The sequence below is a fragment of the Comamonas odontotermitis genome (assembly GCF_014207855.1).
In the GTDB taxonomy this organism is placed as follows: domain Bacteria; phylum Pseudomonadota; class Gammaproteobacteria; order Burkholderiales; family Burkholderiaceae_C; genus Comamonas; species Comamonas odontotermitis_A.
This window is the reverse complement of sequence record NZ_JACHKZ010000009.1, coordinates 113966-156835: the sequence shown is the minus strand read 5'-3', so window position 1 is coordinate 156835 and position 42870 is coordinate 113966. Positions and strand designations below refer to the sequence as shown.

The 42870-nt window shown below is 61.6% G+C and carries 40 protein-coding genes, 2 tRNA genes and 1 pseudogene (1 of these 43 running past the window's edge); 22 read left to right on the top strand and 21 right to left on the bottom strand.

The annotated features are described in order from the left end of the window. The 8 genes and pseudogenes from HNP33_RS09590 to HNP33_RS09555 all read left to right on the top strand — a co-directional run. Nucleotides 1-162: pseudogene (locus HNP33_RS09590) on the top strand (electron transfer flavoprotein subunit alpha/FixB family protein); the annotation flags it as partial. Between the two features lie 497 nt (nt 163-659). Further along, nucleotides 660-1589 (top strand): branched-chain amino acid ABC transporter permease, encoded by a 930-nt coding sequence (locus tag HNP33_RS09585; protein ID WP_184707717.1) that lies wholly within the window; start codon nt 660-662, stop codon nt 1587-1589. Between the two features lie 12 nt (nt 1590-1601). Next, on the top strand, nt 1602-2678 hold the full coding sequence (locus HNP33_RS09580) for an ABC transporter permease subunit (RefSeq protein ID WP_184707715.1): 1077 nt from the start codon (nt 1602-1604) through the stop codon (nt 2676-2678). 15 nt (nt 2679-2693) lie between these two features. After that, on the top strand, nt 2694-3473 hold the full coding sequence (locus HNP33_RS09575) for an ABC transporter ATP-binding protein (protein WP_184707713.1): 780 nt from the start codon (nt 2694-2696) through the stop codon (nt 3471-3473). 2 nt (nt 3474-3475) lie between these two features. Continuing rightward, complete coding sequence (locus HNP33_RS09570) at nt 3476-4207, top strand: ABC transporter ATP-binding protein (RefSeq protein ID WP_184707711.1); 732 nt, start codon at nt 3476-3478, stop codon at nt 4205-4207. Nucleotides 4208-4427: 220 nt separating this feature from the next. After that, complete coding sequence (locus HNP33_RS09565) at nt 4428-4793, top strand: DMT family protein (RefSeq protein WP_184707709.1); 366 nt, start codon at nt 4428-4430, stop codon at nt 4791-4793. Between the two features lie 127 nt (nt 4794-4920). Then, complete coding sequence (locus HNP33_RS09560; RefSeq protein ID WP_184707707.1) at nt 4921-5568, top strand: DUF47 domain-containing protein; 648 nt, start codon at nt 4921-4923, stop codon at nt 5566-5568. Between the two features lie 12 nt (nt 5569-5580). Continuing rightward, nucleotides 5581-6591 (top strand): inorganic phosphate transporter, encoded by a 1011-nt coding sequence (locus tag HNP33_RS09555; RefSeq protein WP_184707705.1) that lies wholly within the window; start codon nt 5581-5583, stop codon nt 6589-6591. Nucleotides 6592-6668: 77 nt separating this feature from the next. On the opposite strand, the gene HNP33_RS09550 is transcribed toward HNP33_RS09555, so the two are convergent. Both HNP33_RS09550 and HNP33_RS09545 read right to left on the bottom strand, forming a co-directional pair. Further along, nucleotides 6669-7124: a TM2 domain-containing protein gene (locus HNP33_RS09550; protein WP_184707704.1), complete on the bottom strand. Its 456-nt coding sequence runs from the start codon at nt 7122-7124 to the stop codon at nt 6669-6671. After that, nucleotides 7121-7648 (bottom strand): GNAT family N-acetyltransferase, encoded by a 528-nt coding sequence (locus tag HNP33_RS09545; protein ID WP_184707702.1) that lies wholly within the window; start codon nt 7646-7648, stop codon nt 7121-7123. Before HNP33_RS09545 ends, HNP33_RS09550 begins: the two co-directional genes overlap by 4 nt. A gap of 108 nt (nt 7649-7756) precedes the next feature. On the opposite strand from HNP33_RS09545, the gene rpsP reads away from it, so the two are divergent. The 6 genes from rpsP (at nt 7757) to HNP33_RS09515 (ending at nt 12123) form a co-directional block, all read left to right on the top strand. Continuing rightward, nucleotides 7757-8008 carry a 30S ribosomal protein S16 gene (gene rpsP / locus HNP33_RS09540; RefSeq protein WP_184707700.1) on the top strand — a complete coding sequence of 84 codons (252 nt, stop codon included), beginning with the start codon at nt 7757-7759 and terminating at the stop codon, nt 8006-8008. A 159-nt stretch (nt 8009-8167) separates the two neighbouring features. Beyond that, a complete protein-coding gene (gene rimM / locus HNP33_RS09535; RefSeq protein WP_184707733.1) occupies nt 8168-8740 on the top strand; it encodes a ribosome maturation factor RimM in 573 nt (190 codons plus the stop codon). 75 nt (nt 8741-8815) lie between these two features. Further along, nucleotides 8816-9589, top strand: a complete 774-nt coding sequence (gene trmD, locus HNP33_RS09530; protein ID WP_184707698.1) for a tRNA (guanosine(37)-N1)-methyltransferase TrmD — start codon at nt 8816-8818, stop codon at nt 9587-9589. Between the two features lie 120 nt (nt 9590-9709). Beyond that, complete coding sequence (gene rplS, locus HNP33_RS09525) at nt 9710-10090, top strand: 50S ribosomal protein L19 (RefSeq protein WP_184707696.1); 381 nt, start codon at nt 9710-9712, stop codon at nt 10088-10090. Between the two features lie 330 nt (nt 10091-10420). Beyond that, entirely contained in the window at nt 10421-11098 is a 678-nt protein-coding gene (locus HNP33_RS09520) for a CoA pyrophosphatase (protein ID WP_233464461.1), read from the top strand. Between the two features lie 47 nt (nt 11099-11145). Further along, nucleotides 11146-12123: a CobD/CbiB family protein gene (locus HNP33_RS09515; RefSeq protein WP_184707693.1), complete on the top strand. Its 978-nt coding sequence runs from the start codon at nt 11146-11148 to the stop codon at nt 12121-12123. Between the two features lie 133 nt (nt 12124-12256). Here the strand turns inward: HNP33_RS09515 and HNP33_RS09510 are convergent, their stop codons facing one another. Both HNP33_RS09510 and HNP33_RS09505 read right to left on the bottom strand, forming a co-directional pair. After that, nucleotides 12257-13309: an aldo/keto reductase gene (locus HNP33_RS09510; RefSeq protein WP_184707692.1), complete on the bottom strand. Its 1053-nt coding sequence runs from the start codon at nt 13307-13309 to the stop codon at nt 12257-12259. Between the two features lie 21 nt (nt 13310-13330). After that, nucleotides 13331-14506, bottom strand: coding sequence for an MFS transporter (locus tag HNP33_RS09505; RefSeq protein WP_184707690.1), 1176 nt, complete (start codon nt 14504-14506; stop codon nt 13331-13333). 151 nt (nt 14507-14657) lie between these two features. Between HNP33_RS09505 and HNP33_RS09500 the strand changes: the two genes are divergently transcribed. Next, nucleotides 14658-15623 carry a LysR family transcriptional regulator gene (locus tag HNP33_RS09500; RefSeq protein ID WP_184707688.1) on the top strand — a complete coding sequence of 322 codons (966 nt, stop codon included), beginning with the start codon at nt 14658-14660 and terminating at the stop codon, nt 15621-15623. Between the two features lie 129 nt (nt 15624-15752). Here the strand turns inward: HNP33_RS09500 and rsgA are convergent, their stop codons facing one another. The 3 genes from rsgA to HNP33_RS09485 are packed head-to-tail and all read right to left on the bottom strand — an operon-like array spanning nt 15753 to nt 18438. Then, nucleotides 15753-16742: a ribosome small subunit-dependent GTPase A gene (gene rsgA, locus HNP33_RS09495; RefSeq protein ID WP_184707686.1), complete on the bottom strand. Its 990-nt coding sequence runs from the start codon at nt 16740-16742 to the stop codon at nt 15753-15755. A gap of 5 nt (nt 16743-16747) precedes the next feature. Then, nucleotides 16748-17092, bottom strand: a complete 345-nt coding sequence (locus tag HNP33_RS09490; RefSeq protein ID WP_184707684.1) for a 4a-hydroxytetrahydrobiopterin dehydratase — start codon at nt 17090-17092, stop codon at nt 16748-16750. Next, nucleotides 17089-18438: a M48 family metallopeptidase gene (locus HNP33_RS09485; protein WP_233464457.1), complete on the bottom strand. Its 1350-nt coding sequence runs from the start codon at nt 18436-18438 to the stop codon at nt 17089-17091. Before HNP33_RS09485 ends, HNP33_RS09490 begins: the two co-directional genes overlap by 4 nt. Here HNP33_RS09485 and orn point away from each other — a divergent pair. Then, nucleotides 18437-19051 carry an oligoribonuclease gene (orn, locus tag HNP33_RS09480; RefSeq protein ID WP_233464456.1) on the top strand — a complete coding sequence of 205 codons (615 nt, stop codon included), beginning with the start codon at nt 18437-18439 and terminating at the stop codon, nt 19049-19051. The genes HNP33_RS09485 and orn overlap by 2 nt on opposite strands. Here orn and HNP33_RS09475 read toward each other — a convergent pair. Continuing rightward, nucleotides 19044-19796 carry a hypothetical protein gene (locus HNP33_RS09475; protein WP_184707678.1) on the bottom strand — a complete coding sequence of 251 codons (753 nt, stop codon included), beginning with the start codon at nt 19794-19796 and terminating at the stop codon, nt 19044-19046. The genes orn and HNP33_RS09475 overlap by 8 nt on opposite strands. A gap of 395 nt (nt 19797-20191) precedes the next feature. Between HNP33_RS09475 and HNP33_RS09470 the strand changes: the two genes are divergently transcribed. After that, complete coding sequence (locus HNP33_RS09470) at nt 20192-22210, top strand: DEAD/DEAH box helicase (RefSeq protein ID WP_184707676.1); 2019 nt, start codon at nt 20192-20194, stop codon at nt 22208-22210. Between the two features lie 96 nt (nt 22211-22306). Here HNP33_RS09470 and HNP33_RS09465 read toward each other — a convergent pair whose 3' ends face one another. The 7 genes from HNP33_RS09465 to HNP33_RS09435 form a co-directional block, all read right to left on the bottom strand. Further along, entirely contained in the window at nt 22307-23548 is a 1242-nt protein-coding gene (locus HNP33_RS09465; protein ID WP_184707674.1) for a multidrug effflux MFS transporter, read from the bottom strand. Nucleotides 23549-23827: 279 nt separating this feature from the next. Then, a complete protein-coding gene (locus tag HNP33_RS09460) occupies nt 23828-24367 on the bottom strand; it encodes a GTP-binding protein (protein ID WP_221452033.1) in 540 nt (179 codons plus the stop codon). A 12-nt stretch (nt 24368-24379) separates the two neighbouring features. After that, complete coding sequence (locus HNP33_RS09455) at nt 24380-25291, bottom strand: hypothetical protein (protein WP_184707672.1); 912 nt, start codon at nt 25289-25291, stop codon at nt 24380-24382. Nucleotides 25292-25647: 356 nt separating this feature from the next. Then, nucleotides 25648-26148 (bottom strand): copper chaperone PCu(A)C, encoded by a 501-nt coding sequence (locus HNP33_RS09450; protein ID WP_184707670.1) that lies wholly within the window; start codon nt 26146-26148, stop codon nt 25648-25650. A 174-nt stretch (nt 26149-26322) separates the two neighbouring features. Beyond that, a tRNA-Lys gene (locus tag HNP33_RS09445) sits at nt 26323-26398 on the bottom strand. 65 nt (nt 26399-26463) lie between these two features. Next, nucleotides 26464-26539: transfer RNA gene (locus HNP33_RS09440), tRNA-Lys, on the bottom strand. 237 nt (nt 26540-26776) lie between these two features. Beyond that, nucleotides 26777-27754, bottom strand: a complete 978-nt coding sequence (locus HNP33_RS09435) for a GMP reductase (protein ID WP_184707668.1) — start codon at nt 27752-27754, stop codon at nt 26777-26779. A 293-nt stretch (nt 27755-28047) separates the two neighbouring features. On the opposite strand from HNP33_RS09435, the gene HNP33_RS09430 reads away from it, so the two are divergent. Together HNP33_RS09430 and HNP33_RS09425 are read left to right on the top strand one after the other, a co-directional pair. Further along, on the top strand, nt 28048-30528 hold the full coding sequence (locus tag HNP33_RS09430) for a UvrD-helicase domain-containing protein (RefSeq protein ID WP_184707666.1): 2481 nt from the start codon (nt 28048-28050) through the stop codon (nt 30526-30528). Between the two features lie 389 nt (nt 30529-30917). Beyond that, complete coding sequence (locus HNP33_RS09425; RefSeq protein ID WP_233464455.1) at nt 30918-32015, top strand: FUSC family protein; 1098 nt, start codon at nt 30918-30920, stop codon at nt 32013-32015. Nucleotides 32016-32090: 75 nt separating this feature from the next. Here HNP33_RS09425 and HNP33_RS09420 read toward each other — a convergent pair whose 3' ends face one another. The 3 genes from HNP33_RS09420 to HNP33_RS09410 all read right to left on the bottom strand — a co-directional run bounded on the left by HNP33_RS09420 (nt 32091) and on the right by HNP33_RS09410 (nt 34652). Beyond that, nucleotides 32091-32900: a BPSS1780 family membrane protein gene (locus HNP33_RS09420; RefSeq protein ID WP_184707664.1), complete on the bottom strand. Its 810-nt coding sequence runs from the start codon at nt 32898-32900 to the stop codon at nt 32091-32093. 249 nt (nt 32901-33149) lie between these two features. Further along, nucleotides 33150-34124, bottom strand: coding sequence for a homoserine kinase (locus HNP33_RS09415; protein ID WP_184707662.1), 975 nt, complete (start codon nt 34122-34124; stop codon nt 33150-33152). 162 nt (nt 34125-34286) lie between these two features. After that, nucleotides 34287-34652, bottom strand: a complete 366-nt coding sequence (locus HNP33_RS09410) for a hypothetical protein (protein WP_184707660.1) — start codon at nt 34650-34652, stop codon at nt 34287-34289. A gap of 52 nt (nt 34653-34704) precedes the next feature. Between HNP33_RS09410 and polA the strand changes: the two genes are divergently transcribed. Together polA and HNP33_RS09400 are read left to right on the top strand one after the other, a co-directional pair. Beyond that, nucleotides 34705-37500 (top strand): DNA polymerase I, encoded by a 2796-nt coding sequence (gene polA / locus HNP33_RS09405; protein WP_184707658.1) that lies wholly within the window; start codon nt 34705-34707, stop codon nt 37498-37500. Between the two features lie 292 nt (nt 37501-37792). Beyond that, nucleotides 37793-38716 carry a ZIP family metal transporter gene (locus HNP33_RS09400; RefSeq protein ID WP_184707656.1) on the top strand — a complete coding sequence of 308 codons (924 nt, stop codon included), beginning with the start codon at nt 37793-37795 and terminating at the stop codon, nt 38714-38716. Between the two features lie 123 nt (nt 38717-38839). Here the strand turns inward: HNP33_RS09400 and HNP33_RS09395 are convergent, their stop codons facing one another. The 3 genes from HNP33_RS09395 to HNP33_RS09385 form a co-directional block, all read right to left on the bottom strand. Then, the gene (locus HNP33_RS09395; RefSeq protein WP_184707654.1) at nt 38840-39859 is read right to left on the bottom strand and encodes a DMT family transporter; all 1020 of its coding nucleotides are present in this window, start codon (nt 39857-39859) and stop codon (nt 38840-38842) included. Nucleotides 39860-40133: 274 nt separating this feature from the next. Next, nucleotides 40134-40916, bottom strand: coding sequence for a LytR/AlgR family response regulator transcription factor (locus HNP33_RS09390; RefSeq protein ID WP_184707652.1), 783 nt, complete (start codon nt 40914-40916; stop codon nt 40134-40136). Between the two features lie 74 nt (nt 40917-40990). Further along, nucleotides 40991-42025 carry a sensor histidine kinase gene (locus HNP33_RS09385; protein ID WP_184707650.1) on the bottom strand — a complete coding sequence of 345 codons (1035 nt, stop codon included), beginning with the start codon at nt 42023-42025 and terminating at the stop codon, nt 40991-40993. Nucleotides 42026-42217: 192 nt separating this feature from the next. On the opposite strand from HNP33_RS09385, the gene argH reads away from it, so the two are divergent. After that, nucleotides 42218-42870, top strand: the 5' end (the start) of a protein-coding gene (argH, locus tag HNP33_RS09380) for an argininosuccinate lyase (protein WP_184707648.1). The gene runs 805 nt beyond the window's last position; the window shows 653 of its 1458 coding nt (coding positions 1-653); its start codon is at nt 42218-42220; the stop codon falls past the right edge of the window.

Below are 42870 nucleotides of genomic sequence, written 5' to 3'. Positions count from 1 at the left end.
GCGGGCATCTCGGGTGCGATCCAGCACTTGGCGGGCATGAAGGACTCGAAGGTGATCGTGGCGATCAACAAGGACGAGGAGGCACCGATCTTCAGCGTGGCCGACTATGGCCTGGTGGCCGATCTGTTCGAGGCGGTGCCCGAGATGGTGGGCAAGCTGTAAATTCAGCCCCTCCGGAGCAAACGCGGCCTGGCCGCGTTTTTTTATTGCCGGGCCTTCACCGGGGAGGGGAATGCACCCTTGCGGGCGCAGGCTTCGACACCGGAGCAGGCCGTTTTCGAAGCCCGGAATGGCCCTGCATCCAGCCGGTGTAAATGCCTCGCAAGGGTATTTGCACGGATGCTACGCGCCCTTTTGCTGGTTATCAATAACGAATCACGGGGAATGTAAGTTGTTTGTAAGTATTCAGGGGGTCTATATATTTATTACTGGTGGATTCCCTAGCAATCCATGCGAAAAGCGTCAGTTTTCGTGACCTTTTGGTGCAAATGACTAGGGAAAGCGCTAGCGACGAAAGAGCGTGAAAACACCGGCCCGTCGATAGAATTCCTGCGATCCGCATAAAACTGTTATCGCGGTTAGAGGCGGTCTGTATTACAGGGTAATCACCAGGTGAATGCAGTCTTTGCCATCGTGGTTCAACTGGTGAAGGGTTGGTTATGGATATTTTGCTGCAGCAGATCATTAATGGTCTGGTACTGGGCAGCATGTACGCTTTGATAGCCTTGGGCTACACCATGGTGTACGGCATTATTCAATTGATTAACTTCGCGCATGGCGAAGTGCTGATGATCGGTGTGCTGACGAGCTGGAGCATCATCGGCTGGATGCAGGGCGCGATGCCCGACACGCCCGGCTGGATCATCTTGCTGATTGCCACCTTGATTGCCTGTGTGGTGGCGGCAGTGCTCAATTTCACGATTGAAAAGCTGGCCTACCGGCCGCTGCGCAACAGCCCGCGCCTGGCGCCGCTGATCACTGCCATTGGCATGTCGATCCTGCTGCAGACGCTGGCCATGATCATCTGGAAGCCCAATTACAAGCCCTATGCAACCTTGTTGCCGGCTGAGCCCTTTGAAGTGGCGGGCGCGGTGATCACGCCGACCCAGATTCTGGTGCTGGGCGTGACGGCCATTGTGCTGGCCGTGCTGATGTACCTGGTGAACTACACGCGCCTGGGCCGCGCCATGCGTGCCACGGCTGAAAACCCCCGCGTTGCTGCATTGATGGGTATCAAGCCAGACATGGTGATTTCGGCCACCTTCGTGATCGGTGCCGTGCTGGCGGCGATTGCCGGCGTGCTGTGGGCATCGAACTACGGTACGGCCCAGCACACCATGGGTTTCCTGCCGGGTCTGAAGGCGTTCATCGCCGCGGTGTTTGGCGGCATCGGCAACCTGGCGGGCGCCGTGGTGGGCGCCATGATCCTGGGCCTGGTGGAGGCCATCGGCGCCGGTTATATCGGCGAGCTCACCGGCGGCATTCTGGGCAGCCAGTATGTCGACATCTTCTCGTTCATTGTGCTGATCATCGTGCTGACCCTGCGTCCTTCGGGCCTGCTGGGCGAGCGTGTGGCCGATCGCGCGTAAGGGGAAAACAGCATGAAGAACAACAAAGCACAATGGATTGTGGGCGCGATCGCGCTCCTGGTGTTACCGCTCATCCTGCAGTCCTTCGGCAACGCCTGGGTGCGGATTGCCGACCTGGCGCTGCTCTATGTGATGCTGGCCTTGGGTCTGAATATCGTGGTGGGCTTTGCCGGCCTGCTGGACCTGGGCTATGTCGCTTTCTATGCGGTAGGCGCCTACATGCTGGGCTTGATGGCCTCGCCCCATCTGGCCGAGACATTCGAAGGCTTCAAGGCCATGTTCCCCAATGGTCTGCACACCTCGATCTGGCTGGTGATTCCGCTGGGGGCGCTGCTCGCGGCCGTGGCGGGGCTGATTCTGGGTTTTCCGGTACTTAAGTTGCGGGGCGATTACCTCGCCATCGTGACCCTGGGTTTTGGCGAGATCATCCGTATCTTCATGCTGAACCTGGACCAGCCTGTCAACATCACCAACGGCCCCAAGGGCCTGGGCCAGATTGATTCGATCAAGATCTTCGGCTTTGACTTTGCCAAGCCGCTGGAAATCGGCAGCTACACGGTCTCGTCGGTCACCTTGTACTACTACCTGTTCCTGGTGCTGGTGGTAGCCAGTGTGGTCATCTGCTACCGCCTGCAGGATTCGCGCATCGGCCGCGCCTGGATGGCGATCCGCGAAGACGAAATTGCCGCCAAGGCCATGGGCATCAACACCCGCAACCTCAAGTTGATGGCGTTTGGCATGGGCGCAACGTTTGGCGGCGTGTCCGGCGCCATGTTCGCGGGTTTTCAGGGTTTTGTGTCTCCCGAGTCGTTCAGCCTGATGGAGTCGATCATGATCGTTGCCATGGTGGTGCTGGGAGGCCTGGGCCATATCCCCGGCGTCATTCTGGGGGCGGTGCTGCTGTCGGCCCTGCCGGAAGTGCTGCGTTATGTGGCCGGCCCGCTGCAGCAGATGACGGATGGGCGCCTGGATGCCTCCATCCTGCGTCAGTTGCTGATCGCCGTGGCGATGATCGTGGTGATGCTGCTGCGCCCGCGCGGCCTGTGGCCCGCACCCGAGCACGGCAAGAGCGCCATCCAGAAAGACTGAGCAGGAGAATAGAGCATGACGAGTACACACGCTCCTGCACTGAAAGTGGCAGGTATTTCCAAGCGCTTTGGCGGTCTGCAGGCGCTGTCCGATGTGGGTTTGACCATTGAGCGCGGCCAGGTCTATGGCCTGATCGGCCCCAATGGGGCGGGCAAGACCACATTCTTCAATGTGATCACGGGTCTCTACACGCCCGACAGCGGCACTTTCGAGCTGGCAGGCACGGCTTACCAGCCGACCGCGGTGCACCTGGTGGCCAAGGCGGGCATTGCGCGCACGTTCCAGAACATCCGTCTGTTTGCCGAGATGACGGCGCTTGAGAACGTGATGGTGGGGCGCCATGTGCGCAGCCAGTCCGGTCTGTTGGGCGCTATCTTCCGCACCCAGGCTTTCAAGGCCGAGGAAATGGCGATCAAGGAACGTGCCCGCGAACTGCTGGCCTACGTGGGCATTGAGCGCTATGCCGATTACAAGGCGCGTACCCTCTCCTATGGCGACCAGCGGCGCCTGGAGATTGCGCGCGCGCTGGCAACCGATCCGCAATTGATCGCGCTCGACGAGCCAGCGGCCGGCATGAATGCCACTGAAAAGGTGCAGCTGCGCGAGCTGATCGACCGTATCCGCAACGACAACCGCACGATCTTGCTGATCGAGCACGATGTAAAGCTGGTGATGGGCCTGTGTGACCGGGTGACCGTGCTCGACTATGGCAAGCGCCTGGCCGAGGGCACGCCTGCCGAAGTGCAGAAAGACGAAAAAGTGATTGAGGCCTACCTGGGCACCGGAGGACATTGAGTATGACGGACAAGACAAGCAACCCGGTGTTGTTGAAGGTACGCGGGCTGAAGGTGGCCTATGGTGGCATTCAGGCCGTCAAGGGCGTGGATTTCGATGTGCACGAGGGCGAGCTGGTGTCGCTGATCGGCTCCAATGGTGCGGGCAAGACCACGACCATGAAGGCCGTGACCGCCACGCAGGCCATCAACGACGGCCAGATCGAGTTCCTGGGCCAGAACATCAAGGGCCTGGGCGCCTGGGATCTGGTGGCCAAGGGCCTGGTGATGGTGCCCGAAGGGCGGGGCGTCTTCACGCGCCAGACCATCACCGACAACCTGATGCTGGGCGCTTACCTGCGCAAGGACAAGGCGGGTATCCAGGCCGACATCGAGAAGATGTTTAACATCTTCCCGCGCCTGCGCGAGCGCATGGATCAGCTGGCGGGCACCATGTCCGGTGGCGAGCAACAGATGCTGGCCATGGCGCGCGCGCTGATGGCGCAGCCCAAGCTGCTGCTGCTCGACGAGCCGTCGATGGGCCTGTCGCCCATCATGGTGGACAAGATCTTTGAAGTGGTGCGCGATGTGTACGCCATGGGCGTGACGATCGTGCTGGTGGAGCAGAACGCGAGCCGCGCGCTGGCCATTGCCGACCGTGGCTACGTCATGGAGTCGGGCATCATCACGATGACCGGCCCGGGCCAGGAGCTGCTGGCCGATCCGCGCGTGCGAGCTGCCTATCTGGGCGAGTAGGGCGCACAGACCGCGCGGCGAGCGGCGTGCCACATCGACTTTCTTTCAGAAGCACCGCATGGCGGTGCTTTTTTATTGCTCTCAATATAATAGCTTCTGGTGATTGCTGTATAAGGTCTGTGGGGGAATTTTGTTCGTTGAAAGATGGGTGGCGAGAGGGCGCGCAGCAAAAATCGGCGGCTTGCATCACAATGGCGCAACTTTTTTTCAAGGTGGTTGTGTGAATTTTCTCCAGTCCATTCCCGTGCCCGTGCAAACGGTGCTGCTGCTGGTGCTCAGCAATGTGTTCATGACCTTCGCCTGGTACGGTCACCTCAAGAACCTCTCCACCTCGCCCTGGTACATTGCCGCCATCGTCAGCTGGGGCATCGCATTTTTTGAATACATGCTGCAGGTTCCCGGCAACCGTATTGGTGCGACGCAGTTCAATGTGGGCCAGCTCAAGATCATGCAGGAGGTCATCACCCTGCTGGTTTTTGTGCCGTTTTCGGTCTGGTTCCTGGACCAGCCGCTCAAGCTCGATTACCTGTGGGCCGGGCTGTGCCTGTTGGGCGCGGTCTACTTTGTTTTTCGGGGCGCTGCCTGAATTAAGACAAAATAATGACAGCTGCATTTAAAATTGATGAATTGTGCAGTGCAGCAACCTGTTCCTCTCCTGGGTGGGTCACCCGCCCTCACTCCCTCTCCCGCATTGAAACCGTATAGGTGCCCCCATGCTCTTTGGCAAACTCTTGCCGCGCGAAGGTAATTTTTTCGAACTGTTCAACCAACATGCGGACCGCATCGTCGAAGCGGCCCATGCATTTGCACAGTTGGTGGCCAACTACAACGATCCGCATCTGCGCGAGCGTTACAACCAGGACGTGGACAATGCCGAGCGTGCCGCGGACCGTGTGACCCACGAAGTCAACCGTACCCTGCACAAGACGTTCATCACCCCGATCGACCGTGAGCAGATCCACGCGCTGATCAACACCATGGACGATGTGGCGGACCTGATTCAGGATTCGGCCGAAACCATGGCGCTGTACGACGTGCGCCACATGACCGAGGAAATCACCCGTCTCACCGACCTGAGCGTTAAGTGCTGCGAGCGCGTGCGCGATGCGGTCAAGATGCTCGACCGCATTGCCGAGCCCGCCACGACCGAAGCGGCCATCAAGACCTGCGAGGAAATCGACCGCCTGGAGAGCGATGCTGACCGTGTGATGCGCTCTGCCATGAGCAAGCTCTTCCGCGAAGAGCCTGATGTGCGCGAGGTGATCAAGCTCAAAGCCATCTATGAGCTGCTGGAGACCATCACCGACAAGTGCGAAGATGTGGCCAACCACATCGAAGGCATCATCCTGGAAAACTCCTGATCGGGCAGCCCCATGGAACCGATGCAAACCGCCCTGTGGGTGATTGTCGTGCTGGTGGCGCTCGCCATTCTGTTCGACTTCATGAACGGGTTTCACGACGCGGCCAACTCGATTGCGACCGTTGTCTCCACCGGCGTGCTCAAGCCCACCCAGGCAGTGGTGTTTGCGGCATTCTTCAACTTTGTTGCCATCTTTGTCTTCCACCTGAGCGTGGCGGCCACCATTGGCAAAGGCATTGTGCAGCCCGGCATTGTTGATACCCACGTGATCTTTGGTGCCCTGGTGGGTGCCATCAGCTGGAACGTCATCACCTGGTACTACGGCATTCCGTCGAGCTCATCCCATGCGCTGATCGGCGGCATTGTCGGCGCGGTCATTGCCAAGGCGGGCGCAGGCTCGCTGATTGCCAGCGGCATCTGGAAGACGGTCGCCTTCATCTTCGTCTCGCCGCTGCTGGGCTTTGCCCTGGGCTCCTTGATGATGGTCATTGTGGCGTGGGTGTTCCGCCGCGCCACGCCCGGTCGTATCGACAAATGGTTCCGCCGGCTGCAACTGGTATCTGCCGGTGCCTACAGCCTGGGCCACGGCGGCAATGACGCGCAAAAGACCATCGGCATCATCTGGCTGTTGCTGCTGTCCACGGGCTACGCATCGCCCAACGATGCCGAGCCGCCGCTGTGGGCCATTGTTTCGTGCTACGCCGCCATTGGCCTGGGCACCATGTTTGGTGGCTGGCGCATCGTCAAGACCATGGGCCAGAAGATCACCAAGCTCAAGCCCGTGGGTGGTTTCTGCGCAGAGACCGGTGGCGCGATGACGCTGTTCATCGCCACTGCACTGGGTGTGCCCGTATCCACCACGCACACCATCACCGGCGCCATCGTCGGCGTGGGCTCCACGCAGCGCGCCAGCGCTGTGCGCTGGGGCGTGGCGGGCAATATCGTCTGGGCCTGGGTGCTGACCATTCCGGCAGCCGCCTTTGTTGCTGCGTTTGCGTACTGGGTCAGCCTGCAACTGTACTGATTTCGCTCGTGATAAAAGAGCTGCCTGCGTTTCGGAGAAAACGCAGGCAGCTCTTTTTTGTGGGGGAACGCAATTGTTTATTGGGAAATCTTGCGCGCCTCTTCGATCTGGTACTGAAAATAGTGCTCAAAGCTGTAGGCGAAGCTGGCCATCAGGATGGCGGTGCCGATCATCAGCGCGGCGCCAATGCCAAACACCGTGATCCAGTTGGTGCGGCCAGGGGCGGCCTCCTGATCGAGCGAGGGATTGAAGCGCGCGTTCCATTTTTCGGGTGCCATCAGCCCGTAGATGATGGCCATCAAGGAGCAGGCTGCGATGGTGAAGCCCAGAAGCGGCACCAGCAGCCAGCTCATCTGGTCGTCAATGCCATTGGCGGCAATGCGCTCCATGCCATACAGGCCCAGGGCAGTGGGAATGGGCAGCAGCCAGCCGATTGTGTCTCCCAGGCCATGCAGGTAGAAACGGTGCAGGCCCAGCGGCCCGCCCAGAAAGGCCAGCCAGGTGGCGAGGGTCTTGTTTTTTGCAGATTTCATGGGGCGGGAGGCGTGCTGTCGCCAGCACCCAGGGTTTTTTCCATCATCACGATATCAAGCCAGCGGCCGAACTTCCAGCCGACGGAGCGCATGGTGCCCACGGGTACAAAACCAGCGGCGGCGTGTACACCGATGGATCCATGGTTGCCCGAATCGCCGATCACTGCAATCAATTTGCGGACACCGGCCTGCTCACATGCGTCGATCAGCGCCTGCATCAGAAGCCGGCCAATGCCTTTGCCGTGCTGGCCGTCTGCCACGTAAATTGAGTCTTCCGCCGAGAAACGGTAGGCAGGCCGCGCCTTGAACCAGTTGGCGTAGGCATAGCCCACTACCTGTCCATCGTCTCCGACTGCAACCAGATAGGGCAGCTTGCGCTGCAGCACCTCATCGCGGCGGCGGGCCATTTCCGATTCGACGGGCGCTTCGGTCTCGAAGCTGCCGGTGCCATGCAGCACATGGTGGGCGTAGATCCGGGTGATGGCGGGGATGTCTTCCAGGGTGCTGATCCGAACGCTTGGCATAGTTTCCAGAAATTTGTATAATGCACAGCTTTGCTGCGTGTCGCTGGCCGGGTGGCTAGTCGCGTGTCTCAAACGTGGCAAGAAAATTTCACCACCCGAAGGATTATTATGGTCGTAGTTCGACTCTCCCGCGGCGGCTCTAAGGCCCGTCCGTTCTACAACATTGTGGTTGCTGACAAGCGCGTGCGTCGCGACGGCGCTTTCATCGAGCGTCTGGGTTTCTACAGCCCCCAAGCCAAGGACGGCACCGAAGGCCTGCGCCTGGCGCTGGATCGTCTGGCTTACTGGAAGAGCGTGGGCGCCCAGGCTTCTCCAACCGTGGAACGTCTGGCCAAGCAAGTCGCTGCCAAGGCTGCTTAATACGCCATCTCTCCGGATCGGTTGCGCTTGATGTGCAATCCTCCGCGCGGGCCGTTAGTTGCGACAAGCACTACGGCCCGTTTTTTATCGCCATGCCGCTTTCCCATGGGGAAAACCCTCTCCGGGGCCGAGGCTACCTTTCGCACTGCCATTTTTGCCATGCCTGCTACCGAACTCATTCTGTCGCCCGCCACCCTGCCAGACGATGCCATTGAAGTGGCGCGCATTGCCGATGCCTGGGGCGTCAAGGGCTGGTTCAAGGTGTTTGCGCTCAGCAGCGATCCGCAAGCACTGCTCAAAGCCAAGCACTGGTTCATCCAGCCACCGGAAAAAGGCGCCCGCCATTTTCAGGGCGTGGCCTCGCTGGAGATGCGGCAGGCCCGCTTCCACGGAGACGGCATGGTGGGCTGGGCGCAAGGCGTTGATGACCGCGACCAGGCCGAAAAGCTCAAGGGTGCGCGGGTCTTTATCTCGCGCGCCGAGTTTCCCAAGACCGATGACGACGAGTATTACTGGGTCGATCTGATGGGGCTCGCCGTAGTGAACCGCGAAGGGCTGGCGCTCGGCATCGTCAAGGATCTGATGTCCACCGGCCCGCAGACGGTGCTGGTGGTGGGCTACGAGGAAGATGGCAAGGCGCAGGAGCGCCTGATTCCCTTCGTGAACGCCTTTGTGGACGAGGTATCGCTGCCCAACAAGCGCATCACGGTTGATTGGCAGCCTGATTACTGATGAAACAGGCACGGCACTGGGCGCGGCCCCTCTCCAGGGATTGGCGCCGCTTGGATGCCGGAAAGGATCGCTCGTATGCGCTTTGACATCATTACGCTGTTTCCTGAACTGTTCGCTCCTTTTCTGGAGGTCGGCGTCACGCGCCGCGCCTACCAGAGCGGCCAGGTGGCAGTGCATTGCTGGAACCCGCGCGATTACGCTCCCGGCAATTACCGCCGTGTGGACGACCGCCCCTTTGGCGGGGGACCCGGCATGGTGATGATGGCGCAGCCGCTGGCCGATTGCCTGGCGGCCATCCGTGCCCAGCGTGCGCAGGCAGGCGAGGGCGACAGGCCCGCGCCGCTCGTGCTGTTCTCGCCCATTGGCCGTGCCATCAACCACGCCGAAGTGCAGACATGGTCGGATTCGCAGGGCGCCATTTTGTTGTGTGGCCGCTACGAGGGCGTGGACCAGCGCTTCATCGACCAGTTTGTGGATATGCAGCTGAGCCTGGGCGATTTTGTGCTTTCAGGGGGCGAGATTGCGGCCATGGCCCTGCTGGATGCGGTGACGCGCCTGCAACCGGGCGTGCTGCACGACGAGGGCAGCCACCAGCTGGACAGCTTCAACCCCGCGCTGGACGGCTTGCTCGATTGCCCCCATTACACGCGGCCCGAGGTGTGGAACGGCCAGCCGGTGCCTGCCGAGCTGCTGTCGGGACACCACGCCCACATCGAGCGCTGGCGCCGCGAGCAAAGCCTGCGCATCACCGCCGCGCACCGCCCCGAGCTGCTGGAGGCGGCCCGCACGCGCGGCCAATTGACCCGCAAAGATGAGCAGGTGTTGGCGGATTTGCCAAAACCACTATAATTGCCGGTTTACCGATCCTCTGCCCGGCCGCTTTGTTCAATGGTGAACCAAGCAATACGCTGGTAACTCTAGGTCGCCAGCTGCCAATCCATGGCGCGTGCAAGATCGTTGGATGAAACCATGAACCTGATCCAGATTCTCGAGCAAGAAGAAATTGCTCGTCTGAACAAGACCATTCCTGAATTTGCCCCTGGCGACACCGTGATCGTGAGCGTGAACGTTGTTGAAGGCACCCGCAAGCGTGTGCAGGCTTACGAAGGCGTGGTGATTGCCAAGCGCAATCGCGGTCTGAACAGCGGCTTTACCGTGCGCAAGATCTCCAGCGGCGAAGGCGTGGAACGTACGTTCCAGACCTACAGCCCTATGATCGCGGGTATCGAAGTGAAGCGTCGCGGCGATGTGCGCCGTGCCAAGCTGTACTACCTGCGCGAGCGCAGCGGCAAGTCTGCTCGTATCAAGGAAAAGCTGCCAGCACGCAAGGCAGCTGTTGCAGCAGAATAATTCTGCGCAGCCCTGTGCTGAAAGCCGCTACGGTGCAAGCTGTAGCGGCTTTTTTCATGGCAGCCGGGCAGCGCCCCACGGGGGGCAGCGGCCACATGCCAGCGGGCAAGCGTGGGGGCTGCATGGCCAGGTGGCTTGTGCCGTGACCGCAACCGAGCCCAGGCGACAACCCTGCTCGGCAAGGGGGGCTGGGTTTTCTTATGATGCGGGGGAGAGGTTCGCATGAACAAGAATTCCAGCAGCCAGCCGGCGATGGCCGGTTTTGAACAAGATCAGGCATTGGCGCCCATCCAGAATGTGTCGGCAGCTATCAAAAAAGTAGTCCCCATTATGGACCCGCGCACGGTGCCGGTGGTACAGGTCGATACCGGCCTGCCCGCTGTGGCGCCTGCGTGCCTGAGCGCCGAGCATCTGCGCCAGGCGTTTGGTGGCGGCAGCCTGGATTGGCAGCCGGAGCTGAGCAATGAACACCGCTGGACGAGCAAACCACCAGCCAAGGCGGCGGTACTCGTTGCCCTGGTGCAGCGGCAGGAGATCAACGTGCTGCTTACCCAGCGCAGCGCGGGCCTGTCCAACCATTCGGGGCAGATTGCCTTTCCCGGGGGGCGACAGGACCCGGAAGACCACAGCGCCAATGACACCGCGCTGCGTGAAGCCTGGGAAGAAGTGGGGCTGGCGCGCGACCGGGTCGAGGTGCTGGGCAGCCTGCCGGTCTATGCCACAGGCTCGGGTTTCGACATTACTCCAGTGGTGGGGCTGGTCAAGCCGCCGTTCGCACTCGCACCCAATCCGGGCGAGGTGGACGATATCTTCGAGGTACCGCTGTCGTTTTTGATGAACCCGGCGCACCACCAGTGGCAGCAGCTGGACACGCCCGAGCTGTCGCGGCGTTGGTTATCCATGCCATACCAGGATCCGCTGTCCGGTCATCAGCGCTTCATCTGGGGCGCTACCGCAGGCATGCTGCGCAATCTGTACCGATTTCTGGCCTTCCAGACGCCACGCTGATTAGTAACTACTTGTATGTTGCAGATCAGCCGGTATGATCACCGACCATGAGTTTTTTTGCCACGCTGATCGCCTTGCTGCTGGAGCAGGCCAAGCCCTTGTCGCGCGACAACCCGGTGTACGCTGCCGTGCGCGCCTGGGTACAGTGGATCAGCCGCAATCTGGACGCGGGCCAGCAGCGCCACGGCTGGCTGGCCTGGTGCGTGGCGGTGTTGCTGCCTACGCTGCTGTCACTGGGCATGCACTGGCTGCTGACCTGGCTGGTGGGCTGGCCGCTGGCCATGGTGTGGCATGTATTGGTGCTCTACGTCACGCTGGGTTTTCGCCAGTTCAGCCATCACTTCACACGTATCCGCGATGCGCTGGAATCGGGCGATGAAGAGCAGGCCCGCCAGTATCTGGCAGCCTGGCAGCAGGTGGATGTGGGTCAATTGCCGCGCAGCGAGATCGTGCGCCATGTGATCGAATACTCCGTGCTGGCTGCGCACCGCCACGTATTTGGCGTGCTGGCCTGCTATTCCATTGGCTCAGCCCTGGGCCTGGGGCCGGCAGGCGCAGTGTTCTACCGCATGGCGGAATATGTGTCGCGCTTTGCCAGCAAGCCCGCCCAGGCCAGCGAGCTGGCGCATGGCGCTTTCCAGGACGTGGCGGCCCGCGCCTGGGCCATGGTGGATTGGCTGCCCGCGCGCCTGACCGCGCTGAGCTTTGCCATCGTCGGCAATTTTGAAGAAGCCATCGACGGCTGGCGCTTTCAGACCCAGCACTTTCCCAACGACAACGACGGCGTGATTCTGGCCGCCACCGCTGGTGCCATCGATATCCGCCTGGGTGGCGCCGCGCTGCGTGCACGCACGGCAGATGTCGATGCTGGCGAAGCAGCCCTGTTGCAGGGCGATGGCTCCACCACGCCAGGGCGCGATCCGGAAGTGGCGCACCTGCGCAGTGTGGTGGGCCTGGTGTGGCGCTCGGTGGTGGTGTGGATGCTGTTGCTGGCGCTCTTGACCCTGGCGCGGCTGTTGGGGTGATCGCTGCTTTTCTTTGGCGGTAGGTGGAGAGCTCCTGTGCGCAGCAAAGCCAGCGAACCTTTTTTGTGGTATCGCTGGCTTTTGGTTTTTGGGGCTCTAGCGCTTGCTGAGCAAGCACCTTCAGCTATGTCTTTTATAGTGTTCGCACACTGGAACGCACCGCAGGTGGCGCCAGTTCGCTGAACTGGCCGTTCCAGTACGGGTAGTAAGGGTAGGGCGGCATCACGGCGCTGGCGTCATCGAGCAATCCGATCTGCTCGGCGCTCAGTTGCCAGCCCACGGCGCCCAGGTTCTGCTGCAATTGCTCCTCGTTGCGTGCGCCAATCAACACACAGGCGACCGTGGGGCGCTGCAGCAGCCAGTTGATGGCGACCTGGGCCACGCTCTTGCCCGTATCTTGCGCCACGGCCTCCAGCGCATCCACCACTTTGTACAGATGCTCGGTGGCTACGGGCGGTGCAAACTGCTCGGTCTGGTGCAGGCGGCTCTGTTCGGGCAGAGGCTGGCCGCGGCGAATCTTGCCTGTGAGCCGGCCCCAGCCCAGCGGGCTCCACACCATGGTGCCGATGCCCTGGTCCAGACCCAGCGGCATCAGCTCCCACTCCATGTCACGGCCAATCAGCGAGTAGTAGGCCTGGTTGGTCACATAGCGCGGCAGGCCGTGCCGGTCAGCGGCGGCCAGCGATTTCATCAGCTGCCAGCCCGAGAAGTTGGAGGCGCCGACATACCGCACCTTGCCAGCCTGCACCAGCGCATCCAGGGTCTGCAGCACCTGCTCGACCGGCGTGTGGGCATCAAAAGCGTGCAGTTGCAAAAGGTCGATGTAATCGGTCTTGAGGCGCTTGAGGCTTGCCTCCACCGCGCTCACCAGGTGCTGGCGCGAACTGCCCGCATCATTGGGGCCGCTGCCAGTGCGCAAGCCAACCTTGGTCGAGACGATGGCTTGTTGGCGGCGCCCGGCGAGCGCCTCTCCCAGCACGGCTTCCGATGCGCCGTCCGAATACACATCGGCGCTGTCGAACAGGTTGAGGCCTGCATCCAGGCAGATATCGATCATGCGCCTGGCATGGTCTGCGCCACTCTGTCCCCAGGCCGAGAACAGAGGGCCTTGGCCGCCAAAGGTGCCGGTGCCCAGGCCCAGCGCGGGTACTTTCAGGCCGGATTGGCCAAGGTAGCGGTATTCCATGACAAAACCTTTCCAAAAAGCTTATGCAGAAGCGCTGGCGGCGCAGGCCACGCCAGCCGTGCGGCGCTGGCTCATGCCCACCAGCACCAGGCCCAGGGCCGACAGCGCAGCGGCTCCCCAGGCCACCGACAGCAGGCCAGCGCCTGCAATCAGGCTGCCACCCACCCAGGCGCCCAGCGCATTGCCCAGGTTGAAGGCAGAAATATTGAGGCTGGATGCCAAGGTCGCTCCCTGGCTGCCCACGCCCTGCATCACACGCATCTGCATGGGGGCCACGGTGGCAAAGGCCACCACGCCCAGCGCTGCTACGTAGGCCATGGCCACGGCGCCTGACTGGCCGAACGCCCAGCGGCCCAACACCAGAACCGCCACCAGGCCGCCCAGTGTGATCCACAGCGCCCGCACCACACCGCGGTCGGCCAGCTTGCCGCCAGCGATATTGCCCACGGCCGAGCCCGCGCCAAACAGCAGCAGGCTAATTGCCACGCCGGTGTTGCCCATGTGGGTGATCTGCGAGAGCAGTGGCTCCACATAGGTGTAGAGCGCAAACACGCCGCCAAAGCCGAACACCGTCATGCCCAGGCCGAGCCACAGCGGGGTGCTCGACAATACCGACAGTTCATCGCGCAGCGCGGCGGGGGCCGATTGCTTCAGGTCACGCGGCACGAAGAGCGCCAGAATGCCCTGCGCCACCACACCCACCACGGCCACGGCGGCGAAGGCCATGCGCCAGCCAAAATGCTGGCCGATCCAGGTGCCGGCGGGCACACCCAGCAAGGTAGCCAGCGTCAGGCCGGAAAACATCAGCGCAATGGCAGAGGCCTGCTTGTCCTTGGGCACCAGGCTGGTGGCAACGACTGCCCCCACGCCGAAGAAGGTGCCGTGCGTGAGCGAGGTGAGCACGCGCGCTGCCATTAGCGAGCCGTAGTTGGGCGCAAACACTGCCGCCACATTGCCTGCGATGAAGATGAGCATCAGGCTCAGCAGCAGCTGCTTGCGCGGCCAGTGGCGCGTCAGCAAGGTGAGCACTGGCGCGCCTACGGCCACGCCGAAGGCATAGCCGGAGATAAGGGTACCTGCCGTGGGAATGCTGATGCCCAGGTCCTGGCTGACCTGGGTGAGCAGGCCCATGATGATGAATTCGGTGGTGCCGATGCCAAAGGCGCCGGCGGCGAGTGCCAGTAGGGATACAGGCATGGGGAAGTTCCTTTCAGTGCGGGCTAGCGGACGGCTTCATGCCCGGGAGAAGGAATTGTCGTGACTGGCACTGCCTTTGTGTAGATGGAATAATGGAAACGCATTTGTGCTGCTGTGGCACAAATAAAGCGCTCCCGGCAAAGGATCACCCATGCAAGCCACCCGCTCCGCTGCGGCCCCGCAGTTTGAAATCAACCGCTCCGGCGAACTCGAAGTATTTGTACAGGTGGCGGAAAAGGGCAGCTTCTCGGCCGCGGCCCGCCATCTGGGCGTGTCGCCCTCGGCCATCAGCAAGATCGTTGCCCGCCTCGAAGCACGCCTGGGGGCCCAGCTGGTACTGCGCAGCACGCGCCGCGTGCAGTTGACGCCCGAGGGTTGCCAGCTGTACGAGCGCGGCCAGCGCGTGCTGGCGGATCTGAATGATGTGGAAAGCGTAGCCTCGCAGCGCAGCGTTCCCAAGGGCGTGGTGCGCATCAATTCCAGCTCGTCCACGGGGCAAAAGCTGCTGGTTCCCTTGGTGGCGCGGCTGATGCAGACCTATCCCGAGCTGGTGCTGGATCTGAGCTTTACCGACCATGTTGTGGATCTGATGGAGGCACAGGCCGATATCGCCATCCGCTGGGGCAAGCTGCCATCGTCGGATGTAGTGGCGCGGCTGCTCGGCCATACGCGCCAGGTGATCGTGGCCGCGCCGTCCTATCTGGCAGCCCATGGCACGCCAAAGGTGCCGGGCGATCTGGCGCACCACATTCGCATCGGCTGGAACTACCAGCGCACCGTGCCCCACTGGCCGTTTACCGTGGACGGGCGGGCCGTGGAGGTACCGATTGGCGAAGCGCTGCGCGTCAACGACGGGGATGTGATGCGCAATATGGCGGTGGAGGGGGCGGGTATGGCCAGATTGTCGCTTTTCCATGCGTGGAATGACATTGCTGCGGGTCGGTTGCAGGTCGTGCTGGAGCCCTTCAACACCGGCGTACTGGAGCCCATCCACGCCGTGTACCTGGGCAAGCCAGACCAGTTGCCATCGCGCACGCGGGCGGTGCTGGATTTTCTGAAGGCCCATGTGGATCTGACGCACGCCGAGCAGTTGCCTCCGGCGTGGTTGCAGGCTTGACCGAAGCTAGCTTCCCGATCGGTGATCTTTTCAATAGCTGACGCTCACCCTGTGGGTGCAAGGTGCTATCACATCAACCGTTCGGATGACGCCGGGGATGGCGCCGGTGGTGTGGAGCAGGAAATAGCTTCAATACGCGCTCAGATTGAGTTCGTCAAACAGTTCGCGGTAGATGCGGTAGCGGTTTTCGCTGATGGGCAGGGTCTCCGAGCCATTCGTGACCGCGTCAATCACGCCGCAGCCGGGCTCATGCAGGTGCGTGCAGTTGTAGAACTTGCAATCCTTGGCATGGGCGCCAATGTCGGGCATGCAGGCGGCCAGTTGCGTGGGCGCGATGTGGTAGAGGCCAAACTCCTGAAACCCGGGTGAATCGATCAGTGCCATGGTGCGTGCCTCATCCACCCAGTACAGCGTTGTGCTGGTGGTGGTGTGCTTGCCGGTGTTGAGTGCCTGCGAAATCTCGTTGGTGGCGACGTTGGCGCCAGGGATCAGCAGGTTGATCAGGGTACTTTTGCCCACGCCGGAGGGGCCCAGCACCAGCGTAGTCTTGCCTTCGAGTAGGCCGTAGATGGCGTCGCGGTCTTCCTCGTCTGCGCCTTCCAGCGCAAAGGGCAGCACCGTGTAATGCGGCGGGTCATCGGCCTGGTCGCGCATGGTGCGGTAGGGTTCCAGTCGTTCCCAGGCACGCAGAAAAGGCTCGCCCAGGTCCATCTTGTTGAGGGCGATGATGGGCGTGATGTGCGCGGCTTCGGCGGCAATCAGGGCGCGCGCCAGCTGCACTTCGCTGAACACCGGCTCTGCGGCGATCAGGATCAGGAGCTGGTCGAGGTTGGCCGCAAAGGTCTTGGTGCGGATGTCGTCCTGGCGGTAGAAGACGTTGCGGCGCTCCTGCACCTTCTCGATCGTGCCCTCGTCGCCCTGGCCGGGCGGCGGCGCCAGCCAGAGCACATGGTCGCCCACCACGGCCTGGCTTTTCTTGCCGCGCGGGTGGCAGATGCGGCGCTCGCCGTCGGGTGTCTCCACCACGCAGTGGCGGCCATAGCTGGCCACGACCAGGCCGGACTGGGTATCGCCCTGGCCTGGCGCGTGGGCGCCGGGGCGCCGTCCGTGTTTTGCCATGGGGATCAGGCCAGTTGCAGCAGCGCTTCGATTCGGCGCGCGCATTCAAAATCGGTGGCCGACAGGCCGTTTACATCGTGCGTATTGAAACGCACCACGCAGCGGTTGTAGTGCACCGATAGGTCGGGATGGTGATCCTGCGTGTGGGCGATCAGCGCCACACCGTTCACAAAGGCCATGGTCTCGTAGTAATTGGCAAAACGGAAGGTCTTTTCGATTGCCACGTCGCCGCCATCGCCAGCCAGCACCCAGCCGGGCAACTGGCCCAGTTGTGTGACCACCTCGGAGGCGGTGAGCGCGCGGCGCGTCTGGGCGGACCAGTCTTGTTTGGGCAGGTGGGATTGCGTCATGGTGTCAATTGTTGCATGTGGCTGATCCGCTCCACTGCGGGCGGGTGCGAATAGTAGTAGCGCACATAGAGCGGGTCGGGGGTCAGGGTCGAGGCATTGTCCTCGTACAGCTTGAGCAGGGCGGACTGCAGATCCTGTGCGCGCGTCTGTTGCACGGCATACGCATCGGCTTCAAATTCATGCTTGCGCGAAGAATGCGCCATCAGTGGCGCGACAAAACCGCTGAACACCGGCGCAGCCAGCAGGAACAACAGCAGCGCCAGCGCATCATTGGGGGCCGAACCTGCCACTCCTTGTACGTTGAAATTGGGCGTGACGCCCAGCCCGGTGTAGAACCAGCCTTGGCCCGACAGCCAGCCCAGCAGTGCAAAGCCCAGCAGGGTGAGCGCAAACAGCGCCACCATGCGTTTGATGATGTGCTTGTGCTTGAAGTGGCCCAGCTCGTGCGCGAGCACCGCGTCCACCTCGTCGGCATTCAATTTTTGTAGCAGGGTATCGAAGAACACCACACGCTTGCTGGCGCCAAAGCCGGTGAAGTAGGCATTGGCGTGCTGGCTGCGGCGGCTGCCGTCCATCACGAACAGGCCCTTGGCAGAGAAGCCGCAGCGCTGCATCAACGCCGTGACGCGGGCCTTGAGCGATTCGTCTTCCAGCGGCTGGAATTTATTGAACAGCGGCGCGATGAACGCCGGGTAGATCACCATCAGCAGCAGGTTGAAGCCCATCCACACGGCCCAGGCCCACAGCCACCACCAGCGGCCGGCGGCTCCCATCAACCACAGGATCACGGCGAGGATCGGCAGGCCGATGATGGCGCCCATGGCTGCGCCCTTGAGCAGATCGCCCAGCCAGAGGCCCGGGGTCATCTTGTTGAAGCCAAAGCGCTGTTCGATGACAAAGGTCTGGTAATAGCTGCCCGGCAGGTCGATCAGCCCGCCGATCAAGGCGAAAACGGCCACCAGCGCCAGTTGCTGCAGCATGCCGCCGCCCATGGCATCCAGCAGCCAGTGGTTCAGGGCATCGAGGCCGCCCAGCAAGGTCCAGCCCAGCAGCACCACGGTGCCAAGTGCCAGCTCCAACAGGCCAAAGCGGGTTTTTGCAATGGTGTAATCGGCTGCTTTCTGGTGCGCAGCCAGGCTGATGCGGTCTGCAAACAGCGAGGGCACGGCATTGCGGTGGGCGGCCACATGGCGCATCTGGCGCGAAGCGAGCCAGAGTTTGAGCAGCACGCCCAGCGCTAGCGCGGCGGCAAAGATCAGGGTGAACGACAGCGATAAAGTCACGAGTGGGGCTGTTGAAAAGCGGAAAGCAATCAAGTGTAGGGCATCGGCGACAATCACCCGCATGCAAGACAAGAACACCCCTGCCGTCGCGCCAGAGTCTGCGCCGCAGCTGGACAAATCGGACCTGAACCTGGTCTGGCTGGACTGTGAGATGACGGGACTGAACCCTGAAGAACACCGTGTGATCGAGATCGCACTGGTGGTGACCAATGCCGACCTGAGCGTGCGCATCGAAGGCCCGGTGATTGCCATTCACCAAAGCGATGAAGAGCTGGCCAAGATGGACGCCTGGAACCGGGGCACCCACGGAAGAAGCGGCCTGACCGATCGCGTCAAGGCATCGACCGTGACCGAGGATGAGGCGCAAAAGGAAGTGCTGCGCTTCATGAAGCGCTACGTGCCCAAGGGCAAGGTGCCCATGTGTGGCAACAGCATCGGCCAGGACCGCCGGTTTCTCGCCCGGTACATGCCGGAGCTGGAGGCCTATTTCCACTACCGCAATGTCGATGTCAGTACCCTCAAGGAGCTGGCAAGGCGCTGGAAGCCCGCAGTGGTGACCGGCTTCAAGAAGGCGCAGAAGCACACGGCGCTGGCCGATGTGCATGAATCGATCGACGAGCTGCTGTACTACCGGGCGCATTTTTTACAGCTAGCGCCCGAGCCAGCGGCTACTTGATGTCGAACTGATTGACCTGGCTTGCTTCGGTCACCAACGTGTCTGTTTTGCCAGCCGAGCGGGTGACGGAGCGCTCCTTGAGCGTGAGCCCCCGGTAAGTGCCTGCAGATGCCACCCAGGAGGTGGTTTGGGTATCGCTTTTTGCGTCGGGATTGCCTTGTGGGCTGGCAACAACCGTGGTGGTGAAACGGCAAGCCTCGAACTGACCGAGGGCGGTGGAGATGGTCTCTCTGCCCTCGTAGGTTCTTGTGTAGGCCAGCGTGGTCACCGTCTTCGTTTCTTGATCAGATGTAGAGCGGCTATCGGTTTGCACGATGGTCTGTGAAGTGGCCTGGCCTGGCTCCATGGCAATCACGGACTGGCGCGCTGGCGTCATGCTTTGTCGGCTGGAGGCGCCGATATTCAGTGCGCTATAGCCGTGGTATAGCAGCGCTCCGCCTTCGATGGTGTAGTGAATGCTGGTCCGCCCGGTATCTGGCGAGACATAAATGGTGTTGACGCCGTTCTCTTCTTTCTGGCTGGTAACCCGGTGGAGAAAGTGAGATTCCAGTGCAGGCGCATCATTCAAGCGGCTGCTCTGTGTGACATTGATCTGCGTGTCCTGGCGGTAAAAACCGGTGTTGAAACAATCGCTGGAATCCTTGGCTTCTTCTGAACTATCACTGCCGCCACCACCGCAAGCTGCCAGCAGGGCGGCACTGAGCAAGCCGGCGATCGCCATGAAATTTCGTGAATACATGGTCATGTCAGTCTCCTTGTTCTCATGCGTCTGGCGACATCGTAGTGGAAGCGTGACCTTGGTTAAGCAAAATGACCTGGGCCGCTGCGTTTTCCACCGCTTCGGGCTTTTGCGCTTGCTGGCACAGGGACGCTTGGGCGCACAGATGCCCTCTGCTTGATGCGGGAAAACCCGAAACGTGCGATAATCGCTGCTTCTTTCCGCCACTTACGGCGGTGATACGCACATCTCCCTTCATTCTCTGGGCGTCCAGGCCATGCGATTCGCAGCACGGCCGTTTGAAACAAGCCCACGGCACACACTTTGGCCGATACCGTTTGATGGTTGATGTATTTACAACCATGAACGGACCGGAACTGCGTTGCGAACCGCGCAGCGGCCGGCCATTGCTATTTTTCAAAATGACGCAAGACCTCCATCTGCAGGGCGAAGCCGCGCCTGCCCAAAACTTTGCCGACGCTGAAAGCCACGTCGAAAACATCGAATCCACCGAATCAGACGCCGTAGAAGCGCAAGCCGACGAACCCAACGGTTTTGTCGAGCTGGGCCTTGCGCCCGAGCTGGTGCAAGCCGTCAAGGACCTGGGTTACACCCAGCCTACCGCAGTGCAAGAGCGTGCCATTCCATTGGCCATGCACGGCGAAGGCGAAGCATCGGCTCACTTCACCGACCTGATGGTGTCGAGCCAGACAGGCTCGGGCAAGACCGCTGCCTTCCTGCTGCCCGTGCTGCACACGCTGATCGAACAGCAGGCTGCCAGCGCCGCGGCCGAGCGCGCCGAGCACGATCGCCTGGTGGCAGAAGCCCTGGCCCGTGGTGAGCAGCCACCCAAGCGCGCCAAGCGCAAGAACCCGCTGAGCCCGCGCAACTTCAAGGCCGCCCAACCCGGAGCCCTGGTGTTGTGCCCTACGCGCGAGCTGGCACAGCAGGTGGCGCATGACGCCATCGAGCTGGTGCGCCATTGCAAGGGTCTGCGCATTGCCAACGTGGTGGGCGGCATGCCTTACCAGTTGCAGATTGCCAAGCTGCAGAACGCCGATCTGGTGGTGGCAACGCCGGGCCGCCTGCTCGACCTGCAGCGTTCGCTGCAGATCAAGCTGGACAAGGTCCAGTTCCTGGTGGTCGACGAAGCCGACCGCATGCTGGATCTGGGTTTCTCCGACGATCTGGCCGAGATCAACCAGCTGACCATCCAGCGCAAGCAGACCATGATGTTCAGCGCCACCTTTGCGCCGCGCATCCAGCAACTGGCCATGCGCGTGATGCACGACAACGGTGCAGGCGTCAAGAAGCTGACCATCGATTCGCCCCAGGAAAAGCACGCCAACATCAAGCAGGTACTGTTCTGGGCCGACAACTCCGACCACAAGCGCAAGATGCTGGACCACTGGCTGCGCGATGCCTCCATCAACCAGGCCATCGTGTTCGCCTCCACGCAAGTGGAATGCGATGGCCTCGCCAATGACCTGCAGCAGGACGGCTTCTCCGCCGTGGCGTTGCATGGCGCACTGAGCCAGGGCCTGCGCAACCGCCGTCTGATGGCGCTGCGCAATGGCCAGGTGCAGATTCTGGTGGCCACCGATGTGGCGGCACGCGGCATTGACGTGCCCACCATCACCCACGTCTTCAACTACGGCTTGCCGATGAAGGCCGAAGACTATACCCACCGCATTGGTCGTACCGGCCGCGCGGGCCGCTCAGGCCTGGCGGTGACTTTTGCGGAGTTCCGTGACCGCCGCCGTGTGTTCGACATCGAAGGCTATACCAAGCAGCAGTTCAAGCCCGAAGTGATTCCAGGCCTGGAGCCGGTGCAACGCTTCCCAGCGCGCAGCGAAGGCCCACGCGGTGGCCGTGGTGGCGACCGTGGCCGTCCAGGCCGTGGCGGCTTTGGTGGTGGTGACCGTGGTTTTGGTGGCCGACGCGACGGCGATGGCTATGGCCGCAAGTCTGGTTTTGGCGACAGCGGTGCTGGCCGCCAGGGCGGCTTCGGTGGCGCACCACGCAAGCCTGGCTTTGGCGAAGGCTTTGGTGCCAACCGTGGTGGCGACAGCCGTCCGCGTTTTGACCGCGACGACCGTGCGCCACGCTTTGAGCAGCGCGCCGAGCGTGGTGGTGACCGTTTCAATGATCGTGGCGGTGACCGCTTCCAGGATCGCGCGCCGCGCCCGGAAGGCCGCAGCTTTGACCGCGCCCCTGCCGACCGTCGCTTTGAACGTGGCGACCGTCCCGAGCGCAGCGACCGCTTTGGTGGCGGTGGCGGTGGCGACAACCGTGCCCCACGCAGTGCTGGCCCTCGCCATGGCGGTGGCGATTTTGCGCCGCGCCGCCCAGGTGGTGCCGGTGAGAACCGCTTTGGCGACCGTGGCGGCCGTCCTTACGCACCAGCGGGCGACCGCAAGCGCACCGAGCGCAATCGCTGATCATTGATCGCACAACAAAAGAGCTTCCTTCGGGAAGCTCTTTTTTTTGGGAGCATTTGGCGCTTGATGGATAAGCACTACATGCCGTTTTCAGAATCAAAGCTTTGAGGAATGGCGGCCAATGTCGGGCCAGCGGTGGTGAAAGTAGACCCAGCTGATGAGACCGGCCGCCATCAGGCAGATTGAAGCAACGGCCAGCGCGATGGTGGAATCCATCACCAGCGGCGCCAGAACACCGGCTACCAGCCCGTTGGCAACCGAGGACACCACGGCTTGCAGCGACGAGGCAAGGCCGCGACGTTCAGGGTGCAGATCGAGCACCAGCAAGGTCACCACGGGGGTCATCAAGGCCCAGCCGAACGAATAGATGCCCAGTGGCACCAGCGCCCAGGCGGGGTGGGGAGGCAGCACCAGATTCAGCAGCAGGTAGATGCTGGAGGTCACGAACATGATCAGGAACCCGTGGCGCACCTGGCGTTTGGGTGGAATCTTGCCCGCCAGGCGGCCGCTCACCCACGCACCGGCCATGATGCCGCCAATGGTGCACAGGAAGAACCAGAAGAACTGGGTGGGCTGCATCTTCATGTGCGTGCCCAGAAAGGTGGGCGCTGACAGGATATAGATGAACATGCCGTTGAAAGGCACACCGCTGGCTGCGGCCAGCAACAAAAAGCGTGGGCTGGTGCACAGCTGCCAGTAGCCGCGCATCAGGTTCTTCAGATCAAAGGGCTGGCGCTTGGCCGGTGGCAGGCTCTCGGGCAGCAGGCGCCAGTTGTACGCCCACAGCAGTACGCCGATCACCGTGAGCAGCCAGAAGATAGACTGCCAGCTGGCGTAGGCAATGAAGGCGCCGCCAATCATGGGTGCAATGGCCGGGGCGATGCCGAAGTAGATGGTGATCTGGCTCATCACCCGCTGCGCTTGGGCGGGGGGAAACAGGTCGCGTACCACGGCCCGCGACACCACGATGCCGGCACCTGTGGTGCAACCTTGCAGGGCGCGGAACAGAATCAGCTGTTCAGGCGTTTGGGCCAGCGCGCAACCCGCAGAGGTCAACGCAAACGCGGCAAGCCCCCACAGCACCACGGGGCGGCGACCCAGGCTGTCGGACAGGGCGCCGTGGAACAGGTTCATGAAGGCGAAGCCAAACAGATACGCTGACAGCGTTTGCTGCATTTGCAGCGGAGACGCGTGCAGCGATGCGGCAATTCCGTCGAAGGCGGGCAGATACGTATCGATGGAGAACGGACCCAACATGCCCAGAAGCGCCAGCATGACCGCCAGAACCCATTGGGGCGTGGGCTGGGGTGAGGCGGGAGCAGTGCGAAGATCGTTCATGAGAAGCGCGCCACGCGCTTGCAGCGGGCGGCGCCAGTGTTAAAGGCGAAAAAAGGGGAAGGCACCAACTGCCGCTGCCGTAAAGGCCTTGGCTTCAGCGCAGGTTGTAAGAACATGTTCCCGATCTCTGCACGGCCGCGTTGGAGTGCAATCGGGAGGAGTTCGTAAACACGTTCTCAGGGACAGCGGTGCAGCTTACCTGAAGCTGCGGGTCTGTGCAGTCGCTCTGGTATGCCTCGCCCAATGAAAGGCAGGCAAAAGACCGGTAAAAGGGGCCGATCAGGCTGCGGTTTCGTCGGGAAGCATCGCGGCGATGATGTCGAGGGTGTCGAGCATCTGTGCCGGGTTGCGAGGGTCGGCGCTGAGCACTGGCACGGCGCACTGCGGGTAATTGGACAGGCGCACGGTGAACATCTCCTGCTGCGCAGCTGAGGCGGGGCGCGAGATCAGCACCACCACCACCTGCAGCTTGGGCGAGCGAAAGCACTGCTGGATCAGGGTTGCAGTGTGCTCCAGTGCATGGGGCTCATGGATATCGACCATGACAATCGCACCAAAGGCCAGCGACAGCGCCCATTCGCGCACGAAATCGTAGCGCTCCTGACCGGGACAGCCGTAGACCTGCAAGGTGTCATTGTCGTCCAGCTTGATCTCGCCAAAGTCCAGGCCCACGGTGGTGGTTTCCTTGGCGTGGGCCTGTTTGTCGAGGTTGGGCACCTCGCACTCAATGGCCAGGCTCCCGCAGAGGCTGCGAATCGCCGTGGTCTTGCCAATGCCCATGGGGCCCACCAGCACGATGCGTTTAATGAGATGTTGCATGTGAGCCTGACTTTAGATGGAGGTCGTGTTAGAGCCGGTGGAGTTGCGGTTCTGGCCGATCCAGCGGCTGAGTTGGCGGAACAGGCCCCGCGCGATGCCCTGGTTTTGTGTGGCGGTGGCGGCTACCACCGCAGTCTCGGGCGCAGGCGCTGTAGGGGCAGATGTTAAGGGTGTTGGTGTGTGGAGTGCGGGGAATACCGTTTCCACCAAAACGCCCTTGCCGCGCAGCACTTGCAGCAGGCGCAGCAGCTCGGCGCGATCCAGCGGCGCACGCTCGCCCAACTCTTCCAGAGTGCGCTCGCCGGAAATGAGGGCGGCCAGCACCTGGCGATGCGCCTGTCCGGCCATGCTGCCGGTCAGTTGCGTCCAGCGCTTGATGCGAAAGCGAGTGCCAGCGGCGGGCTCGGCATCCTCTGCCAGGAAGGCGGGATGCACTGGCATATCGGCCACGGGGGCAACGGCGGGCTCAGGTGCTCTGCCGAGGTCGGTGGCCTTCAGAAAGACGGCATCCGCGTTCTTGATCTGCACGTCATGCTGCGTAGTCATGCCCTGCATCCGGCGGTTCTTCAGCGTCTCGCGCAGGCGCTTGCTATGGGCTTGCAGGCTCATTTGCTCCAGCATCTGCGTGAGGCGGCCCACACTGTAATCGGGGGGCAGCTGTCCATCGATCTGGTGCGGCCATTGCGCGCGCAGGGCATCGGCCTGGTCGTCACTGGCAATCAGCAGGACGCACGCATTGTCGGGCCGCTTGCTGATGGCCTCGGATGCGCTCTGGGCGTCTACCACCCACAATTCAGTGGCTGGCTTGGTGGCGCCCGTGGCTTGGCTGTCGCGCCAGCGCTTGGAGGCCACATCAAACAGATAACTAAAGCGCAGTTGATGTGCTTCACTTAAATGGGCGGCATGCAAAATCAGGTCAGACATTCATACTCTCCCGTGCAGCAACATGTTCAATCCCAGAAATGACAAGCATTACTGTGCCTGCTATTTCTTGCTCTCGGCTTGCAGGTAAATACATTTTCAGAGGTTGTAAATGAATGTCAATAATCTAAATTCATGATAAGCAATATGCTTATTGAATTTATCGAATTTTCTCTATGAAAATTGGGGAAAACCCTTATTACGTGACAAATGTAACCTGTGCTTAAAGGTGACACTGCGGCGGCGCGAAAATCCACATGCCGCACTGCGGCTCATGGCCTTTGGCGATAAGCGCAAAAGAAAAAAGCCGCTGGACCGCAGCGGCTGGCAGGAGAGGGGCGTGTTGCCGTTGACAGCAATCAATGCTGGTGGGCTCCGTGCGGGTGCACGTCGCTGTTTCCGGCCTTGGGGGCAGGATTGCCGCTATTGAGGGCACGTGCCGGTGCTGTCACAGCAATGCTTTCCTTGAGTCCGTCTTCATGCACCACTTCCAGCGTGAGCTGTACGTTGTCGCCAGCATTCAAAGGCTGCTTGAGACCCATCAACATGATGTGGAAAGAGCCGGGCTTGAGGTTGACGGTCTGGCCATTGGGCAAATCCACGCTTTGTACGGCGCGCATCTTCATGACATTGTCCTGCATGCTCATTTCGTGGATTTCGGCGGACGCAGCCGCCTCGGTCTTGACGCCTACCAGCTTCGCATTGTCATGGCCAGAGCGAAGGTCCATGAACACCCCCGTAGCCTGTTGCCCGGTCACCGACGCGCGCGCCCAGGCGTTGCTGACGGAGACATGGGCGAATGCGCTGCTGGCCGCAGCAAAGGCAATGGTGGCGAGCAGGGGGCGAAGCAGGCGAGGCATGGCAGTGGTTGGTTGAAGAAGGGTAGAAAGATGCAGTGCGGGCAAGGTCGCGGCACGGCGGGAAACTGACCGGCCCATTTTACAAGTCTGGTCTTCATTGCGCATGGGGGGCGAGGTGCCGCTGCGGAGAATAGGCAAAAGAAAACGGCCTAGGCATGAAGCCTAGGCCGTGTCTGGTGGGCCCTGAGTGATTCGAACACTCGACCAACGGATTAAGAGTCCGCTGCTCTACCAACTGAGCTAAGAGCCCGTAACCATGCACCGCAAGGTGTCTGATTCGGTTGCAACCGGCAAGAAGCCAATCGCTGAAAAATGTGGTGGGCCCTGAGTGATTCGAACACTCGACCAACGGATTAAGAGTCCGCTGCTCTACCAACTGAGCTAAGAGCCCACATTTGTTTGCTGTCGGCTGTGTGCTGCAGCAAGCCTTGTATTATGCACCAATTTTTACGCCTGTCAGGGAAAACGTGGTCGTCGGCTTTGTTTTTTCCGATCAACCGACGATTTTCATGACAGCGAATGCTATCGATAGGATAGCTATCTGTACTTTCCAGGCCAGCTTTAGTGCCCTGTTTTGCCAGTTATTTGCTGAGATTTGGCCGACAAGGCACCCCTGCGTGCGTCAGGGTTACATCAGCAGGTGTTCGCCCGCGTTGTCGCCGCCCAGAATGACGTAATTGACCTTGCGAATATCCATGAGCTTCTTGCCGCCCGAGTAGCTGATGGAAGATTGCACATCCTGCTGCATCTCGGTCAGCGTATCGGCCAGCTTGCCCTTGACGGGCTCCAGAATGCGCTTGCCTTCCACATGCTTGTATTCGCCCTTGTTGAAGTCCGATGCCGAGCCGTAGTATTCCTTGAACAGTTCACCATCGACTTCGACGGTCTTTCCAGGCGACTCTTCATGGCCGGCAAACAGCGAGCCGACCATGACCATGGTGGCGCCGAAACGCACGCTCTTGGCAATGTCGCCATGGCTGCGGATGCCGCCATCGGCAATGATGGGCTTGGTGGCCACGCGGGCACACCATTTGAGGGCCGACAGCTGCCAGCCTCCTGTGCCAAAGCCTGTCTTGAGCTTGGTGATGCAGACCTTGCCCGGGCCGATGCCGACCTTGGTGGCGTCAGCGCCCCAGTTTTCCAGGTCAATCACGGCTTCGGGCGTGCCCACGTTGCCAGCGATCACGAAGGCGGCAGGAATCTTGGCCTTCAGGTACTGGATCATGTTCTTCACGCTGTCGGCATGGCCGTGCGCGATGTCGATGGTGATGTATTCGGGGCAGATGCCTTCGGCGACGAAACGGTCCACCGTGTCGTAATCGGGTTGCTTCACGCCCAGCGAGATCGATGCGAACAGGCCCTTGGATTGCATGTCCTTGGTGAAGGCCACGTTGTCGATGTCGAAGCGGTGCATCACGTAGAAGAAGCCGTTCTGCGCCAGGAAGGTGCAGATCTTTTCGTCCACTACGGTCTTCATGTTGGCGGGCACGACCGGCAGCTTGAAGCTGTGGTTGCCCAGCTCCACGCTGGTGTCGCATTCCGAGCGGCTTTCCACGCGGCACTTGCGAGGCAGGAGAAGAATATTGTCGTAATCGAAGATTTCCATTTGGTTCCAAGCTCCATGAGAGGTTGCCGCGAACTGTTTCGCAGCGATTGCATAGCAAAAGGCGCTTGGCTTGGAAACCGGTCTTGCGGGCGCATCACGCATGGGGGCGATACGCCAATCCTGCGCGTGCAGGCGCAAAAAAACCGGGTCACAAGAAACTTGGGCCCGGTGATTGATTCTAACAGCAAGCGTCGCCGGGGCAAAAGCCTTGGTAGCAGGTGCGGTACTCGCAAGGCGGGCGAAGGGTTTCCGGGCTTGGGTCTCGCCTGGCGCGTGCTCCCTACAATGGCGGTATGGATTCGAATGATTTGTTTGCCGACCCGCCGGTGTCTGGTTCTGCCCACCTGCCGCTGCTCAATGGACTTAATGAAGAGCAGCTCGCCGCCGTCACCCTGCCTGCAGGCCACGCGCTGATTCTGGCCGGAGCCGGTTCTGGCAAGACGCGCGTGCTCACCACCCGCATCGCCTGGCTGCTGCAGACTGGTCGCGCCACGCCGGGTGGCATCCTGGCCGTCACCTTTACCAACAAGGCGGCCAAGGAGATGCTCACGCGCCTGTCCGCCATGCTGCCCATCAATGTGCGCGGCATGTGGATCGGCACTTTCCACGGCCTGTGCAACCGCATGCTGCGTGCGCACCATAAATCAGCCAACCTGCCGCAAACCTTTCAGATTCTCGACACGCAGGATCAGCTCTCGGCGGTCAAGCGGCTGTGCAAGCAGTTCAATGTCGACGAGGAGTCGCTGCCCCCCAAGCAACTGCAATATTTCATCAGTGGTTGCAAGGAAGAGGGCCTGCGCCCGGCCGATGTGCAGGCGCGCGACATGGCTGAGCGCAAGAAAGTGGAGCTGTACCAGCTGTACGAGGAGCAGTGCCAGCGCGAAGGCGTCGTCGATTTTGGTGAGCTGATGCTGCGCAGCTACGAATTGCTGCGCGACAACGCACCGATCCGCCAGCATTACCAGCACCGCTTCCGCCACATCCTGGTGGACGAGTTCCAGGACACGAACCGGCTGCAGTACCTGTGGCTCAAACAACTGGCTGGCGACATGGTGGGCGGGAGCTTTCAGTCCAGCAGCAGCGTGATTGCCGTGGGTGACGACGACCAGAGCATCTACGCCTTCCGCGGTGCGCGGGTTGGCAATATGCAGGATTTCGTGCGCGAATTCGATGTACGCCAGCAGATCAAGCTGGAGCAGAACTACCGCAGCTACAGCAACATTCTCGATTCGGCCAACGCCCTCATCAGCCACAACAGCCACCGCCTGGGCAAGAACTTGCGTACCGATCAGGGGCCGGGCGAGCCGGTGCGGGTGTCGGAGAGCGTGACTGATCTGGCTGAGGCGCAGTGGATGGTGGATGAGATCAAGTCGCTGGTCAAAAGTGACGACGTGGCGCGTAGCGAGATTGCCGTGCTCTACCGCAGCAATGCGCAAAGCCGGATTCTGGAAACCAGCCTGTTCAATGCGGGCGTGCCCTACCGGGTGTATGGGGGCCTGCGCTTTTTCGAGCGAGCCGAAATCAAGCACGCGCTGGCCTATCTGCGCCTTTTGGAGAACCCGCACGACGACACCAGCTTCATGCGGGTGGTGAACTTTCCGCCACGCGGCATTGGTGCGCGCACCATGGAGCAGTTGCAGGAGGGCGCGCAGGCGGCTGGTTGCTCGCTGTATGACGCGGTAACGGCCGTGGCGGGCAAGGCGGGCACCAAGCTGCAGGCCTTTGTGGCGCTGATTGACGTGCTGCGCGAAGAAACCCAGGGCAAGACCCTGCGCCAGACGATCGAGCAGATGCTGCAGGCCAGTGGCCTGATCGAGCACTATCAGACGGAAAAGGAAGGTGCCGATCGCATCGACAACCTGGGTGAATTGGTGACAGCGGCCGAGAGCTTTGTCACCCAGGAAGGCTTTGGCAAGGATGCGGTGGCCATTCCGCTCGACGAGCAGGAGGCCATGGGCGTTCCCGGTGCGGGCCAGAGCCCGGTGAGCCAGGGCCTGAACCCGGATGCACCGGTGCTGGATACTCCGCTGCCGAATGCATCGCCCAGCGCACTGCCCGATGTGGGCAATGCGCAGATGATCAACCCCGACACCGGCGAGACCCTGTCGCCGCTGGTCGCGTTCCTCACGCACGCAGCGCTGGAGGCGGGCGACAACCAGGCACAGGCCGGGCAGGATGCCGTGCAACTGATGACCGTGCACGCCAGCAAGGGGCTGGAGTTTGATGCGGTGTTCATCGCTGGCCTGGAAGAAGGTCTGTTCCCCCACGAAAACGCAATGAGCGACATGGGTGGCCTAGAGGAAGAGCGCCGCCTGATGTATGTGGCGATCACCCGTGCGCGCAAGCGCCTGTACCTGTCCACATCGCAGACGCGCATGCTCCATGGCACCACGCGCTACAACGTGCGCAGCCGCTTTCTGGATGAGCTGCCCGAAGAAGCGCTCAAATGGCTCACGCCCAGGCATTCGGGGTTCGGCAGTGGCATGGGCAGCCTGGCTTTCAGTTCAGGCGCGGGCGGCGCACGCGGGGCAGGCGCTGGCAGCTGGAATGCAGAGTCATCGATGAGCATGTGGGGCAAAACGCCGGTGCCTGCCCAAAAGGCCGAGCCTGCGCATGGCATCAAGGTGGGCATTCAGGTGTTTCACAACAAGTTTGGCGAAGGCAAGGTGCTGGCGGTGGAAGGCACTGGCGACGATGCGCGCGCGCAGGTGCATTTTCCGCGCCATGGCACCAAGTGGCTGGCGCTGTCGGTGGCCAAGCTCACGGTGGTGTAGGACTGCTGCATTGCTGATGCAATTGAATGCGTAGCGTTTTGCGCAGGCCGGTATTGCGGGTCATGCGCATTTGCCTCTTGCTTTGCATGCCGATGGGCGCGTGCAGCAGCGGTGCGCTGACGTATAGCGTATGGCTGGAAGACCTTGCTGATGCAAAAAATGGTTGCCTAGGATACTATGTGCATGCCCAGAGGCAGTGATGACTCACATCTGCAAGTTTGTGCAGCAAGCGGTGCATCGCCATCAGCAGGCGATTCACTGTTTGCACGCTGACACTGTGAAATCGCTGTCCGGCATTCCCAAAGCACCTTCTACCCGCCCGCGGCCATGGCCAAGCCGCCTTGCAGGCCTCTTTGGGACGATTTCCCGGCCGACAAGGAATCTTGCGTATGCCTTCTGCCACCAGCTTTCGCCGCCACCAGGCCTTGCTGCAACTGCTTTCTCCCCGCCAGTTGCGCGACAGCCTGAGCCTGGCGCCCCAGCCTTCGCTGCGCATTGCCCTCGTAGCAGCGCTGCAGGCGGCATTGGCGGTGCTGGCGGCGCTGGCAATGGCGCGCCTCTCGCCGTGGCCGCAACTGGTGGGTTATCCTGCGCTGGGTGCGCTGGCTGCCTTGTTCGGGCGCTTTGCACCCGTCGAAAGGCGCATGCGTATCGTCGCGCTGTGTGCCGCGCTGTTGGCACTGGCGGTATTCGTTCCATCGCTTGCATCGCTGGCGGGCGCGCCCCCGTGGGCAATGATGGTGGTGCTGGCGCTGATTGCCGGGGGCTCGACCCTGGTCGTCAGCCGCTGGCAGCTAGGTGGCCCTGGCGCGGTCATCCTTGTGTTTGCGGCAGGCGCTTCGCTGGCACCTGTTGATAGCTGGAGTGTGCTGGGTGGGCGCACCCTGGGCGCTTTGGCAGGCGGCGCAGTGGCCTGCCTGGTGTGCGGGGCCACCGACTGGATGCGCCGTACCGAGCTGCCGCGCATCCAGATGCCTGCTGCCGCTGTGCCGTCACTACGGGCGGGGTGGATGGCGGCTGGCCGCATCACCGCTGGCGCAGGACTGTCGGCGGCTGTTGCCCATGCCCTGGGGTGGCACCACCCGGCGTGGGCGGCCATCGGCGCTACTGCGGTCATGCAAGGAGCCCACCTGCACATCACCATGAACCGTGCGCTGCAACGCATGGCTGGCACCGTGGTCGGCGCGGTCGTGGTGGGGCTCATCCTGGCGCTGGATCCATCGTTCTGGTGGATTGCGCTCTGCGTCGTTGCCTTTCAGTTCGTCACCGAGATCATCATTGGCTACAACTACGCGCTCGGCCAGATCACGGTCACGCCAATGGCGCTTTTGATGACCCATCTGGCCTCACCAGTCGCCAGCGTTGGCATGCCGCAGGAGCGGGTGATGGACACAATTCTGGGCGCGGCGTTGGGGATCGTTTTTGCCGTGGTGTTCTCGTCGTTGGACGACCGGGTGCATTTGCGCAAGTTGCATCAAAAACAATAGCGAAAGGCGCCTTCGGGACGTGCGCCTGCCGGCAAATTCTATTGAATCTATTGAAACTTGCGTTGCGACTCTGCCTTATTCCGACGGGTCGGCAGGCAGTGCTGCAGACTGCTCGGGGGCCTCAAAGCAGTCGCGAAAGCTGAAAACTACCGAGACAAAGTACACCACCGACAGCACCAGCGAGCCTGCGATCAGCACAATGGCGCCACCGGCAACGCCTGCGACCGAGGCCACCAGTCCGCCCAGCAGGCTCAGGGCGATGAGCGCGCCCATATTGACCGCCAGCCATACCAGCCCGTAGGTGGCGAAGGCGCCGATATTGCGCATGCAGGCCACCACGCTGAAAAACAGCGCTTTTACCGCAGGCACGCGGTGCCAGTACACAAGGCCCGGAGCGTGCCAGAAGATGGCGGTCAGAGCCAGGTACATCACCGTCATCGTGAGGGCTGACAATTGCACGCCGGACTGGGTCAGTGCTTCCTGCTTGATCTGCTCTCCCAGAATGAACATGCGCGCGAACTCTCCGCCGTCAAACAGGGTGGAAAGGCCCACGGCCAGCAGCAGCCCGAGCACAAACAGGGCGCCCAGAATGACGAAGGATTTGCGCTGGGCTAGATCCATGCGCAAGGCCTGCAGCACCACCGGCAGCGTGGGTTTCTGGCCCTGCATGGTCAGTGCTCCCCCCAGCATCATGCACAGCGAAAACAGAGGCACCAGGCCGAAAGTCAGTACAAAGCCGATCACAGGCACCGCACCGACAATGCCCAGCACCAGAAAGCAGAAGAAGAACAGCGAGGTGAGCGCTATGGGTTGCTGGCGAAAAGCCGCAAATCCATCACGCACCCAATGAACGCCCTGGGCGGCCGTTGCAATACGAAGTTTCATGCACAAAGCGGGCTGCAGCGTGTGGCCGCAGCACATCAACTAAAAAGGGGATGGTTCACTGTAACCCATGCCCGGATGGGCGAGGGCGCGTGAGGAATTGGCATGCCATGCGCAGCGGGCCGGATGTTTCCTGGCCACACCGGAGTGCATGGCTGGCCGCTATCAAAAAGAGAGCGGATGGCGCCCGGCGCTGCTGAATCTTGATGATGTATTTATTTGGAATTCAATGTCGCATAGCGCTGCCAGCCATCATTTTATGGCGGCTGGCGTGTTCAGCACGAATGGCGAGGCCAGACGGGCACGCAGCACGCGCTCGAAGTGCGTGGGGTCGTGGGGCTTGAGCATCGAGGCCTCGCGGGGGAGGTAGAAATCCCACAGGCGTGAAATCCAGAAGCGCAAGGCGCCGGCCCGCAGCATGGCTGGCAGCAGTTGGCGCTCGGGCGCAGTAAAGGGGCGCACCGCCTGGTAGGCGGCCAGCAGGGCGTCCGCGCGCGCCTGGTCGATGACGCCCGTGGCAAGGTCGATACACCAGTCGTTCATGACAACGGCAATGTCGAACAGCAAGGTGTCGACACCAGCGAAGTAGAAATCGAAGATACCTGTCATCTCGTCGCCGTCAAACATGGCGTTGTCGCGGAAGAGATCGGCATGCACCGGGCCACGCGGCAGCGCCGTGTAGGCGGACGAGGCGGCAATGTGGTTCTGGTAGGCCAGCTCGCTCGTGAGCAGTTCGGCGGCGGGTTGCTCCAGGTGCGGCAGTACCACCGGCACGGTTTCGTTCCACCACGGCAGGCCACGCAGATTGGGCTGCTGTCGCGGAAAATCCTGTCCCGCCAGATGCATGCGGGCGAGCATGCCGCCCAGCGATTGGCAGTGCGCCACCTGGGGCGCCAGCTGGCTCTTGCCACGCAGCTTGTTGACGATGGCTGCGGGCTTGCCTTCCACCTGCAGCAGAATGTCGCCGGTCTTGCTTTCGGCCTGTGGATCGGGCACCGGAATACCGGCTTGCGCCAGGTGCTTCATCAGGTACAGGTAGAACGGCAACTGGTCGGCGCGCAGGCGCTCGAACAGTGTCAGCACGTACTCGCCTTCGCTGGTGGTCAGGAAGTAATTGGTGTTTTCAATGCCGCCTTCAATGCCGCGCAGCGACACGAAATCGCCCAAGGGGACGCGCTTGAGCAGGGCTTTGGCAGCCTTGTCGGATACTTCGGTGAAAACAGCCATGTCGAGGTCGGTGAGAAGGCGATGAAGGGGAGCACAACAAAAACAAAGCCAGCCGGCGCCGTTGCCTGGCTGGCTGTGCTGCTTGCCGCCAGGGGCGGCAAGTCACAAGGGGCTGATTATCGCAAGTCTGGGTCAGGTGCCTGATTTGATGCAGTGCGGCACTCAGAAATTGCCGATGTTCCAGACGCGCTTTTTGCTTTGTGTATCGCCAAAGCCATCGGGGCGGCTGCGGGCGCCATCCGTGGGCTTGACCTCGTAGCCCGGCATATTGCCTACCTTGGGCTGCACATGGATGCTCTGCGTCTGGCCGCCAATACGCACTTCGTCAATGCGGCTGCCAGCGTCTTCGACGTGGATGTATTCGGCCTTCTGGTTGTACTTGTCGTTGGCTTCGGGCTTTTTCCCGGACTCGCTCTGGCTGGCGGCCGCAGGTGCGGGCTCTTGAGCAGGAGGCGGTGTCTGGGCGTGGGTCGTTGCCAGCACCAGGGCCAGTGCAGAGGCGATCAAAGAAGTGGATATAGCGCGCATGACAGGATTGTAATTTGTCACCCGGCCTTTGCGTAGCGGGCACAATGTCAATATGAGTAATCCTCCTACTTTAGTGCTGGTGGACGGTTCCAGCTATCTGTACCGTGCCTACCACGCCATGCCCGATCTGCGCGCCGTGCCCGGCGACCCTGCCAGCCCCGCAACGGGCGCCATTCGTGGCATGGTCAACATGATGCAGGCTTTGCGCAAGGATGTGCAGGCGGACTATGCCGTCTGCGTGTTCGACACGAGCGGCCCGACCTTTCGTGATCATCTGTATACCGAGTACAAGGCCACGCGTTCGCCGATGCCGGACGATCTGCGCAGCCAGATCGAGCCGATTCACGAAGTGGTGAAACTGCTGGGCTGGAAAGTGGTGGCCGTGCCGGGCGTGGAAGCTGACGACGTGATCGCCACGCTGGCGAGCACCGCAGCCGCACAAGGTATCCAGGTGATCGTCTCCAGCGGCGACAAGGATTTGAGCCAGCTGGTGAACGCGCATGTCACCATCATCGACACGATGAACGGCAAAAAGCGCGACGTGGCAGGCGTGACCGCAGAATTCGGGGTGCCTCCGTCGCTGATGATCGACTACCAGGCGCTGGTGGGCGATGCGGTGGACAACGTGCCTGGCGTGGCCAAGGTCGGCCCTAAAACGGCTGCCAAGTGGCTGGAAGAGCATGGTTCGCTGGACAACCTCATTGCCAATGCCGCCAGCATCAAGGGCGTTGCGGGCCAGAACCTGCGAGATGCCATCGCCTCGGGCCAGTTGGCACTGAGCCGCCAGTTGGTGACCATGAAGACCGATTGCGATCTGGCCGGGCACATTGTGGGTTTGCCGCAACTCGATGGCATCACGCTCACGGAGCCAGACAGTGCAGGGCTTGCGCCTTTCTACGAAAAATACGGTTTCAAGGGCCTGGCGCGCGCGCTCGGTGCGGTGGCCACTGGCGCGTCTTCGCCACGGGTGGAGGGCGCGCAGGGCGGCCTCTTTGATGCCAACGATGCCGAAACCACCGAGATCGCCATCAACGCCCAGCAGCGTGATGTGGTCTACCACACCATCCTGACCGAGGCGGAGCTCGATGCCTGGATCGCCAAGATTCAGGCCGCTGAGCTGACGGCAATCGATACCGAAACCGATTCGCTGGATGAAATGGTGGCGCGTATCGTGGGCATCAGCTTCAGCGTCGCCATTGGCGAGGCCGCCTATATTCCGCTGCGCCACGAAGGGCTGGACGTGCCCGAGCAGTTGCCGTTGGATGCGGTATTGACCAAACTCAAGCCTTGGCTGGAGGATGCCAGCAGGAAGAAGCTGGGCCAGCACGTCAAATACGACCAGCATGTGTTTGCCAACCACGGCATCACGGTGCGCGGCTATGCCCACGACACCATGCTGCAAAGCTACGTGCTGGAGGCGGACCGCCCCCACAATCTGACCAGCCTTGCACTGCGCCACACTGGGCGCACCGGCATCAGCTACGAAGACCTGTGCGGCAAGGGCAAGAGCCAGATTCCCTTTGCCCAGGTGGCAGTCGACAAGGCGGCCGCATACAGCTGCGAGGATTCCGACCAGACCTTGAACGTGCATGAGGTGCTGTGGCCGCGCATCCAGGCCAATGCTGGTCTGCTGCACATCTACGAATTGGAGATGCAGACCAGCGAAGCGCTGTTCCGCATCGAGCGCAATGGCGTGAGCATTGACGCGGGCGAGCTGGCACGCCAGAGCAACGAGCTGGGTACGCGCATTCTGCAACTGGAGAGTGAGGCCTACGACATCGCTGGCCAGCAGTTCAACCTGAGCAGCCCCAAGCAGTTGGGCGAGATCTTTTTTGACAAGCTGGGCTTGCCCGTGGTCAAGAAAACCGCCACCGGCGCGCGCAGCACCGACGAAGAAGTGCTGGAAAAGCTGGCCGAAGACTATCCGCTGCCTGCCAAGATCCTGGAGCACCGCTCACTCTCCAAGCTCAAGGGCACCTATACCGACAAGCTGGCCCAGATGGCCTTGCCAAGCGACGGCCGGGTGCACACCCACTATGCGCAGGCCGTGGCGGTGACGGGGCGCCTGTCCAGCAACGACCCGAACCTGCAGAACATTCCGGTGCGCACTCCCGAGGGGCGCCGCATCCGCGAAGCCTTTGTTGCGCCCGAGGGCAAGCTCATTGCCAGTGCCGACTATTCGCAGATCGAGCTGCGCATCATGGCCCACCTCTCGGGTGACGAGGCCTTGCTCAATGCATTCCGCGACGGGCTTGACGTGCACCGGGCCACCGCGTCCGAGGTGTTTGGCGTGCCGGTCGATCAGGTCAGCAGCGAGCAGCGCCGCTACGCCAAGGTCATCAACTTCGGGCTGATCTATGGCATGAGCAGCTTTGGTCTTGCCAAGAACCTGGGCATCGAAACCAAGGCGGCAGCCGCCTACATCGACAAGTACTTCCAGCGCTACCCCGGCGTGAAGCGCTACATGGACCAGACTGTGGAGCTGGCGCATGCGCAGGGCTATGTGGAAACCGTGTTCGGACGCCGCCTGGTGCTGCCCGAGATCAACGGCGGCAACGGCCCGCGCAAGAAAGCGGCCGAGCGTGCCGCCATCAATGCTCCCATGCAGGGCACGGCAGCTGATCTGATCAAGAAGGCCATGGTGGCGGTGCAGGCCAAGCTCGACGCGGAAAAGCCCGGTGTCCTGGTCATCATGCAGGTGCATGACGAACTGGTCTTCGAGCTGCCTGCTGCGGAGCAGGACTGGGTCAAGGCCGAGATTCCGGCCCTCATGGCCGGTGTGGCCGAGCTGAAGGTGCCCTTGCTGGCTGAAATCGGCTTTGGGCCGAACTGGGAAAAAGCCCACTGATGGGTAGTGGCCGGGTGCCTGGTTGCACCCGGGCCGATTCTGCAGGTTGGCCCTGGTACTTCTGGCGTCAAGTATCGGCACCGGCTGCCGGGTATCCCGTACAGGACTTTTTTCCTCCAGATGGAAGCGGGAAGCGTCCCGGCAAGGTAGTCCGCGCAGCCTTGCCTTTTTCTGCCAGGGTTATTTTTATTATTGCAACAGAGTCGCAATAAGGTGCTACCATTTGCAGCTTCAAAAATGGGTTTGGCGGTAGTTTTTGCCATTCGCGCTTTTATTTATTGGATAGTTTGCAATGACTTTGATAGCAATCGTGCTTGCGACGCTTGCCGCAGGCCTGGGCAGCGTATGGATAGCAGCCGCATTGATGCGCAGTGGCATCGGCCGCGAAGACAGCCGTTTTGGCGCGCAGCATCTGCTCAGTCTGGCCGCGGGCGCATTGCTGGCAACGGCCTTTGTGCATTTGCTGCCCGAGGCGTTCGAGAGCCAGATCAACCCCAAGGCGCTGTTTGTGACCTTGCTGCTGGGGCTGGTCTTCTTCTTTTTGCTGGACAAGGCCGAGCTCTGGCACCATGGCCATGAACACCGCCATGCGCCGCCCCAAGAGCGAGGCCACAGCCACGACGAAGCTCACCACGATCACGCCCATGCTGCGGCGCCGCATGGCCACAGCCATGCACACCACCACAACACGGCGGGCGGCTGGTCGCTGCTGACGGGGGACAGCGTGCATTGTTTCGGCGACGGCATCCTGATCGCCTCGGCATTCATGGCTGATATGCGTCTGGGCATCGTGGCAGCCATCTCGGTGCTGGCGCATGAGGTGCCACACCACATGGGCGATCTGGTGGTTCTGGCCGGCAATGACAATCGCAGCCAACGCGGGGTGGCTTTGCTCAAGCTGTCGCTGGCCGGGGCGGTGACGGCGCTGGGCGGCGTGGTGGGCTACTTTCTGGTCAGCTCGCTGGACGGCTTTCTGCCGTACTTTCTGGCCATCGCATCGAGCAGCTTCATCTACGTGGCGCTGGCGGATCTGATCCCGCAACTGCAGCGCCAGTTGACGGCCAGGCAGACCGTGCAGCAGGTAGCCTGGCTGGCTGTAGGGATGGTGGTGGTCAGCGCCGTGAGTACCTGGGCCCATGGCTCGCACGGCCATACTGGCCACGATCACACGGAGCAGCATGAAGCGCACGACGAACATCAAGGGCACGCGCACTGAAGGAGCTTTCGCATTGCGGCGAAAGCTGAATCAGCAAAGGCCTGTTGCGCAATGCAGCAGGCCTTTTTGCTTTTATTTTGATAGCGGCTGGCGCTTGGCCATCAACCCACGGAGACCGACAATTCAATGATTCTCCGGCTGGTGGCGCTGCACGGCCCAGCAGACGCCGCCAATCATCAGCGCCGCAGCGGTCAGCTCCTGCCAGTTGGGGCCGCGTTGCAGGTAGATAAAGCTGTAAGAGAGTGCAAACAGCGTTTCGAACACGATCATCTGGCCCGACAGTGAGATAGGCAGCAGGCGCGTGGCGGCGTTCCACATCCAGTTGCCAAACAGCGATGCGAGGATGGAGACCGCCAGGTTCACCAGCCAGAACATTTGCCAGCGTCCGGCGTCCAGCTGCTGGCCGCTGCGGGCTTGCCACCACAGCGCCAGCGGCCACAGCAGCACGCTCCAGATGCCGACGGCCACGCCGCTCATCGACGACCATTCCAGTGCCGTAAAGCGGCCCGATTGCAGGTAATGCGCATTGCGGATGGCGTAGTGAGACCAGATGACGAGTGCGGCAAACGCTGCCGCCACACCGCCGAGCACGCGCCAGACCGGGCGCGCGGCCTCCTCTGCGGTCAGCAGCTCATGGGCATTGATCAGCACAATGCCGGCGCACACCGTCAGCATGGGGCCCAGCAGGCGGCGCAAAGGCAGCGCGCCTGCCTGCTTGCGGTTCATGATGGGCATGGCAAGTGGCACCATGCCGATGATGAGGGTGGTAATCGCCATGCCCGCCCACTGCACACCGGTGGCCATCAGCACCAGATAGAGAATGCTGCCCGTCAGGCCCAGGTACATCAGCGCCCCCAGGTCGGCGCGGGTGACGCGGGGCGCCAGCTTGCGCACCAGCGGCGCCAGAATGAAGATCGACATCAGCCCGTAGAGCATGAAGCGAGCGCTGGTAATGGCCAGCGGATTGAAGTCCGGCAGCAGCGCGGGCACCAGCAGCATCGAGCCCCAGCACGCACCGGCCACGGCAGCGTAGGCCACCCCACGCGGGATATTGGTGGCTGGCGCCAAATGCAACGGGCCAGGGGCTGCGGGAGGAGAGGATGCGGTTGAAGCGCGATTGCCGTCTGTCGAAGTAGGTTGCATGGCACAAATGAAAATACGGCTGGCGCGCATCAAGCCGGTGCCGGAGATCGCTCCGGTGGATCGCTGGCATGCGGCTTTCGCATTTCTGCCTGCATCAGCCCTCAAAACGCGGCATCCACACCTGCGCCCGCTTTCGCACTGTTACGGCATGCTGCGATGCACAAACGAAACACGCACCAGTGGTGCGTGCGCAAGGGGGATGGTTGCCGGTATTGTCGCCCAGCAGTGCAGATGTTGCCGGGGAGGGGGCTATCGTGCCTGCCGCACTTGAATGTCAGCGGCCCTTGGCCAGCAGGGCGCGCACCTGCGGCAGTTGGCGGCGCGAGACGCGCAGCACATCGTTGATGCCAAAGAGGCGCAGTTGCCAGCCATCCACATCGTGCGGATCGCTCGTTTTCTCCAGGCTGCGAATTGCACCCGGCACCACCAGCGCGTTGCGGTGAACCCGCAGGTAGCGGTCGGCATAGCGCTCTTCCAGCTCGTTGAGGCTGCCCGACCACAGGTATTCATGGGCCGAAGTGCGCACGGTGACGTACTTGAATTCTGATTTGAAATACACCACCTCCGCCAGGCGCACGCGCTCGGTGTTGCCACGGTTGGTGATCAGCAGTGTTTCATCTGCTTCTGCCTCGGGCTCGCTGGTTTCCTTGGTGTTTTTGATGATTTGTGCTGATTTGGCTTGGGCCAGAAGCTCTACTTTCTGTAGCGCGGCATTGAGCCGCTCGCGGCGTACGGGCTTGGTCAGATAGTCGGCGGCACTGACTTCAAATGCCGAGAGCGCATGCTCGGCGTGCGCGGTCACAAATACCACGGCCGGGGCATGGGGCTGGGATTGCAGGGCTTGGGCCAGCTCCATTCCGCTCTGGCCGGGCATATGGATATCAAGCAAGGCCACATCAAACGGCAGCCCCATGCTGGCGGCGCTGTCAATAGCGCGCAAGGCTTCGGCCGCATTGGTAGCTTCGTGGATGGCAGACGGGGCAGGGAAGCGCTCTACAAGCAGGCGCCGCATCCGGTTTCGCGCCAGAGCCTCGTCATCAACAATCAGAATTCGCATGGGCGACATGCTATGCGGACTGAACGGCACTGCCAATGCCGGTGGGCGATTGTTTGACGCCGCTCATAACTTGTTTACGCTGGAAAACTGATATGCACGGTATAGATGCCGTCCTTGGCCGTGGCTTGAAAGTCACACTCCAGGTCATACAACAGCCGCAGGCGCTTTTTCACATTGGAAATCGCAGTTCCTGTGCCCGGGCGGCGCTCCGGCAGTGGGGCCGCAAATGGGCGCGGCATGGTGTTGATGATCTGCACATGCACCCGGTTGCCGCGCCTGCGCGTGGTGATTCGGATGCGTCCATTGCCATGGCTGGGCTCGACACCATGCTTGACGGCGTTTTCGACGAGCGGCTGCAGAAACAGGGGCGGCACGGTGGCGGCATCGGTGCGCGAATCCAGGTTCCATTGCACCTCCATGCGGTCGTCAAAGCGGACCTGCTCGATGGACAGATAGCGTTGCGCCAACTGCACTTCCTCGGCCAACGTCGAGGCTTCGCGCTGCTCGGTCAGCGCGTGGCGGAACAGGTCGCTCAGGTCTTCGAGCATGGATTCGGCCTTGTGCGGATGGTCTTGCACCAGCGATATGGCACTGTTGAGTGCATTGAACAGGAAGTGCGGACGGATGCGCGCCTGCAGTTCGGCCAGGCGCGCCGTGGTGGCCGCTGGCGTTCGGCCCTGGGCTCGCCACTGCAGGCCCACCACCACCATGGCAGCAATGAAACCGCCTGCTGCTGCACTGGTCAACCACGGCATGCGTGGCGCCACCGTCGCCCATTGGTAGAGCACAGCCGCGGCCAGCCCGCACAGCGCACCCCAGGCCGCGCCAACCAGGTATTGCACGCCAGTGCTGCAGCGCTGCAGCAGCTTTTTCTGATGACACGCCACCAGCAACCACAGCAGGCAGGTGGGCAGAGTCACTGCGGTGACCAGTGCCAGCTGGAAAAACCATTCACTCATGCTGGCTGACACAAAGCCTACGGCAAGGGCAGCCAGTATTTCCACCAGCAACACGGTACGGCCGATCACGCTGGCCGTGCATGCATCAAACACATAGGCCGTGCCAACGATCACATCACGGGCAGCGGTAGTAGTTGATGATGGTGGCATGGTGGGGCAGACTCTATAGAATCAAAAGGTTTTGCTCCCGGGGCTTTTGGCGCAGCCGGGTGCAGTGTTTTTGGCAGGACTGACGCGAACGGGAGCATACGCAAGGCGCCCCTCTCCCGTGTGCGTGGGTCGTGTTGGGTCTGTGCCGCAGGGCGGCACAGCTGGCAGCTTAACCGGAATATCGCGAACTCCATGTCTACACCACAAGCTTCGTCTTCTTCGCACAACCAGCTCGACACCAAGGCAGAAGCCTGGTCGGCACTGTTCTCCGAACCCATGAGCGATCTGGTCAAGCGTTACACCTCCAGCGTGTTCTTCGACAAGCGCATGTGGCAGGCGGATATCCAGGGCAGCCTGGCGCACGCCGAAATGCTTTCGGCCCAGAAGATCATTGCGGCGGAAGATTTTGCGGCCATCCAGAAGGGCATGGCCCAGATCACCGCCGAAATCGAGGCTGGCAGCTTCGACTGGAAGCTGGATCTGGAAGACGTTCACCTGAACATCGAAGCGCGCCTGACCCAGCTGGTGGGCGACGCTGGCAAGCGCCTGCACACCGGCCGCAGCCGCAACGACCAGGTGGCTACCGATGTGCGCCTGTGGCTGCGTGGCGAGATCGATCTGATCGAAGGCCTGCTGGTGGAGTTGCAGCGCTCGCTGGTCGAAGTGGCGGGCAAGAACGTCGATGTGATCCTGCCTGGCTTCACCCACCTGCAGGTGGCGCAGCCCGTGAGCTTTGCCCACCATTTGCTCGCCTATGTGGAAATGTTCAAGCGCGATGCGGAACGCATGCTGGACGTGCGCAAGCGCGTGAACGTGCTGCCTTTGGGCAGCGCGGCCCTTGCCGG

Excerpts from the sequence above, each read along its gene's own strand:
- HNP33_RS09585 (WP_184707717.1), top strand. The coding sequence starts at position 660 with ATGGATATTTTGCTGCAGCAGATCATTAATGGTCTGGTACTGGGCAGC.
- HNP33_RS09580 (WP_184707715.1), top strand. The coding sequence starts at position 1,602 with ATGAAGAACAACAAAGCACAATGGATTGTGGGCGCGATCGCGCTCCTG.
- HNP33_RS09575 (WP_184707713.1), top strand. The coding sequence starts at position 2,694 with ATGACGAGTACACACGCTCCTGCACTGAAAGTGGCAGGTATTTCCAAG.
- HNP33_RS09570 (WP_184707711.1), top strand. The coding sequence starts at position 3,476 with ATGACGGACAAGACAAGCAACCCGGTGTTGTTGAAGGTACGCGGGCTG.
- HNP33_RS09560 (WP_184707707.1), top strand. The coding sequence starts at position 4,921 with ATGCTCTTTGGCAAACTCTTGCCGCGCGAAGGTAATTTTTTCGAACTG.
- HNP33_RS09555 (WP_184707705.1), top strand. The coding sequence starts at position 5,581 with ATGGAACCGATGCAAACCGCCCTGTGGGTGATTGTCGTGCTGGTGGCG.
- HNP33_RS09550 (WP_184707704.1), bottom strand. The coding sequence starts at position 7,124 with ATGAAATCTGCAAAAAACAAGACCCTCGCCACCTGGCTGGCCTTTCTG.
- HNP33_RS09545 (WP_184707702.1), bottom strand. The coding sequence starts at position 7,648 with ATGCCAAGCGTTCGGATCAGCACCCTGGAAGACATCCCCGCCATCACC.
- rpsP (WP_184707700.1), top strand. The coding sequence starts at position 7,757 with ATGGTCGTAGTTCGACTCTCCCGCGGCGGCTCTAAGGCCCGTCCGTTC.
- rimM (WP_184707733.1), top strand. The coding sequence starts at position 8,168 with ATGCCTGCTACCGAACTCATTCTGTCGCCCGCCACCCTGCCAGACGAT.
- trmD (WP_184707698.1), top strand. The coding sequence starts at position 8,816 with ATGCGCTTTGACATCATTACGCTGTTTCCTGAACTGTTCGCTCCTTTT.
- rplS (WP_184707696.1), top strand. The coding sequence starts at position 9,710 with ATGAACCTGATCCAGATTCTCGAGCAAGAAGAAATTGCTCGTCTGAAC.
- HNP33_RS09520 (WP_233464461.1), top strand. The coding sequence starts at position 10,421 with ATGGACCCGCGCACGGTGCCGGTGGTACAGGTCGATACCGGCCTGCCC.
- HNP33_RS09515 (WP_184707693.1), top strand. The coding sequence starts at position 11,146 with ATGAGTTTTTTTGCCACGCTGATCGCCTTGCTGCTGGAGCAGGCCAAG.
- HNP33_RS09510 (WP_184707692.1), bottom strand. The coding sequence starts at position 13,309 with ATGGAATACCGCTACCTTGGCCAATCCGGCCTGAAAGTACCCGCGCTG.
- HNP33_RS09505 (WP_184707690.1), bottom strand. The coding sequence starts at position 14,506 with ATGCCTGTATCCCTACTGGCACTCGCCGCCGGCGCCTTTGGCATCGGC.
- HNP33_RS09500 (WP_184707688.1), top strand. The coding sequence starts at position 14,658 with ATGCAAGCCACCCGCTCCGCTGCGGCCCCGCAGTTTGAAATCAACCGC.
- rsgA (WP_184707686.1), bottom strand. The coding sequence starts at position 16,742 with ATGGCAAAACACGGACGGCGCCCCGGCGCCCACGCGCCAGGCCAGGGC.
- HNP33_RS09490 (WP_184707684.1), bottom strand. The coding sequence starts at position 17,092 with ATGACGCAATCCCACCTGCCCAAACAAGACTGGTCCGCCCAGACGCGC.
- orn (WP_233464456.1), top strand. The coding sequence starts at position 18,437 with ATGCAAGACAAGAACACCCCTGCCGTCGCGCCAGAGTCTGCGCCGCAG.
- HNP33_RS09485 (WP_233464457.1), bottom strand. The coding sequence starts at position 18,438 with ATGCGGGTGATTGTCGCCGATGCCCTACACTTGATTGCTTTCCGCTTT.
- HNP33_RS09475 (WP_184707678.1), bottom strand. The coding sequence starts at position 19,796 with ATGACCATGTATTCACGAAATTTCATGGCGATCGCCGGCTTGCTCAGT.
- HNP33_RS09470 (WP_184707676.1), top strand. The coding sequence starts at position 20,192 with ATGACGCAAGACCTCCATCTGCAGGGCGAAGCCGCGCCTGCCCAAAAC.
- HNP33_RS09465 (WP_184707674.1), bottom strand. The coding sequence starts at position 23,548 with ATGAACGATCTTCGCACTGCTCCCGCCTCACCCCAGCCCACGCCCCAA.
- HNP33_RS09460 (WP_221452033.1), bottom strand. The coding sequence starts at position 24,367 with ATGCAACATCTCATTAAACGCATCGTGCTGGTGGGCCCCATGGGCATT.
- HNP33_RS09455 (WP_184707672.1), bottom strand. The coding sequence starts at position 25,291 with ATGTCTGACCTGATTTTGCATGCCGCCCATTTAAGTGAAGCACATCAA.
- HNP33_RS09450 (WP_184707670.1), bottom strand. The coding sequence starts at position 26,148 with ATGCCTCGCCTGCTTCGCCCCCTGCTCGCCACCATTGCCTTTGCTGCG.
- HNP33_RS09435 (WP_184707668.1), bottom strand. The coding sequence starts at position 27,754 with ATGGAAATCTTCGATTACGACAATATTCTTCTCCTGCCTCGCAAGTGC.
- HNP33_RS09430 (WP_184707666.1), top strand. The coding sequence starts at position 28,048 with ATGGATTCGAATGATTTGTTTGCCGACCCGCCGGTGTCTGGTTCTGCC.
- HNP33_RS09425 (WP_233464455.1), top strand. The coding sequence starts at position 30,918 with ATGCCTTCTGCCACCAGCTTTCGCCGCCACCAGGCCTTGCTGCAACTG.
- HNP33_RS09420 (WP_184707664.1), bottom strand. The coding sequence starts at position 32,900 with ATGAAACTTCGTATTGCAACGGCCGCCCAGGGCGTTCATTGGGTGCGT.
- HNP33_RS09415 (WP_184707662.1), bottom strand. The coding sequence starts at position 34,124 with ATGGCTGTTTTCACCGAAGTATCCGACAAGGCTGCCAAAGCCCTGCTC.
- HNP33_RS09410 (WP_184707660.1), bottom strand. The coding sequence starts at position 34,652 with ATGCGCGCTATATCCACTTCTTTGATCGCCTCTGCACTGGCCCTGGTG.
- polA (WP_184707658.1), top strand. The coding sequence starts at position 34,705 with ATGAGTAATCCTCCTACTTTAGTGCTGGTGGACGGTTCCAGCTATCTG.
- HNP33_RS09400 (WP_184707656.1), top strand. The coding sequence starts at position 37,793 with ATGACTTTGATAGCAATCGTGCTTGCGACGCTTGCCGCAGGCCTGGGC.
- HNP33_RS09395 (WP_184707654.1), bottom strand. The coding sequence starts at position 39,859 with ATGCAACCTACTTCGACAGACGGCAATCGCGCTTCAACCGCATCCTCT.
- HNP33_RS09390 (WP_184707652.1), bottom strand. The coding sequence starts at position 40,916 with ATGCGAATTCTGATTGTTGATGACGAGGCTCTGGCGCGAAACCGGATG.
- HNP33_RS09385 (WP_184707650.1), bottom strand. The coding sequence starts at position 42,025 with ATGCCACCATCATCAACTACTACCGCTGCCCGTGATGTGATCGTTGGC.